The organism is Mangrovibacterium lignilyticum (assembly GCF_010882175.1).
GTDB lineage: Bacteria > Bacteroidota > Bacteroidia > Bacteroidales > Prolixibacteraceae > Mangrovibacterium > Mangrovibacterium lignilyticum.
The window spans coordinates 173,015-230,685 of the sequence record NZ_WKLH01000005.1 but is presented as its reverse complement, the minus strand read 5'-3'; the positions used below and the strand labels follow the sequence as shown (position 1 = coordinate 230,685).

The following is a 57,671-nucleotide window of genomic DNA, read 5'->3' as shown; positions in this document are numbered from 1 at the left end:
GGGCAAAATGAATGAAAGAGTCTTCTCTTCGGAAACAATATTGAGATTTTTCATTTTTTCCTAAATCCGACAAGCCAATATTCGCACAAAATCACCGTGAGAAGCACGCTATTGTGGTACATTTTTGTAAAATACAAATCTTTGCAGCCTACAAAAATGTAGGACGTATTTTCAGCCTATCGTCTAAATAACTATATTTCAGCCGACTATTTTTTTTGGCATCATTTTTATAAACTGACCACACCATGACACGACCGTTTAATGTTACCGGATCGCTCGAAATCCACAAAGGAGACGAGTGTTTTGTGGATACTAGAAGGATCGCATTATTAAAGCTTGTAAAAGAAAAAGGATCGATTAACTCTGCATCAAAAGAACTGAAAATGTCGTACCAGCAAGCCTGGCATTACATTAAGTCAATGAATGAACTTTCGCCGCTACCGGTCATTGTCAAACAACGAGGCGGACCAAATGGCGGTGGTACAGTTGTCACCCGATACGGAGAACGAATTATCCGCGAGTTTGATGCTTTAGTTGAAAAACACAATGCCTTTAAGGAAACCATTGACGATTCCTTGTGGCTTTGCAAGTTTTAGTGGAGTCAACAAAGAATTTACTGTTGGCTTTTTATTTTAAAACCGTTATTCAAATAGATGAACAATGACTGGACAAAACTTAAATCAAAGCTCAAACGAGTTTTCCAACTTGATCAATTGGAGCCAAGCTGCTATGACGATAGTAGCAAAGCTGATTTTTATTTGTCCATCGTTATTCATCTGAAATTATATCGAAAAAACAAACAAAAAGAAATTCACCATGAAAAGATCAGTAAAAAGTTTTGTTGGATATGGTTTGTTGCTGCTGTCATTAATCACCCCGACAGTAGTCAAATCGCAACAAGAAAAAGGTAAAACATTTACATTTACCGAGTTTCAAAAAGAAAAGGCATTCACCCCAATCGTCGCTGTTGAAAGTTGGCTTACCTATACGATGGATGCTGGAAACGATGATGCAAAATACACCAACCGTGGGAGTGCTTCCTTCCGCAGGTTACGCTTTGGCGCCAAAGGATCGCCCTACAGCTGGTTAAGCTATGAAATTGAATTCAACCTGGATCGCCTTGGGGAAGATCCCTACTCTGCGATTAAAGGCTCGTACAATGGGTTGGATATTTGGAAAGCCTTTATCACAGCCAAATTATCAAAAGACGATTTATTACACTTGCATGCGGGTTACTATTGGGCAGCCATCTCGCTCGACTACATGGCAAGTCCCTGGTCAGTATCCTCATTTGACAAAACCCGCTCCGATTGGTTTCTGCGAAATTTCATGACTGGCAAAGGGAACGGCATTGAAACAGGTATCGGACTAGGAGGTCTGAAGAACTTCGATGGTTTTGGAATTAACTATCAGGTTGGAGCCTTTTCTCCTTCAGCTTTTCACGGAAGCGAATATGCCAACCCGCTATTCACAGGCCGCGTGATGTTCACCGTTGGTGATCCCGAGCAAAAGAAATATAAAGTGAGACATTCCGGTAATCACTGGAATGCCCGCAATGGTGTTACGATCGGCTTGGGTGGGGCAACAATCGGAAAAGTTGACAATGGAAACGGCACTGCCTTCGACAAATCAAACGCCTATGGAGCGGACATTTCAGCAACCAAAGGAGGTTTTAAAATAGAGGGAGAGTATTACAAAATGAAACGCGAAGCAACCGGTCTGGCCGACTATGACGGAACCGAATGGTTTGTACGCTGCGGCTACAACATTCCGGTAAGAGGTACATTCGTTGAGCCAACCGTCACCTACGACAACTACGAAGGAGAAGGAGAATCTACACTTTTTAAACACATTGGTGATGACAAAACCTTCGATATTGGTGTAAACTGGTACCTCAACAAAGACAAGCTAAAGCTATCTTTACACTATGTGAACCAAGGTGGATCACTTTCGGAAAATATAGGTGACTTCGTAGGAATGGCCTTACAAGTTCGTCTGTAATCGAGTTTAATTGAATTTTCAAAAAACAAAATAGTATGAATATGAGAAATAAACATTTCAACCGAATAACCACATACTGCCTCATTCTTACCATTGCCGCAATGACGGCGTGTACCGGAGGAAAGGAAAAAACCGATTCAACCGACAAAGCTGAAATCACCGTGTTTGCAGCGGCCAGCCTGACCAATGTTTTGAGCGAGCTCATCGACTCGTTCGAAGTAGCCGGCAACGTCAAAGTGATCACAAACATGGCTTCCAGCGGAACCTTAGCCAGACAAATCGAGCAAGGTGGAACGCCGGACGTCTACATTTCGGCCAGTAAAAAGTGGGCCAACTATGTTGACAGTTTGGGCTTTGTGCTTCATCCCTTCAAAAACGAGATTGCCCTCAACGACCTGGTTCTTGTTGCTCCAAAGGAAAGTGAACAGGCGACTCTGGAAATTGACAGCACGCTCGACTTAATCCCCTTGTTAAAAGGCGATCGCCTGTCAATCGGCGACCCGGCACATGTACCTGCCGGGAAATACGCCAAACAGTCGCTCGAATATTTTGGATGGTACAGTAAACTAAGCGATTTCTATTTGCCAGCCAAGGACGTTCGTACAGCCTTAATGGTTGTTGAACTGGGTGAAGCGCCACTTGGCATTGTTTACCGAACGGACGCTGAAGAATCCAGCAAAGTAAAAATCGTTGGTACCTTCCCGCCTCAGTCGCACAAACCGATTGTTTATGTCTCGTGCCTGCTGAAAGAGAACGATGCTTCCAGGTCATTCTTCGAATATATAAAATCGGAAGCCAGCGCTCCAATTTGGAAGAAATACGGATTCAATCAATAGGATTTTTTTCTTTTCCATAACAGGGTTTTACATGTTTTAAACGTAAGATTAGTATAACCCGAATGAAAGTTTGGCTTAATACTAATTTTACGTTTTCTATTTTTGGCGCTTATTCAGACAAAAGCACCTGATAAATCTTATCTTGACAAAAAAACAACAACCTAATGACGAGTTTATTTCAATTTACCGGTTCCGAATTGGAAGCCATCAAACTATCGGTTGGTGTTGCCATTTACTCCTCACTTATTTCATTGCCCATCGCCTTGTTGTTGGGCTATTGGCTGGCCCGAAAGCAATTTCCGGGAAAAGCGATCATTGAGAGTCTCATCCATTTGCCCTTGGTGATGCCGCCGGTAACCACCGGTTATATCCTACTGTTGGTCCTGGGAACCCGCGGTTTTATTGGGCAGTGGCTATATTCGACATTTGGCATCAAACTGGCATTTACCTTTGAGGCGGCTATTATCGCCTCGGTTGTTGTTTCGTTTCCACTGATTGTTCGCTCCATCCGAACAGCCATCGAAATGGTTGATCCGGGTTTGGAAGATGCTTCCCGCATTCTGGGTGTTGGCCGGCTGAAAACCTTCTTTCAAATTACCGTGCCACTGGCTGCGCCGGGAATCATTTCGGGGACCATTTTGGCTTTTGCCCGTTCTTTAGGCGAATTTGGTGCGACCATCACCTTTGCAGGAAACATTGCCGGCGAAACCCAAACGTTGCCTCTGGCTGTTTTCGCTTACATGCAGGTTCCGGGGCGTGAAATCGAGACCCTCCGGCTGGTGGTTATTTCAGTGCTGATTTCGTTTGTTGCTATGGCCCTCTCCGAATTATACATCCGCAAAATGAAACGTTCATGATCCAGGTAGATATCAAACTAAAGCGAGATAATTTTGATGTGATCGTCAATGAGACGTTTGGCATGGGGATCACTGGTATATTTGGTCCCAGCGGATCAGGTAAAACGTCCCTGATGAATGCCATCTGTGGTTTAGCAAGGCCCGAAAAAGGATCCATTAATCTCAATGGGAAAAAGGTTTTCAGCACCGATGAAAAGATCAATACGCCCGTTGAAAAAAGACGAATTGGCTACGTTTTTCAGGAAGGACGTCTTTTCCCCCATTTGACCGTTGAAAAAAACTTGCGTTATGGCATGAAATCAGGTGATCAGGATGGCTTCTTCAACAAGATTGTTTCCTTGCTAAACCTCGGACACCTGCTGAAAAGTAAACCCACCAAAATATCGGGCGGCGAACGGCAACGCACGGCTTTGGGTAGAGCACTCCTCTCCTCGCCCCAGTTGCTGCTACTCGATGAACCGTTTTCTGCCCTGGATGCCAATCTGCGACAACAAATTTTGCCTTTCCTGTTGAAAATCCATCAGACGATCAACATCCCGATTTTGGTGGTCAGTCACGATATTACCGACCTGCTGAAATTAACAAACCGCATTTGTCTCATGCAACAAGGGCGTGTTGTCGGCCACGACGATTACCACGAGTTATTGAAGAAACCCGAGCTTCAGCATTGTTTCAGTAACCACAGCCTGATCAATGCCATTACGATGAAGGTGAGCCGGGTGGACCTGGAAAGCGGTATCACGCAGCTCAGTTACGGCGAAAGTCACAACTGGATTAAAGTAGTGGTGGAGAAAAGCCGTCTGAACTACCAAAAAGACGATAATATCAAGATCTTTATTCCCAGCGACGATATTGCACTTTCGGCACATCGCCTGCCCAATGTTACCATCCAGAACCAACTCGACGGCGTGATTCGTGACATTATCGAACGGGAAAATGTCCGAATTTGTATTGTTGATGTCGGGTTTCCTCTCCTGGTCGAAATCACAGCCGAGTCGCTCAAACGGATGGACATTGAAGTCGGGTTTCCTGTTTGGTGCCTGTTTAAGTCGGTTGCTATTGACGTGGCCGGGTAGAAAAGTTTGCAGTGTTCAGTAAGCTACAGGCTATATCCGATTAATATATACCTGAAAGTCCGAAAGTCAGAGAATCTTTTTTCAAAAATCAATCGTTAACTGGACCGGTCCTTTTTCCTCATGCGGAAAGTTAGATAAGGTAAGTCCCAGCAAGCGAATTCCTTTAACAAATGGAGCTTCATTCATCAACAGTTCTTCTCCCACTTCGTGAATGCTTTCGCGGGTTCGGTAAAGATCGAAGCGCGTACGGCTTCGGGTGATCTGCTCAAAGTCGGCAAATTTTATTTTCAGGGTCAACGTGCGCCCAAAGGTTTGCGAGCGTTGCAGGCGACGCCAGACTTCTTCTTCAACCCGTAACAACTGCGCCTTCAAATCATCAGGCTCGGTATAATCGGTCGAGAAGGTATTCTCGGCTCCCAGCGATTTCCTCTCGCGTGAAGGAACAACCGGCCGATCGTCAATCCCCCGAACAATATTGTAATAGTAAGCACCCGACTTCCCAAACTGCCGGATCAAATCGGCTTGCTCCAGCTTTTTCAGATCGGCCCCGGTATAAATGCCCTGTTTGTTCAGTTTCTCGGCCGTCACCCGCCCAATGCCAAAGAACTTCTTCACCTCCAATTGTTCCAGAAATGCATCCGCCTTATCGGGTGTAATCACAAAAATGCCATCCGGTTTGTTGACATCCGAAGCGACCTTCGCCAAAAACTTACAATACGACACGCCGGCCGATGCCGTCAAGTGCGTGACCTCCTTAATCCGCTGCCTGATTTCCTGTGCAATCAAGGTAGCCGATGGTTTCCCCTTTTTAGCGTGTGTCACATCCAGGAAAGCTTCATCCAGCGAAAGGGGTTCCACCAAATCGGTATACTCAAAAAAGATCTCCCGGATCTGCTGACTAACTGCCTTATATTTTTCGAAACCTGGCTTCACAAATATCAGGCTCGGACACTTTCGCCGGGCCAATGCCGACGACATGGCCGAACGAACGCCGTATTTGCGGGCTTCGTAACTGGCTGCAGCAATGACACCCCGCTCACGTTCCCCTCCTACCACAACGGGCTTTCCCCTTAAGGCAGGATTGTCGCGCTGCTCCACCGATGCAAAAAAGGCATCCATGTCGATATGAATAATTTTGCGTTGCTCTTGCTGCATGCCGTAAAATTAGCATTTCGGAACAAATTGCCGGCGGTAACAGGCGAAATCGTTTTAGTTACTGACCGGGTGACAAAGAGTCACCCGGTCAGTAACTAAAAATAGGGACATCGACTAAAAGTCAACCATTATTGCCCGACTAACGTAAACGTACTCGTGTCATTTCACTTTTATGTTCTCTGTTTAGCTTAATTTGAATCACCCCAAATTACACGCAGACCAAAAATCAGTCATGGGCACCAGGCTTTTCATCCTACTCCTTTTTTTGGCTGTCCCGTTCCATGTGACCGGTCAAACAACGGCACCGGAGTATCCAAACAAAAATTTCACATCAAAAAACAAATGAAAACCGAGAAATTATCGTCCGGAAACGCACAGTCCGATGAGCTTTCTGTCAGCTTATTGCAGTACCCGATCCAAACCCGAAGATTCCATCCTTGATGTACCCTGACTTCTGCCATTTTCAAACCATTTACAGCGATTTTCCGGTTCATAACACGACGCTTCGATCGTTTAAGCCGCAAATACAATAATTAGTGTGACAGATACAATCGTGATTAGCGCGATAACGATTAACAGTGCGGGGATAATCATCGTGAATTTCATTTTCACAACCGTTATTGAAGCAATAATGATTCATATTTTCAGTATCACGATTGATAATTTGATCATCATTATTGCTATTTTCATTTTCACGATTGATAGTGTGGAAATCACGATTAATAAATTCTTTTTCATGATTAATAAATTCATTTTCATGGTTGATAAAGTCGTCTTCACGATGGATAAAATCATTTTCACGATCGTGAAAAGGGGTATATTGTTCAATACAGCCCCTTTTTTGGCTGTTTTCGGGTCGAAAAAAGCCTGACAACTGTTGCGGTGGCTGTTTCAATAACATCTTTATCCCGTTGATAAACGACAATTGAAATGAGCAAAAAATATAAGTTTCACAACCCGGAGGATAGCGAAGAACGCAAAAAGGCCGTCACCCTTTCGGATAACGGCCCTTGCCAAATAAATACATTCAATCGCGTCCAAATCAGTGCGTATACTCCGCCTGATTCAGAAAATCGTAGCTCATACGGACACTTTCCATCGGATCGTAATGGTAACGCTCCACCTCAACAATGTAGTTTTTCATGCCCGCTTGCCGGCTTGCCTCAAACAGCGGTTTGAAATCCATTGTTGCGTCCTTGCCTCCCAGTTCCGTTTCATCCTTCACATGGTAAAGTTCAAAACGGCCCGGATACTGCTTGAAATAATCGAGCGCTTCTTTTCCGCCTTCTTTAATCCAATACAAATCCAACTCGAACATCACTTTGTCGGGATCGGTATGTTGCAGCAGGTAGTCGTAGAAAAGTTGTCCGTCCAATTTTGTCTCGAACTCGTGTGCATGGTTGTGGTAACCAAACTGAATTCCGGCGGCATTGCACTTCTCGCCAATGGCGTTATAATAGTCGCAATAACGTTGAAGGGTTTCCAAACTGCGATAAGCTTCATCGCCCATCGATGGTTTCACAATCCACTCGGCGCCGGCCGCTTTGTGCGCAGCAATACACTGATCCCACCAATTCATGGCCGAATCCCACTCTCCTTCCTTGGGTAAATTTATACCGGCGTGAGAACCTTTCATGGTCATCCCGTTCTTTTCGAGAAGCGCCTTAAATTCGGTTGGCTCCATGCCGTAAAATTGACCATCGTTGTACCCGGCAGCCTCAACAAAGGAGTAGCCAATCTGTCCCAACTGCTCAATGGTTCCGGGAACATCGTCCTTCAAAGCATCACGCACCGACCAAAGCTGGATACCGATTTGCTTCTTTTCAACCTCTTGCTGACCCGAAGCAAATCCGGCAGCCAATGTCAGTAACAACACAAAACTGAGTTTCCGGCTCATAGTTCACGAATTCTAATGTTTCTAAACCAGGCATCGTCACCGTGATCCTGCAAACCGATGTAACCTTCTTCGGCTGTATTAATGAAGTCGGGCCAATCGGCAAACTTACTGTCGGCACACATGGCCTTCCAGTCGTCTGTCCACAAATGGTACTCAACCACATTCTCACCGTTTTGGTTATGAATGACAGTTCCTTTGTAAACCGTGATCAGCACTTTATTCCATTCTCCGGCAGGATTGGCATTTTGTGGCACTGCCGGAATCAGATCGTACAACGATCCGGCCTTGCGGTTCCCATCTTTACCCAATTTCGCATCGGGATGACGGTCGTTATCCAGTACCTGCATTTCAGGCGACGATTCGTAAATCGGTGCTCCGGGTACGCTGTCGTTACCACATTTTTCCTGCGCCAGGTAGAAGATACCACTGTTTCCGCCTTCCGAAATCTTCCATTCGAGCGATAATTCGAAGTTCCGGTATTTCTTCATCGTGATGATATCGCCACCATTATTGGCACCAGCTTCACCGCGACCCGATCCTTGAATGTGGATCGTACCGTCATCAACCATCCAGGCACCGGGAACGGCATCTTTACAATAGCCACGCCACTGGTCCATGCTTTGGCCATCGAACAACAACACCCAACCGTCTGCCTTTTCTTTGCTGGTTAATTGGTTGGGCCCAACCTTCTCCGTACAGGAAGAGATTAAAATTACAAGTGCTGAAAATGCAGCTAAACGAGTTATTTGTTTCATAATTTATAACGATTTAAAGTTTTTAAATTGAAGGCATATCGGGTAATGACCACGGTGCACGATAAGTATGTTTGATCAGCTCGGCAGCAAAAGCTTTGGCCGAAACCGGGTCAGTCCATGTTTTATCAAAAGTCGGGTGACCATCATGTATTTTGAATCCGTCTCTGACGACAGTTTGAATCGTCTCGTTGTCCTTCAGGTTGGTGAATTCCATTTTCTCACCATTCCACTCCAGCGGCTTGTTCAATGCTTGCAGGCGAACAGCCAGCACACCCATTACAACCATTTCGTTGAACGGACCTGCTTCACTAAAATCGGAAGCTGTTGGTGTGCGGTTTTCCGGGCTTTCCTTGCAGGCACGTACCCAATCCATTTCGTGGCTGGTCTTAACTCTTCGACGGAATTCGGGGGCTTTCGGCTTTCTCCCTGACAGCAACCAGGGATCTTTTCCGTAACATCCGCAAATCAGTTTATCTTTCGTACCGTGGAAGATCACACCACCACCTGAATCATTCATATCGCGTCCGGCAGGCCATCCCTCCGGCAACATTGGCTTGATCCCACCATCGTACCAATGCACGTCAACCTCCGGTAGTTTAATTTTCATGTTCTTTGAGGCTGAACGTTCTGGGAAAGTCAATTTCACCGATTGCGCCACGGGAGCACAATCATTCAGCAATAAAGTAGAGTTACCCTGGGCAATAGTTGGATAACCCAGTTCCAGGCCTACAAATACCGGGTGTAAAATATGGCAGGCCATATCGCCCAACGCACCGGTACCATAATCCCACCAGCCACGCCAGTTCCACGGATGATAGATTTCGTTGTACGGGCGCATCTTTGCTGGTCCGACAAATAAGTCCCAGTCCAGTGTTTCCGGCACCTGTTGGCCGTTTTCAGGTGTATTTAAACCTTGAGGCCAGATCGGACGATCGGTAAAAGCTTCAACTTTGGTTACCTCGCCAATTTCACCATTGGCAATCCATTCGGTTGAAAGGTTTACTCCATCACCCGACGCCCCCTGGTTTCCCATTGATGTAGCCACGTTGTATTTCGCAGCCAGTTTGGTCAACAGTCGTGATTCGTAAACCGTGTGAGTCAGCGGTTTTTGCAGGTAAACATGTTTGCCCATGGCTATGGCATGAGAAGCCGTAATGGCGTGGGTATGGTCGGCCGTTGCAATAACAACGCCGTCGATGGAATTACCCAGTTTATCGTACATTTCACGCCAGTCTTTAAACTTCTCGGCTTTCGGGAAATGGTCGAAGCAACCTTTCGCGTATTTCCAATCCACATCACACAAACCAATGATATTTTCCGACTTCATATTTTTCAGGTTGGCGAAGCCCATACCGCCGACACCCACACCGACAATATTCAACTTATCACTGGGAGCTTTATGTCCTAACCCGGCAATAACATGACTGGGTAAAATGGTAATCCCTGCCGCGGCAGCAGCAGTTCGTCCTAAAAATTGTCTTCGGCTAAAGCCGGTTGACTTTTTGTTTTCACTCATGGATTAATTTGTTTTAATTGGTTAATAATGAAATGACACAGCTATTTTTTAGGTTTCATAAAAGCTTATTAAACGATTTTCTCACTTTCCGCATCCCAAAATACCTTCCGGTTTTCGCGCAAAGCGATTGTCGCCATGTGAGCGGTAATGGCTTCCTCGAAAGCCTGATCGATATTACAGCTTGGCTGTTCTCCGCTGCGAATGCAGTTCAACCATTCCCGGATATGCAAATGAGTTGTATCAACCCGCTTACCCTGTACATAGGTGTACAGCAGGCCACGACTGGCAAAATACTGCTCGGTGGCAGACGTCACTGCATCGACATTCGACTTTCCCGGGATGTAAGTAATCATTGGCTTGTCGGACGACATAACACCCGCCTGCAATTGATCTTTGTACCGCGTTGATCGATTATCCGGGGTCACTGTCAGCGTATTTTCCATTTCCATGCTGGCATCGTGTCCCATGATCACTTTACCGCGGAAACGCTCACTGGCCAGCGAGGCACTGTATAGGAAAGTCAGATCACGGTCGGGATACTCCATCACCGCCTGAAACACGTCGGGCACTTCACGGCCGTCCTTGTAAAAATACACGCCGCCTGATGCAACCGTAGAATGTGGAATTCCCAAATGCAGAACCTGGTTGAGCGCATCATATTCATGCGTCAGCAAATCACCGGACAAGCCGGTTCCGTAATCCCACCAACACCGCCAGCGAAAAAAACGCTCCAAACTGAAAGGGTGCGGATTCGTTGGTTCTACAAACTGGCTCCAGTCGATCGTTTCCGGACTCCCGTTCGGGTGAATATCATACACCCAGGCTCCATTGGGATCGTTCCGATTGGTACATACCTCAATCAGGCTAATCTTTCCCAAAATATCTTTATCGATGATTTCTTTTGCTTTGTTGTAGCTTGCCGTTTGTCGTCCCTGATGTCCCAGCTGCATCACAATGCCGCTTTCTTTCACTGCCTTGCGAACGTCAAACACTTCCTCTACGGTTCGTGTCAAGCCTTTTTCAACATACACATGTTTTCCGGCTTTCGCTGCGTCAACCACCATTCTCGCATGCCAATGATCGGGAGTCGCAATAATAACGGCATCCACATCGTCTGCATTGATTAAATCGGTATAACGCCGGTAACGTTTCGCCGTTTGATTCATTGGTCCATCAACTCCCGAACGATTACTATTGGAGGCTGCTTTCAAGGCATTTTCAGCATGCACATCAAACAAATCACAGACAGCTGTAATGACAATATTCAAATCTTCCTGTTCCTGGTAATCACCGTAACGCCGGTCATTGACATTTCGCTGTGCTCCGCGCTTCCAATCATCAACCAATTCAGGCCGGGAAAATCCGGCAGCACGCATGAGCTGCTCACCACGAATACCGTAGCCGATAATTCCAATTCGAAGTGTTTTGCCATCTGATTTGGATGGAACTGCAATTGGATGTTCATCGAAATTCAAGCCCAACTCGCTGGCTATTGAGTTTTGCCGCAAGCGGTCAGCATTCCACTCGCGGAACATGCCGTAACCAAAAGCTCCAATAACAGGTAGGGTGGCAAAGCCTTTTAGCAAGTCCCTTCTTGAAAAAGCCTGTTTTTTATTCTTTTTATCTTCCATTTCTCCGGTTAATTTTTGAAGCGGTTAAACAATAGTCGATCCAGTCCGATTCGGTCTCCCGTTGGATAAACCAGCAAAATGAGTAATAAGAAAACGAAAATCAGATTCTTATTCACCCACATCGCACTTTCGCCCGAAGGCAACATGTAAGATGTGTTTATAAGAGCCGGATGAGATAGAAAATACAGGAAGATTAATACAATTCCGGATACTGTCGCCATCCGGGTAAATAAGCCCAGAATCAAGCCAAGCCCTATCGCGATTAATCCGTAAATATTTAAAAAGTTAACAACAGAAAGACTGGTTGGATTAGCTGCAAAGGAGTGAAAAAAAGGAGCGAGCCATCCCTGCGAATCATTTAAAAAGGCGAAGGCCGACCAGGATGGATTTATCCATTTAATCATTCCTTCGTAAAGGCAGTACCAGCCAATCAAAACACGTGAACTGACTAAAATAACCAGTTGCGCTTTCGAATAGCTAATTTCTGATTTCATTGGTTTGGTTTATAGTAAATATTGATTCAGGTCTAATGTATCTAATACCAGAAAGTCAGCTGTTTTACTCATGCCGTTTTCCAAAAGTTGAAAGCTTGCATTTGTTTCTTCACCATCTGATCTCTCTGCATATACAATGATTCAACGGGGCTTATAATTAAGAATTCTATTTTTCTCAACTATCGCGTAGCGGGCAGTGTTGACTTCTTTAAAATTAAGTCTGTAAGTTAGTGAATCGAATCCTCAAAAGAAATATGTTACATATAATACCAATCGAGCTTACATTCCTGTCAAAAATCAAAACACTTTTTCAAGTTATTCGCTAAATTAGCCTATTGCGTCGAAACACATTGAAAAACCTAAACGATCTTAAACCAACTAAACGAACAACTTATGACACATCATTTTACTAATCGATTGGTCAACCTCCTACTCCTCGTTATTAGCTCTTCAACTTTAAATTTTATGCTTAACTCTTGTGAAAACAAAAAGGAAGTCCACATCGGGCAGTTTAATTTCCAGTCTGACATTGGTTTTCCAAAGTTGGAAGGCAGCGCTTCATTCGATTCAATTTCGGGCGAATATCATTTGGCTGGCGCTGGTGAAAACATTTGGTTTGACAAAGATGAATTTCAATTTATATCACAAAAAATCACCGGTGATTTCATACTTACCGCTCGTATCAAATTTATTGGTGAAGGAGAAAATGAACATCGCAAAATAGGAATCATGGTTCGGGAAGAGTTGTTCGGTGGGGCGGCTCATGTGAGTGCAGTGGTTCATGGCGACGGGCTGGCGGCCCTGCAATTCAGGCCTCATACAAACAGCAATACAGAGGAAGTCCGTTCTGAGCTTTCGGCTCCAAACATTATCCGACTGGAACGACAGGGTCAGAAGTTTACTTTTTCGATGGCAGTTGAAGGTGAAGCCATGCAATCGATCGGGTTGGATGAATCAGATCTGAGCCAGGAATTGTACCTGGGCCTTTTTGTTTGTTCGCACGATAAGGGAGTGTTGGAAGAAGCCGTTTTCGACAATGTCCGCCTGAGCATTCCTGCACCCAACGATTTTGTACCTTACAAAGACTACATCGGCAGCCACATTGAGATCCTTGATCTGGAAAGTGGTAAACGAAATATTATTTTCAGTTCCCCAAAATCGCTGCAGGCACCCAATTGGTCTCCCGATGGCCAATTGCTTTACTACAACTGCGAAGGAAAAATCTATGCGCTGAACCTGGCAGATTATTCTTCCAAAGAAATTGATACCGGTTTGGCACAAAACAATAATAACGACCACGTTTTATCCTTCGATGGGCAACTGTTAGGCATAAGCGATCATACGGAAGATCCCAATGACGCTTCTTTAATTTACACACTCCCGGCAGCGGGCGGAACACCGGAACGCCTCACCAATGAAGGCCCCTCCTATCTGCATGGTTTTTCACCCGACAAGCAATTTGCTGTTTTCACCGGAGGACGGAACAATGCGGCCCAGTTAGATTTATACAAAATCGAGCTTCAAACAAAAGAAGAAATTCAACTGACAGACACTCCAGGATTAGATGACGGATCAGAATATTCTGCAGACGGGCAATTCATTTATTTCTGTTCCACACGAACTGGTACCATGCAGGTTTACCGAATGAACGCGGACGGAAGCGAACAAACCCAATTAACATTTGATGAATTCAACGATTGGTTTCCGCACGTTTCACCCGATGGAAGCCAATTGGTTTTCATTTCATATCCACAGGAGATCGCAGCCGATGACCACCCCTTTTACAAACGGGTAGCTATTCGCACCATGCCGGCTAAAGGTGGAACACCAACGGTTATTGCTTATCTGTACGGCGGACAAGGCAGCATGAATGTTTTCAACTGGTCACCTGATGGCAAAAAGATTGCCTTTGTCAGCAACACAGTCATCGAGTAAACCGGCATTAACACCATGTTTGTTTAATTTGCATTAACTTGCAAAGCCGAGAAGAATCAGAAAGCTGAAATTTAGCCCCATTCTGCATATTTGGGATAAATTTGCAGCCAACAAACCTGGCAATTCTGGCTCTCGTCCGAATGCTGATATTTGATTTTATTGCTTATGCCCCTGAAACTAAAACGTCATCTTGATCAAGTTTACATTTTCAAATATGTATTCAAGTGGTTTTTGTTGACCCTTCCTGTTGCTGCCATATCCGGTAGTTTAGTCGCTATTTTTCTCTATTTGCTCGATCTGGCGACCAAAACCCGCTGGGAATACGGGTGGTTGCTCTATTTATTACCAGTAGCAGGTGTGGCAATTGTGGCCTTATACCGGTTTCGGGGAAAAAACGCGGAGGCGGGAAACAACCTGGTGATGGATGAAATCCATAAACCTGGTGGGGGTATTCCTGCGCGCATGGCTCCGTTCGTTCTCATCACAACCGTAGTAACGCACTTGTTTGGCGGTTCGGCCGGACGAGAAGGTACAGCGGTGCAAATTGGTGGTAGCATGGCTGCCTTCGTGGGCAAGTTTTTAAAGCTGAAGCACGATGATTTACGCATTCTGCTAATTTCCGGTGTTGCAGCAGGTTTCGGTGCGGTTTTCGGAACGCCAATTGCCGGAGCTATTTTTGCGTTGGAAGTATTGGCATTCGGCAAAATCAAATATGACGCTTTATTCCCGGCGCTGTCTGCTTCGTTGATGGCAGATATCGTTTGCTCATCCTATGGAATTAAACACACTCATTACCACGTCGATTTTCATGACCATGTGCAATCGACTTTCTCTTTCATGCATTTCGATCTGAAGTTGATCTTTTTTGTGATTATTGCCGCTGTTTTCTTTGGTCTGGCTGGAAACGCCTTCTCCTTTCTGACACACGAAATTAAAGAGCTCTCACATAAATACATCAAGCACAAGTTGATGATTCCCGTGATTGGTGGGATCATCGTGATTGCCATGACCTTCATGCTTGGCACCCGCGATTATTTGGGTATTGGTGTTACCACTGCCGATGGTACCGGAGTAAGTTTGGTAAATGCGTTTAAAACTGATGGCGCTGACCTGATGAGCTGGTTCTGGAAACTTGTTTTTACGGCTGTTACACTTGGAACCGGCTTCAAAGGAGGTGAGGTAACTCCCCTGTTTTTTATCGGGGCAACCCTGGGAAACACTGTTGCCACACTAACTGGCAACCCGGTTGATTTATTTGCAGCACTTGGCTTTATTGCCGTATTTGCAGGAGCCACCAACACCCCGATGGCTTGTACCTTAATGGGCGTTGAACTTTTTGGTGGTGAACACGTGCTTTACTATGCCATCGCCTGTTTTATCGCCTACTATTTCAGTGGTAATTCAGGTATTTACTCATCTCAACGTCTGGGGGTTTCGAAGGGGGAATTTGATTATCAAACCGAAACAAATCAGACCCTCAAGCAAATTTGGGAAACCAAAAAGAAAAAAGGTAAAAAACACTGACATGATAGTCACTATTAGACAGGAGACAGAAGCGGATTATTCAGCTGTTTTCAAATTGACTGAAGAAGCTTTCCGGACACTGGAAATTAGCGACCACCAGGAACAGTTTCTGGTTGAACGCTTGCGAACATCTAACTCTTTTATCCCGGAACTCTCGATGGTTGCCTGCACATCCGATGGCAAAATTGTGGGCCATATTTTACTGACGAAAATCAAAATTAAAGGAGAAGGTCAATCACACGAATCATTAGTGCTGGCCCCCATTTCTGTTTTACCTGAATTTCAGAACCAGGGAATTGGTAGCAAGCTAATCGAAGCGGCACATAAAAAAGCAAAAGAAATGGGATTTGGATCTGTCGTTCTGGTTGGTCACGAAAATTATTACCCACGCTTTGGTTACGAGTTATGCAGCAAATACGAAATCAACATGCCCATTGAAGCACCGGAAATCAATTGCATGGTGAAGGAGCTACTTCCCGGAGCATTGCGGGGCGTTAGCGGAACCGTTGTTTTTGATCCGGCATTTGGCGCATAAAAAAAATCAGGACCTTGTTTCCAAAATCCTGATTTCAAAATTGTCTTTCGTATTACTCGTCTAAAATACTGTCCACCCAATCTTCAGGTATTTCACTTACTGCCTGGGTGAGCTCGTCGCCCCAAAGCTTGGAGATGTAGTGTAAATCTCCTTCCTGAAAACGCTTCACTTTAATTTTTTCGCTATCCTTTTCGTAAATCATCACATCAATCGGATAACCAACATCATTGGCTGAAACGCGGGTTGAGTCGAAGGACAGGAAACCTGTTTTCAAAGCAAACCGAATGCTGGAATCAGGAGTCAACGTTCGACGTAAAATTGGTGTTCCGTAACCGGAATTGCCAATGATACAGAAAGGAGTTCCCTCTCCGACTTCAATCCAGTTCCCTTGCGGATACAACATGTACAACTTATGCTCCTTGTCCCCTACCAATTTACCCCCTACAATGGTATTGATATTAAAATCAAGACCTCCTTCAGCCAAGCTGCGTTTGTCTTCATTGGCTACGCGCTTGATCTGGTCTCCCAAGGCATTGACTACCTCATAAAGCTTTTCGAAACTATCCAATTTATCGTTTAATATTTCCGAGAAATACGTGAGGGTTTTATCACGCACGGAACGTAATCCTGAGGTCATCAAAAAAACATGCTGATCTCCTTTTTCGTAAATCGTGTATTTACGGGCCGTAGTCGTTTCGTGTCCTGAAGTGATCCGGGTATCACTTAGTGCTACCAACCCGGCCTTCAATTTAATACCTATACAGTAAGTCATAGAGGCTTGCTATTTTTTATTTCAACTTAATTTCAATTCAAATTCCCGGAAAACTTCTTTCTTATTGAAGGTTATAGCCCAAAGGCACATCCGATGTTACACAATTATAGCTAAAATGATTTTGTACTTTGTTGTCCTTGAAAGATATTTTTTCAGTTGCTGGAAAAATTAACCTTTAAGAGCTACACCATCAAATAGAAAACGCCTCTCCATTCACCGTGGCGGAATAGTGATTTCATCTGCAAAGTCTCTACAAGATAAAGCTTGTACAATTGAGAAATTAGCACATTGGCTGACGTCTCCTTCTCATCATCTTCAATTTTAATCTCCCCGAAAATTCAATGCGACGGTTAGAATTCCTATTTTTGCTTGGTTCCCCGAAAAACTTATACCATGCTACTATCCGTTTCTCTGTCTTTTATTGTTGCTTTTGTGTTAACGCTTATAACTATTCCTCCGATAATAAAAGTATCGAAGGAAAAGAATCTGTTTGACGAGCCGAATCATCGGAAGCTCAATAAAATTGTCATTCCGAACTTAGGAGGAGTCGCCATATTTATTGGTGCAACGTTGAGTAGTATCCTGTTTTTTCCCATAGCTATTCCACACAATATTCAATATCTTTTTGCCGGCATGGTTTTAATGCTTTTTGTGGGGTTGAAAGATGACATTATAGGCAGTTCTCCCAGGAACAAGTTATTCATGCAAATTTTAGCAGCAGTCGTTTTGGTTTCGTTGGGTAGCTTACATATCGACAACCTTTCTAATTTATTTTTCATAACTCATATACCAATTTGGATTAGTATTCCAATCAGCCTGTTTTTCTACTTGTTTATCATCAATGCGATGAATCTGGTTGATGGAATAGACGGACTTGCAGCCGGAATATCGATACTTTTTTTAGTGATCACCGGTTTGTGGTTTTACGCTATTGGGAATAATGCCTATGCGATCATATGCGCCGCTTTTACCGGAAGTTTATTCGGCTTTCTCCGATATAATTTATTCAGCAAAAAGAATAAGATTTTCATGGGCGATACCGGTTCACTTATTATTGGAATACTCATTGCCAGTCTGAGTATCATCTTTCTGAATCCAAGCAAAGTCACCAACGAATATCCCGATTTAAAACCCATCCCATCACTGTTATTAGCCCTGCTGGTTATCCCGACGGCAGATACGATCCGGGTTTTTTACATGCGCATCAAAGCCGGGAAGTCGCCTTTCAGCCCTGATATGAATCACATTCACCATGTGCTGATCAAATCCGGCTTAAGCCATCGGTTGTCAAGTCTTTTATTGGTAAGCTGGAGTTTAACGATGTTTGCATTGTCGCTTTTTCTGCAACAGTTAGTTCCGCAAACAATTGTCTTCATCCTCATCTTAGTTCTTACCTGGTCAATGGTCAATGTTATCTACCAACGCAATAACCGGATGAGCAAGATGCGGCGTATGCGTTTGATCGTCATCCAGAACAGGCGTAAAAGCAAATACAACAACCGTTAGAAGCACAATAACCAGCTCAATCCCAATTCTTCGTCATAAAATTTGATCAAAAAGTAGGGTATTCTAAAAGTTTAATGGATTTGTAACAAAACACAAACCCGTTTAAACAGCATACCATGATGGACGATATAATTGAAACGCTTTTGCAGTCGGATGAATTACTGGATATTAATACAATCTCCGGAAACATTCTGCCAGGCCCTGAAGAAACATTCAGCCTGATTGATCAGAAACCCTACCTGGGGCTCTTACTTTTCTTTGGACTAAACTTCATCGTAACAGGCGTAATCATGGGTTATTTCTACTACCGAAAGACTCACCGCCGCGACTATTTATTCACCTTTCTAATGGTTAGTTCAACAATCTTTCTGATGGTCTATCTGCTCGAAAGTGTAAAAATAAAAGTCGGTTTTGCCCTAGGACTTTTTGCCATATTCGGAATTTTACGGTATCGAACAGATTCTCTTCCTGTTCGGGAAATGACCTACCTTTTTGTTATTATTGGCATTTCTGTTATCAACGCGCTTAGTAACGGAACAAACAGTACAGCCGAACTACTAATTACCAATGCGATTTTCGTCATTCTGACCTGGTTGATGGAAACCAAGCATTTACTGAAACACACCTCTAGTAAAGCGATCATATACGAGCGTTTAGACCTGTTAAAACCCAACATGCACCAAGCTTTACTGTACGATTTGCGTGACAGGACCGGTTTAAACGTTACTCGTTTTGAGATTGGACAGATTGACTTTAAAAAGAAAATCGCCTACATCAAAGTATTTTATCCGGGTAATGGAGACATCAATACTGCCGACAATATGAAAATGAATCAATTTCCAATGTAATATCTAACTCAGTTTTTAAAATGAGAAAAATACAAACTGTTACAATTCTGCTGTTCTTCCTTTTACCAACAGCTGTTAAAGTCCATGCGCAGACTAAAGATTTCGGAGCCTGGTTCGGGTTTGAACTGGAAAAAGAGCTTAAGGACTGGGCCTTTTCTCTCGCGGAAGAAGTCCGTTCGGTAAACAACCTGAACGATTTGCATGGTCTGTACACCACACTAGGTGTTGACTATAAGCTTTCAAAAAGATTTAAAATCGGAACGAGTTACCAGTTTATCTATTTCAATGATACTGAATACGACGACTTTCAACCACGACATCGTTTGAACCTGTTTGCAACCGGCAATGTAAAATGGAATCATTTCAAGTTTAGCTTACGGGAACGGCTGCAGACAACCTTCAAAGATGAGAGTGAACGGGATTATAAAATGAACCCGAAAATAAGGTGGCGTAGTCGTTTCGAACTGGAATATAACATTCCCAAGTCGAAATTCACTCCGGCTTTCTCGGTTGAAACATACTACCAGTTGAATAATCCGGACGGTAATAAGTTCGATCAAATTCGATACAAGTTATCCGGGAGTTACAAACTCAACAAACGTAATGAGCTATCACTTTACGGGCAGCTCTACCACGAGATTAATGTGAAGAATCCGGTAGACCTCTCGGTTGTTGGCGTGGAATATAAATTCAAGTTAAAAGACAAGAAAAACAAAGAATAAAACTTAAACCATATCGCATGAAAACACATAAACTCATTCTGTTAACAGGCATTCTACTCAGTATACTGGTGGTTGTCTCGTGTAAAAAATATAGCGGAGATGATGAAACAGACGACGATGATGATGAAGTCACGATTGTCGATGCTGAAACCGGCAATGCTGAGGATCATGAAGACGCCTCGGACTATACCTGGGAAGGCGACACCGTTACTGCTATTATTCTGAACGAGACATCGATAACCGTTAGTGGCGAAGGCGCGACAGTAAGCGGAACGACCGCAACAATTTCGGCATCAGGAGTCTATTTAGTTTCAGGAACGCTAAACAATGGGAAAATAATCGTTGATACGGAAGATGAAGAAACAGTCAAACTGGTTTTGAACGGCGTCGGCATCACCTGTTCAAACAGCGCGCCGATATTTGTTAAAAGTGCCGAAAAAGCTGTGGTTATCCTACCAGATGGAACAACGAACTATTTAACCGACGGAACAAGTTACAGTTATTCCAGCACGGACGAAGACGAGCCCAATGCAACACTTTTCAGTAAAAGTGATCTATCAATTTCAGGTAATGGTTCGTTGGTTATCGACGCCAATTACAACGATGGGATTACCAGTAAAGACGGGCTGATTATTGCCAGTGGAAACATTCAAATTAATTCAGTCGACGACGGGATTCGTGGAAAAGATTACCTGATCATCGAAAGCGGAACAATCAATGTAACATCCGGTGGCGATGGCTTCAAATCCGATAACGATGAAGATGACGCCAAAGGCTATATTTCCATTGAGACCGGAACAATTACCATCACCTCCGGTAACGATGCCATGCAGGCCACAACTGATCTGTTAATTGCAGACGGAACATTCAACTTAAAATCAGGTGGTGGAAGCAGCAGTTCAGTGGGTAGTTCTGAATCGGCAAAAGGCTTGAAATCGGATTTGAATATCATTATTGAAACCGGAGATTTCACCATCAATTCGGCTGACGACGCGATCCATTCAGGCTCGCTAATCACAATCAACAGTGGGACATTTAATCTTGCTTCCGGTGACGATGCTATTCACTCCGACAACTCGGTTACCATCAACGGTGGAGACATCACCATCACCAAGTCGTACGAAGGGATTGAAGGCCCTTATATTACACTAAACGCCGGCAATATATACGTCACTTCTTCGGATGACGGGCTCAATGCCTCCAAAGGAAACGGTGGTGAATCAAACGATGGTAGCCTGCTTGAAATCAATGGCGCCTATCTTGTTGTAAAATCACAAGGAGACGGACTGGACAGTAATGGAAGCATCGATATCACTGATGGAACCGTTTTGGTAACCGGACCTTCATCTTCGGTTGAAGTAGGTTTGGATTATAACGGATCATGTACCATTTCCGGTGGCTTGGTTTTAATTTCCGGACCAAATTCGAACATGACACAAGCTGCATTGAGCTCATCAGACCAGAACTCTGTGTTAGTGCGGTTCAGCTCGTCAAAATCATCGTCCACACTTTTCAATGTACAGGATGCAAGTGGCAACAGCCTGGTTACCTACCAGCCATCGAATAGTTACACGTCTATCCTTTTCTCTTCTTCTGAATTAAAACAAGGATCAACTTACTACGTGTACACTGGAGGAAGCTATTCCGGAGGAACAGAAACAGACGGTTTATATACCGGAGGAACTTACACGGGAGGAACTCAATTTAGCAGTTTTACTGTTTCAAGTGCAGTAACAACGACGGGCTCTAGCAGCGGATCATCAGGTCCCGGAGGCCGGTAAAAGCGAGCGTGCACTGAGGGCAACAGCAACTGTTGCCCTCTTTTTTCCAAAAATTCGTCTTTCTCGTTTAGGGTAACTTGTCTAAAAAAGGGATAATTAATAAAAACAAATATGGAAAGACATTTACAATTTCATTACTAAAGCTGAAGTGAAAACACTTCAGGAGCAAAAACTATGAAGCAAAGCAAAATTCTTTCTCTAAATTTCAGTTATATTTGACAGCAAACATGCAAAGCACATCAAATTGACTCAGGAAGAATTCACAAAGCTTTTCGATCTCTATTTTGCCGATGTACGCAAATACATCTTCTACCGTTCGGGCGATGAAGATATCGCAACGGATATTGCACAAGATGCTTTTATGCGAATTTGGGAAAAACAAATGACTATCGACGGCAAGACGGCTAAAAGCCTGCTGATAAAAATCGCCCGTGATTTGTACATCAACCGGTATCACAAGGAGAAGAAAGCTTTCAACTTTTTTGAAAGCTATCAAATTAATGAAGAAGGATTGACACCGGAAGATCAGTTGAATTTTGATGACTTGAAAATGGCTTACGAAAAAGCACTGAAAACCATGCCGGAAAAACAACGGGAAGTTTTCCTGATGAGTCGGATCGATGAACTGAAATACAAAGAAATTGCCGATCAGCTGGGGTTGAGCGTTAAAGCCATTGAGAAAAGAATGAGTCTGGCGCTCGACCATCTAAAAACGCATCTAAAAGACAAAGTGACACACATCGTACTTTGGTTTTCCAAACTGTTTTTTTGCATGATAATAACTCGAAAAAGTGAACTCAGATAACAACCATAAGCAACGGCAGATAGTCGACAAACACAGCAAAGCGTTTTTGTCGGGAGGTACTTTTCGCTGGAAAAGGAACCAGGAAGAAATTAAAATTGACTTGCTGAGCAAAATAGCTGAGCGTCGCATCGTCAGGACACTACCGTTAAAACGTCTAATGGCTGTGGCTGCCGCAATTATCGTTGCTGTTGGTATCACCTCATTTATGCGCTTCTATTCAACAACCATTACGGTACCGGCAGGCCTCCATCAAACCGCCATGCTTCCCGATGGTTCAACTGTTGAGTTGAATGCAGAATCAAGTTTGACTTATTATCCGTTCTGGTGGCCAATTGAACGAAAAATTACGTTTACAGGTGAAGGATTTTTCCAGGTTGAAAAAGGAAAGACGTTTCAAGTTGCATCATCCCACGGAACAACCCAGGTTTTAGGAACCAGCTTCAATATTTTTAGCCGCGACGACATTTACCGGGTTACTTGCGTAACCGGAAAAGTCAAGGTAGCCAATTCCTCTAAGGATCATGTTATTTTGCTGCCGGGTAACCAGGCCGAGATACTCGCCAACAACGAAATAAGAGTCAGTACATTGACAAATGTGAATACTGAAATCTCGTGGAAAAACAACTTATTCCTATTCACTGCAACTCCGCTTCGCCGGGTTTTTAATGAAATTGAACGCCAATATGCGGTAATCATTGAAATGGATGTCACAAGTGGTGATTTATACACCGGCAACTTCAACCGGTCATCAAAAATTGAAGACGTACTCGATTTAATTTGTCCTGCAGCAAGTTTAAAATTCGAGAAAAAATCAACCAATGTTTATCTTATCAGGAAAGCGTCGGAATGATCAGGAAAGCAATTTGGTTCATACTCTTCATGCAAGCGTACCTTGTTTACGGACAGGAAAACGCTTCCATCAAAATTGATGTCCAGGATAAGGCGCTTAACAGTGTTTTGCATCAGTTACGCGACCAGTATGGCTTTCAACTTTCATACACGGAAAATGAACTGGCGAGATACAAGATCACGATTTCAAAAACATTCAGTTCACGGGAAGAAGCCCTACAATATATTCTAAAGGGTTTGCCTTTTAAGCTGAAACAAGCAGGGCAGGTCTTCATTATCATTCCGTTAAAAACAGAAAACAATTCAACGCCCAATCAAGTACACATTTCCGGTCAGATTGTTGAAAGTGGAACATGGGAGCCGCTCTCCTACTCCAATATCATTATTAATAAAAAACAACTGGTCGCCGATGTTACCGGTTCTTTTAATTTTATAGCTTCGACTGACAGCACGTTTCATGTGCAAATCTCGCATTTAGGTTATTACATTTACGACACTGTTTTGTATGCAGGCATCAATCAAAAATTTCTGCTGAAACCTTCTGTTTTGCCGCTCCCCGAAGTTCGTGTTCAAAACCGGCTGATTGACAAATCGACTTTGATTGGCGAGTATGCCGGCAACATGAAAATTAACCACAACATTGCCCGTTTTTTGCCGGGACAGGGCGATAATTCGATCTTTAATTTGCTGCGGTTGATGCCCGGCATTCAAGCTTCGAACGAGCAAACAGCCGACCTCCAGATCTCGGGCAGCCCCGAAGGACAAAGCCTGATTACCTTCGATGGTTTTACCTTGTTTGGCTTGAAGAATTACAACAATAACATCAGCATCGTCAATCCATTTTTAGTGAAGAATATTGAAATTTATCAGGGTGGATTCCAAGCGCAATATGGGAACCGGGTTGGTGGATTGGTACAAATAACCGGAAAAAACGGCAACTTGCAGAAACCGACTTTCAGCTTCAACCTGAATGCTACCACATTGAACGGCATGGCTGAAATTCCGCTTTTTAAGAAATCGTCGTTCATTCTGGCTTATCGCCAAACGTATTACAACCTTTACAACTCGGACAACTTCAACATTTATGCGCCAACGCGGCCCAGACCGGAAAACGAACCCGATAACAAGAATTTTAAAACCGGGGAGAACGGGATCAATGTTTACCCGGACAATTACCGTTATCGCGATTTAAACGCCAAATACACGTTGAACCTGGATAACAACGCCCAGCTTTTCCTGAGCTTTTACCTCGGAGGCGATAAATATAAACTGACAACCAGTAAAAACCTGAGTACTTCATCTCCGGATAGCGGTTCAAATGCGGACAATCCATTTCAGGTCGATTTATCGGATCGGGAGGAAAATTCGCAAAGCGGTTTTTCGGCCTTTTACAGCAAAAACTGGAGTAAGGCTATCAATTCGCAATTCACTTTTTCTAATTCCGACTATTCGCGGGAAGCCTTTCAACAAATACAAAGCAAGCCCGGCGATTCCATTAGTGTTGATACGCAGGATGAGGTGGAATTCTCAAACTCGGCAGCTGAGTACAGTTTACGAAATGAAAACCGCTGGACACAACAAAACGGAAAAGAACTCAATTTTGGAGTCGGCTTATATGCTAACCGGGCCAGTCTTGTCAACATTAATAACTATGGCGACACGCTGACGTTCAACGCCGAGCAACGCTTCCGGAATAATCACTTTTTTGCTTTTGTGCAGGAATACCTGCCAATCGGCAAAAAGCTGACACTGAAAGCGGGCCTTCGATTTAACCTGGCAAACAGCGGGAAGAAATTGGTTAGTGAACCTCGTTTTAGTCTGCAATACAAGCTTAGTGAGAGTTTAAAACTGAATGCTGCTTTTGGTCGTTACCATCAGTTTATGTACAAAATGGCGCATGTCGACCGAGATAACAATTACACCTACTTTTGGGTAACCGGAGACAACTCGACGCCTGTACTGAATGCCACGCATTATTTTTTAGGCCTGAACTATTACAAAAACACATTCACGTTCAATATTGAAAGCTATTTCAAAAAAACAAACAACCTCACGCGCCAAATTTTCGATGCCAGTCAGAACGCTACGAATGGGGCAAATTCATTCTATTCGACTTACTCAGGGGAAGCCAAAGCTTATGGATTAAATACCTATATCCGCAAAGATTTTGGCAACCAAGCCATCTGGATGAGCTATAACTGGAGCAAAGCTTTGGAGCGACTTGCTGCAGCCGGCGATCAGCTTCCCGGCTATAAACCGGCAATGCACGATCAGCGTCATGAATTTAAAGTGGCGACTTTGCTAAATTACCGGAGGTTTTATTTTTCGGCTGACTACGTTTATGGTTCCGGGTTAGAGCTTATGCGTCAAGCTTTTCCCAGCGGGAGCAACAAAGTCGACTATCAGCGGGTTGATGTTGCCTTGACCTATAAATTGAATTGGGCCAAAACCAAGAGTGAATTGGGAGTATCCGTTTTAAATGTTTTCGATCGTGAAAATCTCTCTTACAATCATCTAAAAAGCATCAACTTATCACCCGAATTCAACTCGGTGAAGTTTTACACGAATGCTGTTCCCTTCACCCCAACCGTATTTTTGAAAATCGTTTTCTAAAAAAATGCAGACCTGTAAGCCGGGTTCTGTGTCTCAGCCGAAACTGAGCCTCTATCATTTATCTGCCCGCAACATTGCTGTTACGATCTAGCAACCTACCCCTCACGACTCCCAAAACAAGTTTGAGACTGCCCCGAAGGACAGAACAGGGCGGGCAACCCTGCCGGTAAAAATACCAACCGTGATATATTTGGTCTTGCAACCCATGTCGCGTACGGCTTTCGAAGTCGCCTCCGAAACCGGTGAGCTCTTACCTCGCCTTTTCACCCTTACCCCGATACAAGATCGGGGCGGTTATTTTCTGTTACACTAGAACGAGCTTTCGCCCGCCTTCCCGTTAGGAAGCATGGCGCCCTGCGTTGCCCGGACTTTCCTCTCCTTCAACCGAAGCTGAATTAGCGATAGAGCGGTCTGCGGCGCAAAGATAGCAAATTTGGAGCATGCACTGATATTAAAAGGAGTTGGTGTTTTTTGCGATTGCAGATTTCGAAAAACGGTTACATCAACGATACAACAAAAAGGAAGTTCCATGTTGAAAAAGAATCGAATTAAAAGCAAATAAAGGATTCCCAAAAACCAAAAAGAGTCATTCCCTCATGGAAATGACTCTTTTCTATATTGTATCAAATTCTACTTTAACCATTTATCGAGCCAATTTTTAAAGACTCGCTGCCAAACAATACCGTTTTGAGCGGAAGAAACCCAATGACTTTCTTCCGGAAAAACCAAAAATTCAGCCGGAATTCCACGCATGATTGCCGCATTATAAGCACCCATTCCCTGGGTATAAGGAATACGGAAATCCTTTTCACCGGTAATGACCAAAATCGGAGTATTCCATTTCTCAACAAACAAGTGCGGTGAAAAACTGTACGAACGTTGTGCCACAGCATTCGATTTATCCCAATAAGGGCCACCGATATCCCAATTTTCGAACCACATTTCCTCTGTAGTAACATACATCTGTTCGAAGTTGAAGATCCCGCAGTGCGAAATAAAGGCTTTGAAGCGTTTACTCTCATTATGACCGGCCAGGTAGTTCACGGAAAAGCCGCCATAACTGGCTCCAACTGCACCCAATCGATCCGCATCAACATACGGTTCTTTAGCTACATCATCAATCGCAGCCAAGTAATCCTGAATGTTCAAGCCACCGTAGTCTTTACTGATTTGTTCAAGCCATTCCATTCCGAACCCGGGCAGACCGCGACGGTTGGGAGCAACGATAATATAATCATTGGCTGCCATCATTTGGAAGTTCCAACGATACGACCAAAACTGGCTCACGGTACCTTGCGGACCTCCCTGGCAATACAAAATAGCCGGGTATTTTTTGTTTGGATCGAAGTGTGGCGGATAAATTACCCAAACCAACATATCCTTATTGTCGACTGTTTTTACCCAACGACTTTCAACCTTACCCATTTCCAACTGGTCCATCAACCCTTTATTGATTGCAGTCAGTGGTTCATCTTTTCCGGATGCCATGTCCACTAAATACAACTCGGCAGGCTGCGACATCGAAACTTTTGAGGCTAACAATTTGCCGTTAGCTGTTTCCTCGACAGTCTGATAATTGTGAACACCTTCGGTCAAACGCTGCATTTTGCCATCAGCCAGGCTCAACCGATAAATCTCGTCAGTTGCATGAATATCACTAATAAAGAAAATGGCCTGTCCGTCGCGGCTCCAACTTAAATGGGTTGCATTTTGTTCCCAGTTGGCCGAGTAATTTTTCTCTTCACCGGTTTCCATATTCATCACAAACAAGCGCGTTTGATCCGACTCGTAACCATCACGCTCCATACTTGTCCAAGCCAAATGTTTGCCATCGGGCGAGAAAGTCGGGTTTTTATCGTAGCCTTTGTGAGCCTCTGTTAAATTACGGGTTTTGCCGGTTTCCAGGTTATAGGTATACAAATCGGTATTTGTACTTTCGGAATAGGCTTTCCCTTTTAGCTTTTTACTTGAATAAACCACCGTTTGACAATCCGGACTCCAAGCCACCTGCTCAATACCGTCGAACGGACGATCAGGCGCATCAAATTTTTCACCTTCCAGAACATCTTTTCCTTCTTTAACACGTTCACGGCCCAACTCAGCAATAAAAATATGATTGTAGGTGTAATCGTGCCACTTGTCCCAATGGCGATACATTAAATCGTTTTCCAGCCTGGCATTTGCTTTGTCCATATCCGGAAACAAATCGTGAATATCATCATCCAACTTGATCTGCTTAACGTAGGCGATCATTTTTGAATTGGGTGAATATTTAAAACTATTGATACCACCTTCAATGTCTGTGATCTGTTCCGGATTGGATCCGTCAGGATTCATTTCCCAAAGCTGAGCGCTGCCTGAAGCGGAGGAAATGTAGCCAATCTTTTCTCCATCGGGACGCCACATGGGTTCCGACTCATTGGAGGCCGTATTCGTAAGTTGCACAACTTCACCGCCATCAGCAGGCACTGAATATAATTCACGGTAGCCTTTATTTTCCTCAATATTAAAATATGTTACAGCAAACAAGGCTGTTTTTCCGTCGGGCGATAGCGAGGAACTCCCTACCCGTCCAAACGACCAAAGAACTTCCGGGGTCATCACATCTGAACTCAACTTCGGTGTTTCCGGAACGAAAGTTTTGCTAATATCATTCATTGATTTGGGGTTAGCACAGGCACTCAGGATTAATGCTGTGACAATTAAAACATAAATACTTCTCATAATCAGTCATAAAGTTTTCAGGACGCGTAAAATACATTTTTCAATAGATATAAAAAAGAGCATATCATCTTGTTCTCAAAATTCATTGATTTTCATCACTTTTATCACAAAAGAGAACATTTTTTCACTCCAGTATCTTGTAGAAACTTAATAACCGTCCCATACTTTATCTTATTCGGAATCCTTTCTTCTCGCAAAAATTAGCCCCGCCTTCAATTGAAAGCGGGGCTGAGCTCACATATCATGTTTAAAATATTCCCCCATCAATAACTATAAACACTTTTGTATGCAAACTAAATATCATTACCATCGCAACTTACCTGTCCATTTAGCAGGTCAAACCAGAGACAATTTCAAAGGCACATCAGGCCTCAATTGTCTCTAAATCTCTGGTAAGATTCAAACATCAATAAAAGGTTGCGTCAAACCAAGATAGAATCGACACATATTTAAAAATCTATCTATTTACATTTATTAGCTAATTTTAGACTTGTTTATTCCTGCAATCAATTATATTTGTATTTAAGAGCTTAATTAACAAGAAACAATAGCTATGAAACAATTTTTAATACTATTCACTTTGGCTTTCACCACACTTATAAGCTGTGCTGGCGAAAACAAAGCGCAAAGTGCGGATAAAAACAACAAAGACAATGCCGAAAAAGTCGTTAGTTTAATTAATAAAGAACAATTCCTGAAAGAGGTCTGGAATTACGAGCAGTCCCCAAACGAATGGAAATTCCTGGGGAAAAAGCCAGTGATCATTGATTTTTACGCAGATTGGTGTGGCCCCTGCAAGATCGCCGGACCAATACTTGAAGATGTGGCTAAAGAATACGATGGCAAATTGATTGTCTATAAAATTGACACGCAGCACGAACGGGAATTAGCTGGTGTTTTTGGAATAACAAGCATTCCGGCTTTCCTATATATTCCTGTTGAAGGAAAACCCATGATGACAGCCGGAATTGGTCGCTCGAAAGATCAGACAAGACAAATGTTTGTTGACAACATCGAATCACATTTATTGAAGAACAAACAATAACAATCAATATCGTTTCAATTCATTCATAAAAAAAGGACAGTTTGCGACTGTCCTTTTTTGTGATATATCGGATCGAATCCGGAGTTATTTAAAGTAAGGATTGAAAAAACGGGAACAATTGCTCTGCCATTTGTTGTTGATCATCTTTATCCGGATGGCCGGTACAGCCATGGCCTACGATATCGTGAAATTCATAGATTTGAATTGGTTTTTGAGGATTTTTTGAATTGAAATGATCCTGAATTTCCTGCAGGCACTTCATTAATAATTCATTCTTAGCCTCTTCAAAAACCGGACTGCTCAACAAAACAAGCTGTGCATTTGGATAGTGACCGTACAAGGTGTTTACAAAATTGATGTACGTCGTTATGAACTTTTCCTCCGAAAAAGGCTGACGCTCATGTTCTTCATCACCTTCTGAGAAATCATTTGTCGCCAGGCAAATACTAACAATGTCAGGCGTAAACCGGTTGAAATCCCACTGCTTCGTTGAATCAGTATTCAAATATCGATTTTCATAAACAGCCGGCATCGATGGTTCTTCCATATTCCAGGTCCGGTACATGCCAATTCCGGAAACAGAACTAAGCATAAACCGGGCTTCCAACGCCCGTGCAATCCTCGGTCCGTATGCGAGATAAGCGTTGTGCTGATCGTACCACTCTCCCTCGCCGCATGGAACTTCCTCCAGATCGACGCCCATCCCGCAAGTAATGGAATTCCCGATGAATTCAATTTTCAACTCCGGTTCCTGAGGCAAGTCTCTCAAGCCAAAAACTTTTGTCCCGGCAAACAAAATGTCACCAATAGCTGCCTCGGTGGCTTTATAAACAGTGATAACATGACTGCCTCCTTTTTCCGTGATGGGAACTGACAGCCAACTTAAAGAATCACCTTCAACCTTGAAACGACCTTGATAGTCTCCGTCAACTTCAAAAACAACAAAGTTGTGAGCAGATCCGTTTGGCCCGTTTTTCAGGCCGACGTAACAGCTATCGCCGTCAATAGCGAAGGAAACCGACGACGCTGCTCCGATTAAAATGCCTTCACCTTCAGTCGTAAAATCAACTCGCCCGGCATAACGAAATGCCGGATTGTCTGAATTTTTAATTGAAAGAATTTTCGGGTTACAAGAAAGACAAAGCAGGAAAATACCCGCCAAAAGATAAATTGTTGGTGTTTTCATATTGGGTTTATTTTTGAATCCATCAAAATTAAAAAGAAAACCGTTGGCTTCGACGATATTCAAAACATATCATTTCCAAGCTGAACCATCTTCAAGCAATAAACGGTCGACTTCGATCTGTTTTTAGCTAACTTCGATAAAAGATGAATTTTCTTTAGTCGAAGATGACGCAACTTCGATCGTAGATGTAGCTAGTACGATCGTAGAAATGGGTATATTATTCAACAGAAGGCCATTTTTGACTGATTTCGTCGTTTTGTCGCCTGATCAAGCTCGTTTCTTTAGGGGTGAAGAACAATCATGTGTTCCTTTTCTGGAATTTGGCTTCAGTTTAGAGCAAAAAAAAAGAGCAGATCTCTATCTACCCTTTTCAAACCTAACTAAACCAATAAAACTAATCAAACCTAAACTTATGAAATAAAATCTACTACAAAGTTAATGTCATATCAACACATATGCGTTAACTGAAGATTAAAGAAACATTAAGGAAAAGTGATCGCAACCAAAAAAAGCCCCCAACTGGCTGAAAGCTGGGGGCTCGAGGATTCTTAAAATGTAAAAGATGCTATTTGATATTAAAATATCCTTGTTCTAAATTATAACCATCGACAGATAATTCCCAGTTCGAAGATTCGGCTTGCGGACAATCGATGATAATTGTTTTTTCGGATCCGGGAACAACAGAAACATAGTTATCGTCGGCGAAAACCGGCAATACTCGTTCCTTTGTTTTCGCGTCAACAATCGCCAAGTGGTTAAAGAATGCAACCGGAGCTCCTTCCGGATTTTTAAGCACAACTTTCACTTTGTGGTCGCCTGCTTTTGTTGCCACGACCTTCAATTGCGAAGCAGCGAGCTCTTGTAATCCACTGTATTTTCCTTCGGCATTCGGATACCAGTAGAAGTTATCGGAGATCAGCTTCTGATTGTGATCCAACAATTGCAATTGCAGGAAGACACCGTCTTTCTCCACACCTGCTTTTTTCAATGCTGAGTCAACCGACATGATCTTCTTCACAGATGTCGGACCGCTATATACAAATACCTGTGTAATCGGATATTCTTTGCCGGCCATATCGTAAGCTTTGATCACCAACATCAGGTCGTTCACCTGACCGAAACTGTTATTCACCACAGTCACCATCTTATCCACCGGATTACACATGGCATGAATCGGCTGGCTACCAACACGTGTTCCAAACAAACAGGCATTCGGATCGAGGTAATAATCGTACATTTGTCCGCGTAAGGCCGTCCATGGGTTCTGAGTCTTCCAGATAATTGTTCCGGTGTACCAGTCCCACATGTGCGAGCTAAAACCTTCCATCAATGCCCGATACTGGTTGTAGTTGACCAATTGCGCTGTTTTCGCAAATTGCTCCATATTCTCAGCACCACCATATGGTTCCATCGAGTTTCCATAACCAATGTATTTGTGGTAAGTCCAAACGTCATCTGTCACAGCCTCGCTGTTGGCTTTTTCAACCGGGACAACCTGGTTTTCTTTAGGCAGGAAACGTTTCAATGAAGTTGCATCGCCAACGCCAACCGAACCCACCTCGGAGTTAAACGGCCAGGTGCGATGTTGCCAAAAGATAGAATCCGGTTGAATGCCGTAAGGACCGTCACCATTGCCGCCAATGAAATTATACGACATGCTGTCTGAGTTTGAATACTCGATAAACCAGCGTGTACCATCCAGTTCATCCAGCGAATCTTTCAGGGCTGCTAAAATATCCTGCGGCGGAGCAATTTCGTTTCCACCACACCAGATGGCCAGCGAAGGATTGTTACGAATCATTTTCACCACATCGGCAGCTGATTCGACAAACAGGTTATGATCGTCCGGGTATTTGCGACGAGTCCATTGGTCTTCTTTTTTCATCGGATCAACCCAACGTCCGTTACAGTCGCCCGACATCCAGAAATCCTGGATAACCAGCATACCGTATTTGTTACAAGCATCGTAAAACTCGGGACGCTCAGGAAGTGCTCCTCCCCAAATACGAATCAGGTTCAGGTTCATATCGCGGTGGTAACGAATCTCTGCATCGTAACGTTCAGGGGTAAAACGCAACATCGCATCCGAGATAATCCAGTTTCCACCTTTAATAAATATCTTTTGTCCGTTCACCGAAATCTGCATACTGCGGGTATGATCGTTCCACCTATGCTGAATTTCGCGGATACCAACTTCAATTTCTTCTTCATCCGACAGTTGCCCGTCCAGGTAAACCTTCATGCTCATGGTGTACAGGTTGTGCTCACCATAACCGTTTGGCCACCACAATCTAGGATTGCTAACTTCAATGTTTGGCAACTGAATTTCACTGGTTGAATTAGCAGCTAGCGAAACTTCCTTTTCAACTTTTTGTCCGGCAATTTCAACCACAACCTTACCGGTTACGGCCAATGAAGATGCATTCACCAACTCAGTTGATGTTTCAATGTTCGCCGGAGCCTGCGTTGCTCCCGGTGTACGAACACCCGGTACACGCGTAATAACATGCGGATTTTGCAGGTTAACGGCTTTGGTTGTTTCTACGGTTACTTTGTCCCAAATACCAGTGTTGCGGTCCCGAATAGGTTGAATCCAGTCCCAACCCGCTACATATTGCAGCGAAACACTTTTAGCAATTGTACCGTCACCACCTTGACCGCCGTTGGGATTACCAACCGGATCGACCGGGTAAACGATCACCGCTAAACGGTTATTACCGTCGGCTGCCAGTAGTTTGGTTACGTTATAAGTTTGACGCAGGTACATGCCGTAGTGGCGTTCGGCATTTACTTTTTTACCGTTTAAATAGATATCGCAACTGTAGTTTACACCGCGGAAGTGCAACCACACCTGTTCGCCTTTTTGCGCTTTTTGCTGAAAATCGTTCGCAAACCAATATGTGTAATGGTCGCGTCCGGTTTCGTAAATATCTTTGATCTCATTGTTGTTCATGCCATAAAACGGATCGGGAACTTCGCCCCACTCCAGCATGTTGGTTAACACGGTTCCGGGAACAATAGCCGGTTTCCATTTTTTCAGGTTGAAGCCGGAAACAGAAATTTGCTCACCCGAGGCTTTCACTTTGGCAATCGATGCACTCTTCCAGTTCTTATTCAACTCCACTACCGTTGCCGACACCTTCGGCGGTATTACGATTACAGCCAGCAGACAAAGTATACCGGCTAATTTTAGGGTAAAACGATTCATTTTTTATCCTTTCTTTTACAGTCAATTATCATTCTCGAACTATATCGCTCTCAGTAATTCTGGTCGCTCGTGGTATAGTTTTACAATCAGTTCGCCGAACAGCGTATTCGCCCAGGCAAACCAACTGCGGGTAAAGTTTGTGGCATCGTCCATGTGGAAGGTTTCGTGCATGAAACCAGTTCCCGCATGAGTAGCCACCAAGGTTTTCAAACATTGTTTAATTTCTTCTTCATCGGTCGAAGTCATTGCCCGCATCACAATACTCATTGGCCAGATCATTTCAGAACCTACGTGTGGGCCGCCAATTCCTTCGCCGGCTTTTCCTTTGAAATACCAAGGGTTGGCATCGCTCAATACCAGTTTACGGGTATTTTGATAGAGCGAATCATCAATACTTAAAGCGCCCAGGTACGGCAACGCCAGCAAACTTGGGATATTGGCGTCGTCCATAAACAATTGGTTTCCGAAACCATCGACTTCAAAAGCCAATACTTTTCCAAAATCGGTGCGCTCGGCCACCGCATATTTTTGAATTGCTGCGTTTACTTCAGCAGCCAAAGTCTCCGCTTCTTTTGCCAACGACTCATCGTTGTAGACTTCGCGGGCAATCTCGGCCATGTGTCCTAAAATTGTTACCGCAAAGAAGTTTGACGGTATCAAAAACGGCAACACGGTCGCATCATCAGAAGGACGGAATGAAGATACGATCAAGCCCACAGGCTTAACCGGATTCCCATAACCGCCGCAACACAATGAATCAGTTGGTTTAGGTGTATTTCTGGTGAAATAATAGTCTCCTTTGTCTGCTTTGCGCTGTTGCTTTTTGAAAGTCTCCAAAACAGACCGGAAAACCTTGTGCCAATCTTCAGTGAAGCAGCTGGTGTTTCCGGAAGTCTTCCAGTAATGATACAATAAGCGAACAGGGTAACACAGCGAGTCAATTTCCCATTTGCGTTCGTGCAGCTCCGGTTTCATTTCCGTATTGTCTGTCTCCCATTCACTGCCTGTCGCTCCCTTATTGAACGCATTGGCATAAGGATCGATCAGGATACATTCCGCCTGACGGCTCAATACGCCCCGAAACAACAGGTCCAGTTGATTGTCGTCTTTAACCAACGGTAAATAAGGCCAAACCTGTGCGGTCGAATCACGCAGCCACATGGCATGAATATCCCCTGTAATGACGAAAGTATCCGGTTTGCCGTCTACCATTTCAAAATCAACGGTGGTATCCAGCGTATTCGGAAAACAGTTTTCAAACATCCAGCCCAATTCAGGATTGGAAATGTGTTTTTGGACTTCAGCGATCGTTTTTTCAACAGCTTTGCTGGTGAAATGACGTTTCCCAACAGGCGGACGATTGCTAACAAAAGTTGCCTTTGAAGCAGCTGTTGCATTCCAAACTGAGCCGGTCAACACTCCGGCTAACGCCAACGAATTATATTTCAGAAAATCTCTTCTTTCCATATTCTTCAGATTCTATTCGTTCAATTCTATTATTGGTTTTCTTTGATTTCAATTTAAAAATCACAGGGGAAATAAATCCCCTGTGATTACCCATTCTCACTGATCTAACCCAAACAAAAATATGTAGAACGGATTGTAAAACATGCTCAGTCAAACCCATAAAGACAGCATGCTTATGGTTGGCAGCAGGAGTCAACGCCAGCCATCGTCATGGCCGGAATTACTTTTAAAAGCTGCTCACCAATTCCGATTTTATAACCGGAGGAGAACAAAAATACATGGCCGCCGGCGTCAGTTAAAATTACCAGCGGCAACTTACCTTTTACATCATCTCCAAAATTTTCCATCAATGCCTTCAGAACCTGGTTGTCCTGATCGAATCCACTGATGTAATTCTTCGGCAGGTGATAGCTGTTCAACACTGCTCCCAACTGCGGACGATCTTCGGCTGCAATAAACACGAACTCGCCTGTCCAGGCATTGAAGTGTTCGAGATAATCGCCCAAATCGTTCAAAATATGTTTTGATGTTTCTTTGTTAGGATCAAGTAGGGCCAACACCATATTCTTGCCGTAAGCTACTTGATCCAATGAAACAACCATCTTATCGTCTGATTTTAAAATATTCAATTGGCTGAAATCCAGTTTCGCGATTGCTTTAGGAGCATCGATGGACTGGCGCAAGGTCACCGTTAACTTCTTGGTTTTTCCCGGTTCAATGGTGAAGAAGTCGCAGGTGTTCAGCACCGAACCATCTTCCAAACGGTTACCGGTTACCAGGTAGTAGTCTCCGGCCTCCAAATCAAGTTCTCCAAATTCAGAAACCTTCTTGGAGAACGGATATTGAAGGGTGTGATAATTGCCATCAATCAATTTGCCAATTGTAAAATGTATCATGTACTGCGGCTCAATCGGATTGTCGCCGTTTGCCAGAACCAGTTTCCCTGTTTCCGGCACCGCAGGCATATTGTCAGATAACTCAGCACGGATCCACTCCCCGTCGTTCCAGAACTCCGGCATTTCAGTTGCCGGGTTAAGACGGGCAGGAATTCCTAATGCCCGACAGGTAGCAACAAAGAAGAAATCGAGGGATCCTGCATCCGAAACACGCAGCTTGTAAACCGATGTAGGGCTTAATTCAGTGCGCGAGTGCATGTTTGCCATGTCGTCAACTATAATATTTTGCTTGATCCACTCGGTCAACTGCTGCGGATCTTTTACAAATTCATCTTTTTTTGCAGCGAAAGTTTCCTGCAGTGATTTGCGCCAGTTACGCAACATCTCGTTCATGACACGCGGAGCCAACACATAGTCTACAAAAATCTCTTCCGGCAATTTCGTGTTGTGAATTGTATTCTGTAAGTGCGCGCTCAAGATTGCTGCTTTTGTATCGCTGAAATCTTTATCAGAAATACCTTTCAACAAATCGAGTACATGCTCGTCCTTGGCATTCCCGCGCAAATAAGCTTCAATTTCCGACCAGTTTCCGTAGCTCAAATGAATGGCGTTTACAACCGGTTCTTCTTCCAAGCCCAGTTCTTTTGCCAACGCTTTGCTCCTGTCGGCTGTTTTAAATGTTTCGGTATAGCAAGAACGAATCGAATCTTCCAACGCCAGCCGTTTTTCATTCACACTCTTCTCTGTGGTTGACAACTGAGTTGTGTCTGTCACAACATGCGGCGGAACAAAGTCGAAATCGAAATGCTGTCCACTCATATCCTTGTCAGCCAAAACCAAGTTCACTGTATCGACTTGTGAAATGGATACCCGTTTGAAATCGAACTTTTTCCCTTGGCTGGCCCAAACAATAATGTCGCCCAAGCCCATGGAAAGTGAGGTCTCCCCTTCGCTGTTTGTGTACTGTGTCGCAATTGGGAAGTACTCGGCGTAATTATACAGTTGATATTCAACCTTCGTATTTACAGCCGGTGTACCGTCAGCATTTTTCACATCAACATACAAGCGTTTAACTCTCGCGTAATTAGCAGTCACATCCAATTCCGTGAAACGTTCTTCCTTATTGATGACATCTTCAGGACCGAAATATTTACCGTAAGCTCGTGTGTGCATCAAAATAGCTCGTGTTGAAGGTTCGGTAAACCAGCCCATATTCAGGCGGGCATCCGGCTCACAAGCACCCAGGTATTTCCAAACACCATCAACCCAAACTTCTACCCAGGCGTGGTTATCGTCTGAGTGTGCCCAGCGCGGAGTGTAAACCTGACGGGCAGGAATACCGGCAGCACGCAAAGCTGAAACAGTAAAGGTTGACATCTCGCCACACCGCCCGAAAGCTTTGCGGATCGTGCTCAGCGGTGCACTTGTTCGAATATCAGTTCCACGGTAAACCACTTTTTCATGGCACCAGTGGTTGATTTCCAAGGCTGCTTCTTCCATTTTCATTCCCTGTACACGCGCTTTAATCTCGTCGTACATCACAATGCGGAATGAATCGAGGTTCTCGTTATTGATCCGAACCGGAAGTACAAAGTGCAGGAATAAATCTTCAGGGACCGATTTTCCCCAAGTCATGTCTTCGCGGGTTTGCAAACTCTTGCGCACGTTTGCCAGAAAGAAATCAGCTGGTAAATCGCCCAGATCACTCAAGGGCATATAAGCGTACAAATACTCCATCGCCTGACGTTCGTCGTCCGTCAACGGCTGATCGAAAATATCCCACACGTGGATGTTACTGTTGGCAGTCAGTTTTTTCTGAACATCCAACATGTGATTAATATCTTTTAATTGCTCCGGGTTGCTGATCAATTGATCCTTGTAGCTACAAGAAATACTAATCAGAACAAAAAGAGCTAATATGATCGAGTTTCTAATATTCATTTTTTGGTTCGATTAATGTTTTACGAGTTCTTCAGATAATTTACTCATTTCACCATCGCCTTGTTTAACTTCGAGGTCGAGCGAGTATCCACCACCGCCGTCGAAATACCCAACATAAATTGGGTAATATCCTTTCTTCAAAGCGATTTGACCGTATTTGATTGTTGGCCCGTGGTAACCGTCGTGATCAACGATCAAACTATCGGCCAGGAAAAGCTGGCTTCCGTCGTCAGATGTTAACGCAAATGTATAAACGGTCGTTTGAGGTGCGTAAAAATATCCGGACAGAGACAGGGCGAAGAGTCCTTCACGCGCTTCTTGCGGGAATTCAATTTGACTTAAGACACCTGTACTTTCAGGGTTCAAATCGTTCATCTGTCCTACCCGGCTAATCGATTTTTCGTAATATGCATAGTTCAAACCCGGCTCCAGTTTCGTCGTGTCAACGTCGAACGCGTTGATCGGGTCTGCTTTTTCGAACAAAGCTGTTTTTACGGGTCCATGGCGACCATCTTTCATGAAAATGGCAGCTTTCAATGTTGTTGTTGAAGAAACGCTGAGAGGCTCGGTGTAAACCGGAGATGCTGTAGTTGGCTCACTGCCGTCAAGCGTATAATGCATCGTTGCGAACGACCAAAGATTGGTTAGATCAACTTTGGCCGAATCCATGAAAATCATTTTACTGAAAATTCCCTGGGGAGTCGGGATATGGAAATTGTATCCGGTAACAGTCAACCAGCTGAGGAACGGTTCCAAACGACTGATAAAATCAGCTTCGTTGCGCGATTCCTTTGGCGACCACAATACTTCGCTCAGCGCTGTCATACGAGGCAATGCGCGGTACTCCGCTATCTCTCCGGTTGGCATCCATTCCGACCACATATTTCCTTGTGCACCCAACACATACTTACCTTCTTCGGCAGTTAACTCGGATGGAATAGGCTCGTAGTTGTATACTTTACTCAGGGTGATCAGGCCGTTAAATGCTAATGGCTCTAAATCTTTATCGGGGTTTTGGTAATAATCGAAGTAGCAATAATCAACCGGAGTCATAATCACATCGTGTCCCATTTGGGCTGATTTGATTCCACCCGACTCACCACGCCACGACATCACCGTCGCATTTTCGGCCAGCCCACCTTCCAATATCTCATCCCAGCCAATCATCGCCCGGCCTTTCGAAACCAGGAAATCATCCATTTGCTGAATAAAATAACTTTGCAGCCCGTGCTCATCCTTTAAATCTTTTTCTTTAATGCGTTTCTGACACAGCGGGCACTTCTCCCACTCTGCTTTCCATGCTTCGTCGCCACCAATGTGAATGTACTTCGATGGAAACAAGTCTATCACTTCGGTGAGCACATTTTTATAAAATTCGATCACAGAATCTTTACCGCCACAAACGATGCTAATCTCAGCTTTTCCGCCCGAAGCAACAACGATATTCGCATCCCGGCACGAAAGTTCCGGGTAAGCTGTAATTGCAGCAGCGGAGTGACCGGGAATATCAAGTTCAGGGATGATCGTAATTCCCCGTTCTTCCGCATAGGCCACAACATCTTTGATTTGTTTCTGTGTATAGAAACCGCCATAGGTGGCTTTCTCATTCTTTATCGGCGGACGTTCGTTCCAGGGTTTATCTTCCTGGTCAACGCGCCACGCTCCCACTGCTGTTAAGTTGGGGTATTTCTTGATCTCAATCCGCCATCCCTGGTCGTCCGTTAAATGCCAGTGGAACGTATTCATTTTGTGCATGGCTATCAGGTCGATATACTTTTTCACAAAATCGACACCGAAAAAGTGACGGCTCACATCCAAATGCATGCCCCGGTAGGCAAATCGTGGATAGTCGGAGATTGACAGCTGAGGAATTTCTAATCCCCCAGCTGTTTCTTTGCCTTGTTGTAATATCTGAAGTAAACTCTGTATGCCATGAATCACTCCGTTTTTCGTTTTCCCGCTCAAGCGAATCTGATCACCGATTTCCAGCTTGTAAGCTTCATCCTGTTCAATCGAATTATCGAGGTTAAGCACAACGACCACACCTGATTCCTGTTCTTTCAGGAAATCAGCTTGAGGCAAAATCTGCATCTGCTGTTTCAAATAATCAACCGAAAAAGCTAAATCAGCGTCAGTACCTGACACCTGAACACCCTTATTAATCAGCAGACTTTTGCTACTTTCAGTCAGGGAGACCGGCTTGGGAATTATTTTCACTTCCGGTTGCTTGGTTGCCGATGGCTGACAAGCAGCCAAAGACAATAGCGCAAACAGAAGAAAGACGGAGTGTATCTTCATTATTGAGGTTTTCTGAAAATTGAATAATTGTTTTCTGGTTGTCTACGGCTTATTTCAGGAATGATTCTTCATCATCGAACGGATAGCGCACGAACGCTTCGATCGCCTCATATTCGGTCAATCCCAATTGGTCGTAAATTTCAGCTGTTGTCCGGTTACGTTCTTCAGCACGTTGCCAGAATTCGCGTTTGTCTTCACCCGGGAAAACAGGTTCGTCTTTCTGAGACTGGTGTTTGAAGATCGCTTTTCGTTTGCGGCCCAACTCATCGGGGCTAATCGGAACAGCCATTTCAATATCTTCAACATCCCATTCTTGCCAAGCGCCACGGTACAACCACATGTAACAATCATCCAGCCACTTGTCGCCTTCTGCACGCATTTGACGAATAGCCTGGAAGATAATCTGCAAACAAACTTCGTGTGTTCCGTGTGGGTCCTGCAGGTCGCCCGCTGCAAAAATCTGATGCGGCTGAATCTTGCGTAACAGATCGATCACGATTTTCAAATCAGCGTCTGATGCAGGGCTTTTCTCCACCTGTCCGGTTTCATAGAATGGCAAATTCAGGAAGTGAACATTCTCTTCTTTCACACCACTGTAACGACATCCGGCAGCTGCTTCTCCAACACGAATCAACCCTTTTACTGCTTTGACATAAGGTAAGTCTACCTGACCAGCTTTTTTAGTTTCCAGGAATTCTCTTAAATCAGCGTTCGCTTTGACCAACTCCGGGCAGTCCAGATTTTGATTTTTAATCAAATCAACCACAAACTGCGAGTAACGGAGTGCATCATCGTCAAACACGGCAATATTTCCTGATGTTTGGTAAGCAACATGAACATCGTGTCCCTGATCAGCCAGACGAATCAGAGTTCCGCCCATCGAAATCACATCATCATCCGGGTGCGGACTAAAAACAATAGAACGCTTAATTGCCGGTTCCGGACGTTCCGGACGATTTTTATCAGCAGAACCTGGTTTACCTCCCGGCCAACCGGTAATAGTATCGCGCAGTTGACTAAAGATTTTAATATTTAAATCGTAAGCGCCTCCGTATTCAACCAACAGATCGCGTAACCCCTGACTCTTATAGTCACTATCTGTCAATTTCAAAATTGGTTTGTCTAATTTTTGGCTCAACCAAACAACGGCTCTTTTTACCATTCGTGGAGTCCAGTCAACGACACCAACCAACCAAGGCGCTCTTGAACGTGTGAAATCAGTTGTCGCTGCATCATCTAAATAAACGGTTACATCGTTGTGCAATTGTAAAAACGAAGCAGGTACATCCGGCGTTACCGGTCCTTCAATCATTCGCTTCAAAATCGGAGATTTTGATTTCCCCCAACCGGCTAAAATAATTTTACGAGCCTTCAGAATAGTACCAACACCCATTGTAATCGCACGGTGTGGAACTGATTTTTCATCACCAAAATCTTTAATGGCATCCGTAATTGTAATGGAATCCAACTTCACCAATCGGGTTGTTGAATTCACCGTTGATCCGGGCTCGTTAAATCCGATATGACCTGAACGACCAATGCCCAATACCTGAATATCAATTCCGCCCACTTCTTCAATTTTGGCTTCGTACGAAGCACAGAAAGAAGAAACATCCTCTATTTTCAGCGCCCCATCCGGGATATGTACATTCTCCGGTAATATATCAATGTGGTTAAACAAATGTTTGTGCATGAAATAAACGTAGCTCTGCTCGCTTTCCGGAGTCATCGGGAAATATTCGTCCAAGTTGAATGTAACAACATTCTTAAAACTTAAACCTTCTTCCTTGTGCATACGAACAAGCTCCTGGTAAATCTTGATCGGGGATGAACCTGTTGCCAATCCCAATACAGCCATTTTCCCTTCAGCTTGTTTTTGTTTAATTATTCCGGCAATAATTCCGGCCATAATTTTTGCGCCAACCAATTGATTATCCAGAATGTTAATCGGAAACTTCTCAACTGATTTCTCAATGTAACTTAGGCTGTTATTCATATCTATTATTGTTTTGGTCCCTTGATCAAGGGAGTAATTATTATTTAGATTCCATCAAAACTACGGTATTTTTTCTTCAAAATATCCAATATTTGAAAATATTGTGTCCGCACACACAAAATTTAACACAGAAATAGTGTCCGCACACAATCAAATTAACTCAACCATAACTGCAATGGTATTTTAGATACACCTGGATTAATTAATTCTTCTTTTGGACACCATTCCATTATACTATTACGGAGAACTAAATAAAATCCCCTATCGCAAAACAAAAAATCTCAGTCTAAGCTCCTAAAACCGGAGCACGCTGTTACTACGATTACAAAATCAGCGTATATATCTATTAATACCTTAGCTAATCCACGCAAATACCAGACCTGGCCGTGCAATCAAAACTCTCCTCCAGTTACCTGAACAGCAAAAGCACTTCGCCCCACAAACAAAAACAAGCAAGAAACTCACGTAAACCAATCATAAAACACGTGCAACCACCCAATTATCATTTATAAGCACAAAAACAGACTTGAAGTCGCATAATCACTTACATCAAAGGATATCTAAAAAAAAGACAGCATACATTAGGCGTGATTCAACCTGAAAGTTAACGCAAACATTTTTTCTTAACACAAAAACAAACAAAGCCATAACCACTATACTACAAGTACTTATAAAACTAAAATAAAACAAATCCTGAAATTTATTAATATTGATTCTAAAATAAAGTTCGAATATGTGTGCGCAAACACTATATTTGTAAAAGATGTTTAAGTGATAACATTTCAGAGGGTTCCAAAATTCGAGTATTAAAAAACATTTTATACCATGCATAAGATTCTTACCACTTTTCTGATTCTCATTAGTACAATTACTGTGACAATTGCGCAGGAACAAGGTATCCATCCGCAATCACACGAATATGATTGGCCAACTGATGCCAAAGTTTTGAAGAAACTGGATCAATGGCAGGATCTGAAATTCGGAATGATTATTCATTGGGGACTTTATGCTGTTCCCGGAATCATCGAATCGTGGGAGCTTTGCTCGGAGGATTGGATTAACCGCCCCGACAGCATGACTTACAACGAATTCAAACAGTGGTACTGGGGACTAAAAGACGAGTTCAATCCGGTTAACTTCAATCCGGAACAATGGGCGCAAGCAGCCGACGATGCCGGCATGAAATACCTGGTATTCACCACGAAGCACCACGACGGCTTCAACATGTTCGACACACAACAAACAGACTATAAAATCACAAACGGCCCCTTTGCCAGTAATCCGAAAGCAAATGTTACGAAATATATTTTCGACGCTTTCCGCAACAAAGGATTCTGGATCGGTGCTTATTATTCAAAGCCCGACTGGCACAACCAGGATTTCTGGTGGGACAAATATGCCACTCCAAACCGAAACGTCAACTACGACATTCGCAAATTTCCCGAACGTTGGGATCAATACAAAAGCTTCACCTATAACCAAATCAGTGAGCTGATGAACGACTATGGCAAAGTTGACATTTTGTGGCTTGATGGTGGCTGGGTTCGTCCGCGCGAAACGGTAAATGAAGAAGTATTGTCGTGGGGGGCACCAATCCCGGATTGGGATCAACAAATTGATATGCCTAAGATCGCAACCATGGCTCGCGAAGCACAACCCGGCTTGCTGATTGTTGACCGTACTGTTCACGGTCCTTATGAGAACTATCAAACACCAGAACGTGCCATTCCCGAAAAGCAACTTCCCTACCCTTGGGAAAGCTGTATCACACTCGGAAACAACTGGGGCTATGTTCCAAACGAGCACTACAAAACTCCGGCAACCGTAGTGCACGATTTAGCGGAGATTGTTGCCAAAGGCGGCGCCCTGCTTCTTGGTGTTGGGCCAAAACCTGACGGAACTCTCGATCCGGAAGCCGTTAAGCTGATGGAAGAAATTGGTAGCTGGATGGATGCCAACGGACAGGCAATCTATAATACCCGTATCACGCCGGTTTACGAGGATGGCAGCGTGTATTTCACCGCAAGCAAGGACGCTAAAACAACTTACGCCATTGCCTGTATCGACGAAAAATCGGAAGTACCTGCAACAGTGAAGTGGAAAGGTAACATCCCGGCTAAAGGAAGTAAAATGACTTTGCTTTCGGCTAACAAACAAGTAAAATGGAAAATCGTGAATGATGAAGTAGTTATCAGCATTCCGAAATCATTCCGTTCTGCCCATCAAAATTACCCGGCCTTGAGTTTTGAATTCACAACAGGCAATTAAAACAAAAACAGAGAACCATGAAAAAAATAATTCGATATAGCTTCAGCATTTTACTTGTAGCACTGGCAATCAGCTCGTGCCAAACAAAAGTTCCTGCTCCGGCAGCCATTGGACCGGTCCCGGATGCTCGCCAAATGGCCTGGCACGAAATGGAAATGAATGCGTTCATCCATTTCACCATCAACACCTATACCGATAAAGAATGGGGCTTCGGAGACGAATCGCCCGCTCTTTTCAATCCGACAAACTTTGACGCGGAGCAATGGGTTTCGGTGTTGAAAGATGCTGGTTTCAAAGGCGTGATTCTAACTTGCAAACACCACGATGGCTTCTGCCTGTGGCCAAGTGAATATACTGATCACGACATTGCTGAAAGCCCGTTCGAGGACGGCAAAGGCGACATCGTAAAAGCAGTATCGGACGCCTGTCACAAATTCGGATTGAAATTCGGTGTTTACATGTCTCCCTGGGACAGAAACCGTGCTGACTATGGTGAGGCGTCTTATGTGGAATACTACCGCAACCAACTGAAGGAATTATTCAACAACTACGGACCTGTATTCGAAATGTGGTTCGACGGTGCTAATGGTGGTGACGGATACTACGGCGGTGCAAACGAAATGCGCAAAATTGAACGCCAAACTTATTACGACTGGCCAACGACTTTGAAAATGGTACACGAAATTCAGCCTGAAGTTTTATTCTTCAGCGACGGTGGTCCTGATTTGCGATGGGTAGGAAACGAGCAAGGCCACGTAAATGCAACCAACTGGAATACGATCACAACTGATACCTTATATGCCGGAAAATCTGGCATTGAAGATTTGTTGGGAACAGGTTCTATCGACGGTAAAGAATGGTGCCCCGCTGAAGTAAACACTTCGATTCGCCCCGGATGGTTCTACCACCAATCGGAAGACGATAAAGTAAAATCGCCGGAAGTTCTGTTCAAATTATACATGGAATCTGTTGGACGCGGATCAACCATGTTGCTTAATATCCCTCCGGATCGCAGAGGTTTGTTCCACGAAAATGATGTTGCATCATTGCAAGGCTTCCATAAGCTCATCGAAGAGCGATTTGGTAACGATTTGGCAAAAGGTGCCAGTGCAACAGCATCAGAAACTCGTGGAGACGCAGCAGAATATGCAGCAGCCAACCTGGTTGATGGTAATAAAAACACCTATTGGGCGACCAATGATGCAACAACAGCTGCCAGCCTTGAAATCGACCTGGGCGATGCCAAAGAAATTCATTTTGTGCAATTGGAAGAATACATTCAATTGGGCCAACGGGTGAAAACCTTCAAAGTTGAAGCCTTTGAAAACGGCCAGTGGAAAGAGATCGCTAATGGAACAACAATCGGGTACAGACGCATTCTGCAAGTTGATCCGATCACAACTTCAAAAGTCAAGATCACGATCGAAGACAGCAAAGCTTGTCCGGTAGTTTCAACCGTAAGCCTTTTTTAAGTTGACGGATTGACCAATGATTTAAAACGCCAAGATGAGACAACAACTATTTTCACTGATAATTTTTCTCACAAGCATGCTGCCTTTGGGCGGCATTGCTCAGTCCAAAGGGTTCTCCATCTCTGATGGCGAATTCCGTCAGGATGACAAAGTGATCCAGATTCACTCTGGAGAAATGCACTACACGCGCATTCCGAAGGAATACTGGCGCCATCGGTTCCAAATGATGAAAGCGATGGGCTTGAACACTGTGGCAACTTGTGTTTTTTGGAACTACCACGAAACAGCTCCCGGTGTTTGGGATTTTAAAACCGGTAACAAAGATTTAGCAGAATACATTAAAACTGCCGGCGAAGAAGGTATGTACGTCATTCTTCGCCCCGGCCCCTACGTTTGCGCCGAGTGGGAATTTGGCGGCTATCCGTGGTGGTTGCAAAATAATCCGGAACTGGAAATTCGCACCAATAATGAGGCGTTTTTGGATTCTTGCCAGAACTACCTGCAACATCTCCATGCCGAGATTGATGGCCTGTTTGCCAGTCAAGGCGGCCCGATTATCATGACTCAGGTTGAAAACGAGTTTGGCTCTTATGTTTCTCAAAGAACGGATATAAAGCCAGAAGACCACCATGCTTACAGAAATGCAATTTACGGTATGCTGAAAGAAATCGGTTTTCAGGAGCCGTTCTTCACCTCCGACGGCACATGGTTGTTTGATGGTGGTGCCATCGATGGCGTTTTGCCTACTGCCAATGGCGAAGGCAATGTGAACAACCTGAAAAAGGCAGTCGATCAATACCACAATAACCAGGGGCCATATATGGTTGCCGAGTTCTACCCCGGTTGGTTAGACCATTGGGCTGAACCTTTTGTGACCATCGGGGCTGAGGACATTGCCAAGCAAACAAAAACCTATCTCGACAACGGGGTGAGCTTTAACTTTTATATGGTTCACGGCGGTACCAACTTCGGATTTACCTCGGGTGCCAACTACAACGAAGAACACGACATTCAACCTGATATTACCAGCTACGACTACGACGCACCAATCTCTGAAGCAGGTTGGGCAACGCCAAAATACATGGCCATTCGCGAAGTAATGCAGGAACACGCAACAACAAAACTTCCGGAAATCCCCAAACAGATCCCGGTCATCGCTTATCCCGCGCAAGACATCACAGCCAAAATGGACGTATTAAGCTGGTTGAAAAAACAAAAACCGGTAGTCGCTGACGAACCACAAACGTTCGAGCAAATTGGTCAGGGATCCGGTTATATGCTTTATCGCAAACGCTTCACACAACCTGTTTCGGGCAACTTAAAGATTGAAGGCCTGCGCGACTATGCCGTTGTTTACGTCAATGGCAAAAAAATCGGCGAACTGAACCGGGTTTTCAACACCTACGAATTACCGGTTACCATTCCGTTTAACGGGATGCTGGAAATTCTGGTCGAAAACATGGGACGAATCAATTATGGCGCCGAAATCGTTCACAATAAAAAAGGCATCATCTCCCCCGTTCTGCTGAACGACTTTGAGATTACCGGTGGCTGGGAAATGTACCGGATGCCAATGGATCAAAGTCCGGAAGTGAAAGCCGGCTCCGTGAAAGATGGTCGTCCGGTGATTTACGAAGCAACATTCAAACTCAATAAAACAGCCGATACATTCCTCGACATGAGTAAATGGGGCAAAGGGATCGTATTTGTAAACGGACACAACATCGGCCGCTACTGGAAAGTTGGCCCACAGCAAACCTTGTATGTTCCCGGCTGCTGGCTGAAAAAAGGGGAGAATAAAATTGTGCTGTTCGAACAGTTGAATGAAAAAGCACTAACGGAAATCACGTTTACCGATCAACCTGTTTTGGAGACTTTGGAGCAGGACTAAAAAAAGAACAAGATGAATAAGATTCTTTCATATACTACAATAATAACTCTGGCGTTTTGGGCAAACACTTGTTTGGCCCAATCGCCCTGGAGTGAATTCGGGCATTTATTTTTGCCGGTCGAAAACTACGTTGCGTACCAGCTTGACGATTCAATTCAGATTGATGGCGTACCCAACGAGGCATCGTGGGCCAAGGCCGAATGGTCGGATGATTTTGTAGACATTGAAGGAAACCGCAAACCCAAGCCACTTTACCGAACAAGACTAAAAATGCTGTGGGATGAGCAAAACCTTTACATTCTGGCCGAGATGGAAGAACCTGATATTTGGGCTTATTACCAACAACGAGACCTGGTTGTTTTCCACGAAAACGATTTCGAACTGTTCGTCGATCCCGATGGCGATGGGCTGAACTATTTCGAGTACGAGGTCAACGCACAAAACACCCTCTTCGATCTGTTTTTACCAAAATCATACCGTTCAAGCGGAAAAGCACTGATTAGCTACAATTCATTGGATTTCGAAAGTGCTGTTTCTATCGACGGAAGCTTGAATGAACCAACCGACACTGACAACAAATGGACTGTTGAGCTAAAAATCCCCTTTGCCGATCTCAGCATGTGGGGCGATGCTTTTCCACCGAAAAACGGCGAACAATGGCGCATCAACTTTTCGCGGGTGAATTGGCAAACTGAAGCCAAGGACGGTCAATACACGAAAAAAATTAACCCGGCTACCGGCAAATCCTTCCCCGAATACAACTGGGTATGGAGTGCACCGGGTATCATTAGCATGCATGCTCCCGAACGTTACGGGCTGCTTCAGTTCTCGACCAATAAAGTAGGCGAAAGACCGGTTGCTTTCAGTGCCCCTGCCGATCAACAATTACGCGATTGCTGCTGGCTGGTTTTCTACAAACAACAAGCCTATCAATCTCAACATAAAAAATACGCCCAAACCCTTGACGAACTGGGAATCCCAGATTCACTTGTTCGCAACGGTCAAACATTTAAGCTCAAATTGTCGGCTACACCATACCAATTTACCATATTGGTAACAGCGCCCGACGGACAAGCTTATGCGGTTAATAATGACGGATACATTCATGCCATTCAAAAATAAAGACGTATGAACAAAAGAGATTTTTTAAAAACAAGTTTATTGGCCGGAGCCGGACTCGTAGCAGCTACGAGTTGTACCACAGCATCCAATGATCAGAAAAACACCAAATCGGGATACAAACACTGGGTTTGGGAAAATCCCAATGTCAAAGACGATGAAAAGTCTCTTCAGGAAAAATACGAAAAATATTATGCAGCAGGCATTCGGGGCATGTTCTTCGAAAACGACAGCGAAAAGCACTTTCGTATTGCCAAGAAAGCCGGGCTGGAAACACACCGCTGGATGTGGACGATGAACCGTGGCGAAAAAAAATTGCGCGAAAATCATCCCGATTGGTTTGCCGTGAGTCGCAGCGGGCAGTCATGTGCTACGAATCCGCCTTATGTCGATTATTATCGCTGGCTGTGTCCCTCGAAACCGGAGACACAAAATTACCTGAGAGAACGGGTGACTGAAATTCTGGATAAAGATTACGTCGACGGGATCCACCTGGACTATGTTCGTTATTGCGACGTGATTTTGCCACTGGATTTGTGGAAAAACTACAACATTGTTCAGCAACAGGAATTACCGGAATACGACTTCTGCTACTGCGAAACCTGTCGTCATAATTTTCAGGCCGAGCATGGGATTGACCCACTGGAATTGCAATATCCGGACGCAAGCCTTTCGTGGAGAAACTACCGTTACGATCGGATCACTAACGTGGTAAACCAACTGGCAGAAATTGCACATCAGCACAACAAAAAGATTACAGCAGCGGTATTCCCTACCCCGGAAGTCGCTCGCCGCAATGTGCGTCAGGACTGGACAAACTGGAACCTCGACGGCGTTTGCCCGATGATTTATCACGGCTTTTACCAGGAACAAGTGAGCTGGATTGGTGATGCCGTTAAAGAAGGCGTTCATTTCCTTTGCGATCGTTTCCCCATCTATTCAGGCCTGTTTTTACCTAACTTCAAAGATATGGCAGAGCTGGAGTCCGGAATCGACTATGCGCTCAATAATGGTGCCGGTGGTGTCTCGCTATTCGGCGATGTCACCGACGAGGTATTGGCCGTTGTTAAGAAATTTTGATTCGATATTAAACTGAAACACAAGATATATCCTATGCATAACTCATTTAAAAATTTGATTTTGGCGGCCTGTTCGATTGCTGTTTTCGCATCATGCGGCACCAAAACACCGGGTAGCTCGGAACAAGAGCAAGTCTCGCTGACAAAATATGTCGATCCTTATATTGGTACAGGCTTTCACGGTCATGTATTTCTTGGAGCAAACGTACCGTTTGGGGCTGTCCAATTGGGACCGGCTAATATTACACAAGGTTGGGACTGGTGTTCCGGCTATCATTACTCCGATTCAACCTTGATTGGTTTTTCGCACACCCACCTGAGTGGTACCGGGATTGGCGATTTGGGAGATATCGTGTTTATGCCGGTAACGGGTGAATACAAGATCGCACTTGGATCGCCCGAAAAACCGGAAGATGGCTACCTGGCCAAGTACAAACATGCTGACGAAACGGTTAAACCCGGTTACTATGCCGTCAATATCGACCGTTACAAGGTGAAAGCTGAGTTGACCGCTACCGAGCGTGTCGGCTACCATCGCTATTCTTTTCAACCAAACGCTGACGCGCATGTGCTGATCAACCTGGAACGCGGTATTGGCTGGGATAAACCGGTTGAAGGCCACCTGGAACAAGTGAATGACAGTGTTCTGATTGGCTATCGTATGTCGGAAGGATGGGCTAAAGATCAACGCATTTATTTTGCGGCCGTATTCTCCCAACCATTAAAAGGCCTGACCTTTTACAGCGACAATCAGGAAGTCATAAAAAATACAACTGAAAAGCTGAACGCTGATTTGGATTTCGGTTCATTGGCTGACGGACAAATCCTGGCTAAAGTGGCTATTTCGCCGGTAAGCACCGATAACGCCATTGAAAACCTGCAAGCGGAAGCGCCGGAATGGAACTTCGACGAGGCCGTTAAAACAGCAGATGCAAAGTGGAATGCAGAGCTGGCTAAAGTGAATGCCAAATCAAGCACCCCTGACGTGCTGACCAAGTTCTACACCGCGCTCTATCACACCATGATTGCCCCATCGGTTTTTCAGGATGTGAACGGCGATTACCGCGGTGCTGACGGTAAAACATACAACGACAAAAGCTTTACAAACTATACCACCTTCTCGCTGTGGGATACTTACCGGGCCAACCACCCGCTGTCGACAATCATCCACCCCGATCGGGTGAATGACTTTGTGAACACCATGTTGCACATTTACGAACAGCAAGGCGAACTGCCTGTCTGGCATCTGGTTGGAAACGAAACCTATTGTATGGTTGGTTATCCTGCCATTCCGGTCGTTGTAGACGCATACCTGAAAGGCTTCAATGGTTTTGATGCCGATAAAGCTTACGAAGCTGTAAAAGGAACGGCAATGGGCGATGGCCGCGGCCTCGACCTGTTGAAGAAATACGGCTATATGCCGGCCAACAGCGATGTTGAAACAGTAGCCAAAGGCTTGGAATACGCCATCGCCGACGGAAGCATTGCGCTTATGTCTGAAAAAATGGGGATGAGCGACGATGCGGAGTATTTCAAAAGTCGCGGTGAAAACTACAAAAACTATTACGATCCTTCAGTTGGTCACATGCGCGGTCGTGTATCGGATACCGAATGGCGGACTCCTTTCGACCCGTTTCGTGCGACACACCGTGCCGACGACTTCTGTGAAGGAAACTCCTGGCAATATACCTGGTTAGCTCCGCAAGATGTTCCCGGCCTGGTTGAAACAATGGGTGGCAAAGACAAGTTCCTGGCGAAACTGGATGAGTTCTTCGTTGCCGAAGGTGATATGGGAGACCATGCCTCGAACGACATTACCGGACTGATTGGTCAGTATGCACACGGCAACGAGCCCAGCCACCACATTGCTTACCTCTACGCCCTGGAAGGTCAACCCGATAAAACAGCCAAACTGGTTCGTAAAATCATGTCTGAATTTTACACCACCAAACCCGATGGCTTAATCGGAAATGAAGATGTTGGTCAAATGTCGGCCTGGTACGTATTGTCAGCCATGGGCTTCTACCAGGTAAACCCTGCCGGTGGTCAGTTTGTGTTTGGCAGCCCCGATTTGGATGAAGCTGTCATCAACCTTCCCGAAGGAAAAACCTTCACCATTAAAGCGCTTAACAACAGCCCTGAAAATATATACATCAAATCGAAAACCTTAAACGGCGAACCTTACACCAAAGCATTCATCGACTATCAGGATATTATGGCCGGAGGAGAATTGGTACTTGAAATGGGATCTGCCAACTAAAAAAAGCATTACAGACTAAAAAAATTAACGCATGTCGACGGAAAAAATAGTAGGAATTGATATCGGAGGAACTAAAATCAGCATTGGGATTTTAGTTGACGGGAAGATTGAGCAATTCGTCAAACTGGACACGCCTGCCGAAGGAACGCAGGAAGAAGTGATGGAGCAAATTGTCAAGGGGATTGAAACACTCCCCGGACATCAGGAAGCGGTAGGAATAGGCATTGGAGCACCCGGACTAATCGATGAAAAAGAAGGCGTTATTTTTTCGGTGACCAACATTCCTTCGTGGAAAGAAGTACACCTGAAAAGCTACCTGGAAAAACACTTCAAAAAGCCGGTATACATTACCAACGATGCCAATTGCTTTGCCATCGGTGTGAAAATGTACGGTGAAGGGAAACCTTACAGCAATGTCGTTTGCCTGGCCCTGGGAACCGGTGTTGGTGCCGGAATTATTATCGACGGGTACCTGTACTCGGGCGAAGTAGCCGGAGCCGGTGAAGTAGGCGGACTCCCCTATCGCGACGCCGACTTTGAAACATACTGCAGCGGTAAATTCTTCAAAATGTTGAACAATACCGATGGTGTAGCAACCTACGAGAAAGCCAAACAAAATGATCCGGAAGCCTTGAAACTGTTTGCCGAACTAGGTGGACATATCGGCAACCTGATCAAGACCAGCATCTTCATGCTGGCACCGCAAGCCGTGATCATTGGTGGTTCTGTCAGCAACTCCTACGAGTTTTGGCAAGACGCCATGTGGGAATCAGTGAAAACATTCCCGTATAAGAAAGTGACCGAACATTTCGTCGTTTTAAAAACCGAACTGGACGACATTGCTGTCGTTGGGGCTGCCGCCCTCTTTAAAAACCGGTTCGAAAAAGATCAGCTCGCCAAACGGGTGACTGTACTCTAATAGTAAAGGCAATAACCTAAGCCATTTATTCCGAAAATGTGATTCGCCGGACTTGTTCCGGCATCACATTTTTACGGGATGATTTCAAGATTCATTTTAAATTCATCTGTAAACATGAGAACAATTCTCCGAATATTTCTTTTCGTCACGGGACTCAGTCTCTTTGCCGGCCAGCTAATGGCGCAAAACGAGAACTTCCGCGACACAAAGCTGGGAGTCGATGAGCGTGTAGCGGCTTTGCTAAAGCAATTGACCCTGGAAGAAAAAATTGAGCTGTTAGGTTTCGACAACCAAGGAGTGGAACGCCTGGGTGTACACCGCTACAACTGGTGGAATGAAGCCCTGCATGGTGTTGCCCGTGCCGGCGAAGCTACTGTGTTTCCGCAGGCGATTGCCATGGCTGCCACCTTCGACGATCAGTTAATCAACCAGGTTGCTGATGCCATTTCAACCGAAGCACGTGCCAAATACAACCTGGCTGTTGCCCGTGGCAACCGCGAACAGTATATGGGATTGACCTTTTGGTCGCCCAATGTCAACATCTTCCGCGATCCTCGCTGGGGACGCGGACAGGAAACCTATGGCGAAGATCCGTACCTGACCTCGCGCATGGGTGTCGCTTTCATCAAAGGTATTCAGGGCGACGATCCCAACTACCTGAAAGCATCGGCCTGTGCCAAACACTTTGCTGCCCACAGCGGTCCCGAGTACAACCGGCACACCTTCAATGCTGTGGTGGATGAAAAAGACTTACACGAAACTTACCTTGTGGCCTTCAAAGCCATGGTCGACGCCGGTGTAGAATCAGTGATGTGTGGCTACAACCGCCTGAATGGTGAACCGGCCTGTTTGAGTCCGTACCTGCTCCAGAAAACACTGAAAGATGAGTGGGGCTTTAAGGGACACGTCGTGACCGACTGCTGGGCACTCGAAGATATCTGGCTGCGCCACAAAGTACGCCCAAATTCGGTTGTCGTGACTGCCGAAGCAATCAAAGAAGGCATTAACCTTGATTGCTCCAACATGCTTCAGGATGATGCCATGAAGGCCATCGAGCAAGGACTAATTACCGAAGCCGACGTTGACAAAGCGCTGGCGCCAAACCTGAAAACACAATTTAAACTGGGTTTCTACGATCCGCAGGAGGATAGCCCTTTCTATAATTTGGGTGCTGCCGAAGTACACTCAACCGGACATGTAGCGCTTTCGCGCGAAGCAGCCGAAGAGAGCATGGTCTTAATCAAGAACGACAATAACCTGCTTCCACTTCACATTGAAGACTATAAGAGCATATTGGTAACTGGTGCAAACTCCGGAAGTCTGGATGCTTTGCTGGCCAACTACCACGGAATATCGTCCGAGCTGGTCACCTTTGCCGAAGGGATCTCTAAAGCTGCCGGTCCTGCCGTAGCTGTTCAGTATGACTTGGGCTGTAACGATACCGACACGGTTCACTTCGGAGGAGTTTGGGCCTCGGGCATGAGCGATGTAACGATTGTTGTCATCGGCCTAACACCGGTTCGCGAAGGTGAAGAAGGCGACGCCTTTTTAGCCGAACACGGCGGCGATAAAAAAGACCTGAACATTCCTCCAGCACACATCGCTTTTCTGAAAAAGCTGCGTGCTTCTCACGACCGCCCAATCATTACGGTGGTTACCGGCGGCAGCGCGGTCGACCTATCGGAAATTCAAGCCAACTCTGATGCGGTGATCTTCTCCTGGTATCCGGGCGAACAAGGCGGAAACGCGTTGGCCGATATCGTCTTTGGGCAGGTAGCTCCTTCAGGTCGCTTGCCAATTACTTTCTACAAATCGTTCGACCAGCTGCCCGACTACGAAAGCTACGACATGCAGGGACGCACTTACCGTTATTTCGACGGCGAAGTACAGTACCCTTTTGCTTACGGCTTAAGTTACGTAACCTTCGACTATACCTGGAAACAAGCGCCGGCTAAAAAGTATAAGACAGGCGATAAAATCAGCCTTTCGGTTACCGTGAAAAATACCGGCGAGATGGATGCCAAAGAGGTTGTTCCGGTATTTATCAGCTACCCCTCTGCGGACCGCATGCCGGTGAAAGAACTGAAACAATTCACCAAAAAGGAAATTACCGCCGGTGGCGAGCAAACCATCAGTTTCGAGATTCCGGTGTGGGATTTGGCCAAATGGGATGAAAGCTGTGGCGACTGGAAAGTCTTCCCCGGCGACTATGAAGTAATGGTTGGTGGCGATGCAAAGACGGCTAAACTGAGCGCTAAATTTCAAATCAAATAAGCTTTTAGTTTACATACTATACATTTCTTTTTATACATACTTATTAGCCAGTTCGATCTTTTATCGGGCTGGCTTTTTTTATCGGAGCTGTTGAAGGTTGTCAGCATCACAGGCGCGCAAAATCAGCCTTACCTATTGACATATAGTAGCTTAAGCGCTTCAAAAACCATCACACATGACTCGTGCACGCACGCAAAAGCGTCAAATTGCACCTTTCTTTTGGATGAAAGCGTGACAGTTTCAGCATATTGCGTCATTCTTTACGTTGAAACCATGACGGCTTCAGCATGCTACGTTGTTCTTTACGCTGAAATCATTACGGTTTCAGTCTAAAGCGTTATGCTTTACGCTGAAGCCACGACGATTTCAGTATGTTGCGTTACGCTTTACGCTGAAGCCATGACGATTTCAGTCTAAATCGTCATGCATTTGAACGCGCGAACGACGCATTCTGACCAGAGGCAGGTGGACTGTTTAACGATAAAGCAGAAACGGACAGCAGTATCCGGGGAACAGTGTAAGTGAGTTCTTTTGTACGCTTCAAGTGCAGTCCCGCCAATTGTATTCGGAATGCCACGGCATACAACCATGTCTATTGCCCCGTAATTGTCCGGAACGTCAGATTAATCCGCGGTGTATGAATAGTCTTGGTGGGAGGTAAACGGTGTAGCCAGTAGGTTTGAGTTTCGTCTTTCATCACCAGCAGGCTGCCGTGCTCCAAAAGTAGCGAGCGGGTTTCTTTGCTTTGTTTGTGCTTAAACGAAAACCTGCGCTCGGCTCCCAAGGTGAAAGACGCAATGGCTCCGTTGGGCTTCAGGTCTTTTTCGCCGTCGCTGTGCCAGGCCATCCCCTCGCTCCCGTCATGATATAAATTCAGCAAGCAAGAGTTGTAGCTCTCCCCGCTTTGCTGCTCGCAAAGCTGCTTTAAAGCCAGCAGATCATCGGTCCATGGCAACGCAAACTTATTGGTGTTGGAGTAGGTGTAGCGAAACGGCTTATCGCCATACCAGGCGACTTTCCGTTTGGTGATGATCTTCTTGCCGAATAAGATTGCCTCATCATTTTTCCAGTCAATGGTTTGTAGCAAGCGTTCGTAAAAGCCGTTAGCATCGGCCGGCGAAAGGACACAACCGTAATATTCCACCGTCCCATCGAAGGGCAGCAGGTTTTCGGACCGGGATGCAGCTGTTCTGAAAAGATTCATGTATTCACTTTCTTTCCTCCCCTAAACAGCCATTCGAACCAAAGGTTGACTGATTTGCCGGCCGCGGGTTTATTGGCACCGAATGGCAGGGACAGGCATAAATACAAAGCGGGAGCATCAGTTGGGCCTGCGAATGAACACAGAAGACTGCTGCCCTATTTCCAAAACGGGTGAAAATGATGCACCGGCCCGTGTCCTTTCCCAATCTCGTATGCCGCCCCTTCAACAATGGCCTTGTTGATGTATTCTTTGGCTGCCCGGACAGCATCATTCAACTCCAGTCCTCTCGCCAAAAAGGATGCGACTGCCGACGAAA

General features: G+C 44.6%; 41 protein-coding genes and 1 other RNA gene (1 of these 42 cut by a window edge). 24 read left to right on the top strand and 18 right to left on the bottom strand.

Annotated elements, in window-relative coordinates; translation table 11 throughout:
* Window positions 1-245 precede the first annotated feature (245 nt).
* From GJV22_RS19820 to modC, 5 genes are all read left to right on the top strand, one after another.
* Complete coding sequence (locus GJV22_RS19820; protein ID WP_163717899.1) at window positions 246-596, top strand: winged helix-turn-helix domain-containing protein; 351 nt, start codon at window positions 246-248, stop codon at window positions 594-596.
* A gap of 220 nt (window positions 597-816) precedes the next feature.
* On the top strand, window positions 817-2,001 hold the full coding sequence (locus tag GJV22_RS19815) for a porin (RefSeq protein ID WP_163717897.1): 1,185 nt from the start codon (window positions 817-819) through the stop codon (window positions 1,999-2,001).
* Between the two features lie 41 nt (window positions 2,002-2,042).
* Entirely contained in the window at window positions 2,043-2,837 is a 795-nt protein-coding gene (gene modA / locus GJV22_RS19810; RefSeq protein WP_163717896.1) for a molybdate ABC transporter substrate-binding protein, read from the top strand.
* Window positions 2,838-3,001: 164 nt separating this feature from the next.
* Complete coding sequence (gene modB / locus GJV22_RS19805) at window positions 3,002-3,694, top strand: molybdate ABC transporter permease subunit (RefSeq protein ID WP_163717894.1); 693 nt, start codon at window positions 3,002-3,004, stop codon at window positions 3,692-3,694.
* Window positions 3,691-4,770, top strand: a complete 1,080-nt coding sequence (gene modC, locus GJV22_RS19800; RefSeq protein ID WP_163717891.1) for a molybdenum ABC transporter ATP-binding protein — start codon at window positions 3,691-3,693, stop codon at window positions 4,768-4,770. The genes modB and modC overlap by 4 nt, the downstream gene beginning before the upstream one ends.
* 81 nt (window positions 4,771-4,851) lie before the next feature.
* Here the strand turns inward: modC and dinB are convergent, their stop codons facing one another.
* The 7 genes from dinB to GJV22_RS19765 all read right to left on the bottom strand — a co-directional run bounded on the left by dinB (window position 4,852) and on the right by GJV22_RS19765 (window position 12,218).
* A complete protein-coding gene (dinB, locus tag GJV22_RS19795) occupies window positions 4,852-5,925 on the bottom strand; it encodes a DNA polymerase IV (RefSeq protein WP_163717889.1) in 1,074 nt (357 codons plus the stop codon).
* Window positions 5,926-6,415: 490 nt separating this feature from the next.
* On the bottom strand, window positions 6,416-6,826 hold the full coding sequence (locus tag GJV22_RS19790; RefSeq protein ID WP_163717887.1) for a hypothetical protein: 411 nt from the start codon (window positions 6,824-6,826) through the stop codon (window positions 6,416-6,418).
* A 141-nt stretch (window positions 6,827-6,967) separates the two neighbouring features.
* Complete coding sequence (locus tag GJV22_RS19785) at window positions 6,968-7,822, bottom strand: sugar phosphate isomerase/epimerase family protein (RefSeq protein ID WP_163717885.1); 855 nt, start codon at window positions 7,820-7,822, stop codon at window positions 6,968-6,970.
* Window positions 7,819-8,577: a 3-keto-disaccharide hydrolase gene (locus tag GJV22_RS19780; protein ID WP_163717883.1), complete on the bottom strand. Its 759-nt coding sequence runs from the start codon at window positions 8,575-8,577 to the stop codon at window positions 7,819-7,821. The genes GJV22_RS19785 and GJV22_RS19780 overlap by 4 nt, the downstream gene beginning before the upstream one ends.
* Window positions 8,578-8,599: 22 nt before the next feature.
* Window positions 8,600-10,093: a Gfo/Idh/MocA family oxidoreductase gene (locus GJV22_RS19775; RefSeq protein WP_163717881.1), complete on the bottom strand. Its 1,494-nt coding sequence runs from the start codon at window positions 10,091-10,093 to the stop codon at window positions 8,600-8,602.
* A 68-nt stretch (window positions 10,094-10,161) separates the two neighbouring features.
* Entirely contained in the window at window positions 10,162-11,724 is a 1,563-nt protein-coding gene (locus GJV22_RS19770) for a Gfo/Idh/MocA family protein (protein ID WP_163717879.1), read from the bottom strand.
* Between the two features lie 8 nt (window positions 11,725-11,732).
* Complete coding sequence (locus GJV22_RS19765; protein ID WP_163717877.1) at window positions 11,733-12,218, bottom strand: DoxX family membrane protein; 486 nt, start codon at window positions 12,216-12,218, stop codon at window positions 11,733-11,735.
* Window positions 12,219-12,611: 393 nt separating this feature from the next.
* On the opposite strand from GJV22_RS19765, the gene GJV22_RS19760 reads away from it, so the two are divergent.
* The 3 genes from GJV22_RS19760 to GJV22_RS19750 all read left to right on the top strand — a co-directional run bounded on the left by GJV22_RS19760 (window position 12,612) and on the right by GJV22_RS19750 (window position 16,212).
* Window positions 12,612-14,153: a PD40 domain-containing protein gene (locus GJV22_RS19760; RefSeq protein ID WP_163717875.1), complete on the top strand. Its 1,542-nt coding sequence runs from the start codon at window positions 12,612-12,614 to the stop codon at window positions 14,151-14,153.
* A gap of 165 nt (window positions 14,154-14,318) precedes the next feature.
* Window positions 14,319-15,677 (top strand): voltage-gated chloride channel family protein, encoded by a 1,359-nt coding sequence (locus GJV22_RS19755; RefSeq protein ID WP_163717873.1) that lies wholly within the window; start codon window positions 14,319-14,321, stop codon window positions 15,675-15,677.
* A gap of 1 nt (window position 15,678) precedes the next feature.
* Window positions 15,679-16,212: a GNAT family N-acetyltransferase gene (locus GJV22_RS19750; protein ID WP_163717871.1), complete on the top strand. Its 534-nt coding sequence runs from the start codon at window positions 15,679-15,681 to the stop codon at window positions 16,210-16,212.
* Window positions 16,213-16,264: 52 nt separating this feature from the next.
* Here GJV22_RS19750 and GJV22_RS19745 read toward each other — a convergent pair whose 3' ends face one another.
* Window positions 16,265-16,984: a peptidase gene (locus tag GJV22_RS19745; protein ID WP_163717869.1), complete on the bottom strand. Its 720-nt coding sequence runs from the start codon at window positions 16,982-16,984 to the stop codon at window positions 16,265-16,267.
* A 393-nt stretch (window positions 16,985-17,377) separates the two neighbouring features.
* Here GJV22_RS19745 and GJV22_RS19740 point away from each other — a divergent pair, with 393 nt between their 5' ends.
* From GJV22_RS19740 to GJV22_RS19710, 7 genes are all read left to right on the top strand, one after another.
* Window positions 17,378-18,490 carry a glycosyltransferase family 4 protein gene (locus tag GJV22_RS19740; RefSeq protein WP_163717867.1) on the top strand — a complete coding sequence of 371 codons (1,113 nt, stop codon included), beginning with the start codon at window positions 17,378-17,380 and terminating at the stop codon, window positions 18,488-18,490.
* A 116-nt stretch (window positions 18,491-18,606) separates the two neighbouring features.
* Entirely contained in the window at window positions 18,607-19,338 is a 732-nt protein-coding gene (locus GJV22_RS19735) for a DUF4956 domain-containing protein (protein ID WP_205461972.1), read from the top strand.
* A 20-nt stretch (window positions 19,339-19,358) separates the two neighbouring features.
* A complete protein-coding gene (locus tag GJV22_RS19730; protein ID WP_163717865.1) occupies window positions 19,359-20,060 on the top strand; it encodes a DUF2490 domain-containing protein in 702 nt (233 codons plus the stop codon).
* Window positions 20,061-20,077: 17 nt separating this feature from the next.
* Window positions 20,078-21,841 (top strand): carbohydrate-binding domain-containing protein, encoded by a 1,764-nt coding sequence (locus tag GJV22_RS19725; RefSeq protein ID WP_163717863.1) that lies wholly within the window; start codon window positions 20,078-20,080, stop codon window positions 21,839-21,841.
* 244 nt (window positions 21,842-22,085) lie between these two features.
* Window positions 22,086-22,646: an RNA polymerase sigma factor gene (locus GJV22_RS19720; protein WP_163717861.1), complete on the top strand. Its 561-nt coding sequence runs from the start codon at window positions 22,086-22,088 to the stop codon at window positions 22,644-22,646.
* A complete protein-coding gene (locus GJV22_RS19715) occupies window positions 22,633-23,496 on the top strand; it encodes a FecR family protein (RefSeq protein ID WP_163717859.1) in 864 nt (287 codons plus the stop codon). Before GJV22_RS19720 ends, GJV22_RS19715 begins: the two co-directional genes overlap by 14 nt.
* The gene (locus GJV22_RS19710; RefSeq protein WP_163717857.1) at window positions 23,493-26,108 is read left to right on the top strand and encodes a TonB-dependent receptor; all 2,616 of its coding nucleotides are present in this window, start codon (window positions 23,493-23,495) and stop codon (window positions 26,106-26,108) included. Before GJV22_RS19715 ends, GJV22_RS19710 begins: the two co-directional genes overlap by 4 nt.
* On the opposite strand, the gene rnpB is transcribed toward GJV22_RS19710, so the two are convergent.
* Both rnpB and GJV22_RS19700 read right to left on the bottom strand, forming a co-directional pair.
* An RNA gene (rnpB, locus tag GJV22_RS19705) (RNase P RNA component class A) lies at window positions 26,108-26,526 on the bottom strand. The genes GJV22_RS19710 and rnpB overlap by 1 nt on opposite strands.
* A gap of 212 nt (window positions 26,527-26,738) precedes the next feature.
* A complete protein-coding gene (locus GJV22_RS19700; RefSeq protein WP_205461971.1) occupies window positions 26,739-28,832 on the bottom strand; it encodes a S9 family peptidase in 2,094 nt (697 codons plus the stop codon).
* Between the two features lie 553 nt (window positions 28,833-29,385).
* On the opposite strand from GJV22_RS19700, the gene GJV22_RS19695 reads away from it, so the two are divergent.
* The gene (locus tag GJV22_RS19695) at window positions 29,386-29,877 is read left to right on the top strand and encodes a thioredoxin family protein (RefSeq protein WP_163717855.1); all 492 of its coding nucleotides are present in this window, start codon (window positions 29,386-29,388) and stop codon (window positions 29,875-29,877) included.
* 88 nt (window positions 29,878-29,965) lie between these two features.
* Here GJV22_RS19695 and GJV22_RS19690 read toward each other — a convergent pair whose 3' ends face one another.
* The 6 genes from GJV22_RS19690 to nagB form a co-directional block, all read right to left on the bottom strand.
* Window positions 29,966-31,063: an SGNH/GDSL hydrolase family protein gene (locus GJV22_RS19690; RefSeq protein WP_163717853.1), complete on the bottom strand. Its 1,098-nt coding sequence runs from the start codon at window positions 31,061-31,063 to the stop codon at window positions 29,966-29,968.
* Window positions 31,064-31,628: 565 nt separating this feature from the next.
* Complete coding sequence (locus tag GJV22_RS19685; protein WP_163717851.1) at window positions 31,629-34,271, bottom strand: glycoside hydrolase family 2 protein; 2,643 nt, start codon at window positions 34,269-34,271, stop codon at window positions 31,629-31,631.
* Window positions 34,272-34,310: 39 nt separating this feature from the next.
* Complete coding sequence (locus GJV22_RS19680) at window positions 34,311-35,738, bottom strand: glycoside hydrolase family 125 protein (protein ID WP_163717849.1); 1,428 nt, start codon at window positions 35,736-35,738, stop codon at window positions 34,311-34,313.
* A gap of 173 nt (window positions 35,739-35,911) precedes the next feature.
* Window positions 35,912-38,575: a transglutaminase domain-containing protein gene (locus GJV22_RS19675; RefSeq protein WP_163717847.1), complete on the bottom strand. Its 2,664-nt coding sequence runs from the start codon at window positions 38,573-38,575 to the stop codon at window positions 35,912-35,914.
* Between the two features lie 12 nt (window positions 38,576-38,587).
* On the bottom strand, window positions 38,588-40,873 hold the full coding sequence (locus GJV22_RS19670) for a family 20 glycosylhydrolase (protein ID WP_163717845.1): 2,286 nt from the start codon (window positions 40,871-40,873) through the stop codon (window positions 38,588-38,590).
* Between the two features lie 49 nt (window positions 40,874-40,922).
* Window positions 40,923-42,869: a glucosamine-6-phosphate deaminase gene (nagB, locus tag GJV22_RS19665; protein ID WP_163717844.1), complete on the bottom strand. Its 1,947-nt coding sequence runs from the start codon at window positions 42,867-42,869 to the stop codon at window positions 40,923-40,925.
* Window positions 42,870-43,694: 825 nt separating this feature from the next.
* Here nagB and GJV22_RS19660 point away from each other — a divergent pair.
* From GJV22_RS19660 to GJV22_RS19625, 8 genes are all read left to right on the top strand, one after another.
* Entirely contained in the window at window positions 43,695-45,137 is a 1,443-nt protein-coding gene (locus GJV22_RS19660) for an alpha-L-fucosidase (RefSeq protein WP_163717827.1), read from the top strand.
* A gap of 17 nt (window positions 45,138-45,154) precedes the next feature.
* Window positions 45,155-46,609 (top strand): alpha-L-fucosidase, encoded by a 1,455-nt coding sequence (locus GJV22_RS19655; protein WP_163717825.1) that lies wholly within the window; start codon window positions 45,155-45,157, stop codon window positions 46,607-46,609.
* Window positions 46,610-46,643: 34 nt separating this feature from the next.
* The gene (locus tag GJV22_RS19650; protein ID WP_163717823.1) at window positions 46,644-48,500 is read left to right on the top strand and encodes a glycoside hydrolase family 35 protein; all 1,857 of its coding nucleotides are present in this window, start codon (window positions 46,644-46,646) and stop codon (window positions 48,498-48,500) included.
* Between the two features lie 12 nt (window positions 48,501-48,512).
* Window positions 48,513-49,622 (top strand): carbohydrate-binding family 9-like protein, encoded by a 1,110-nt coding sequence (locus GJV22_RS19645; RefSeq protein WP_163717821.1) that lies wholly within the window; start codon window positions 48,513-48,515, stop codon window positions 49,620-49,622.
* A gap of 6 nt (window positions 49,623-49,628) precedes the next feature.
* On the top strand, window positions 49,629-50,699 hold the full coding sequence (locus GJV22_RS19640) for a family 10 glycosylhydrolase (RefSeq protein WP_163717819.1): 1,071 nt from the start codon (window positions 49,629-49,631) through the stop codon (window positions 50,697-50,699).
* Between the two features lie 33 nt (window positions 50,700-50,732).
* Window positions 50,733-52,958 carry a GH92 family glycosyl hydrolase gene (locus tag GJV22_RS19635; RefSeq protein ID WP_163717816.1) on the top strand — a complete coding sequence of 742 codons (2,226 nt, stop codon included), beginning with the start codon at window positions 50,733-50,735 and terminating at the stop codon, window positions 52,956-52,958.
* 31 nt (window positions 52,959-52,989) lie between these two features.
* Window positions 52,990-53,877, top strand: a complete 888-nt coding sequence (locus GJV22_RS19630; protein WP_163717814.1) for an ROK family protein — start codon at window positions 52,990-52,992, stop codon at window positions 53,875-53,877.
* A gap of 114 nt (window positions 53,878-53,991) precedes the next feature.
* A complete protein-coding gene (locus GJV22_RS19625; protein ID WP_163717812.1) occupies window positions 53,992-56,151 on the top strand; it encodes a glycoside hydrolase family 3 N-terminal domain-containing protein in 2,160 nt (719 codons plus the stop codon).
* A 592-nt stretch (window positions 56,152-56,743) separates the two neighbouring features.
* On the opposite strand, the gene GJV22_RS19620 is transcribed toward GJV22_RS19625, so the two are convergent.
* The gene (locus GJV22_RS19620) at window positions 56,744-57,355 is read right to left on the bottom strand and encodes an alpha-ketoglutarate-dependent dioxygenase AlkB family protein (protein WP_163717810.1); all 612 of its coding nucleotides are present in this window, start codon (window positions 57,353-57,355) and stop codon (window positions 56,744-56,746) included.
* Between the two features lie 155 nt (window positions 57,356-57,510).
* Window positions 57,511-57,671: the 3' end of a bifunctional hydroxymethylpyrimidine kinase/phosphomethylpyrimidine kinase gene (gene thiD, locus GJV22_RS19615; RefSeq protein WP_163717808.1), read on the bottom strand. Its footprint extends 646 nt past the window's final position; only the last 161 of its 807 coding nucleotides appear in the window; its start codon lies beyond the right edge, outside the window — the gene reads right to left on this strand; its stop codon occupies window positions 57,511-57,513.

Excerpts from the sequence above, each read along its gene's own strand:
- GJV22_RS19820 (WP_163717899.1), top strand. The coding sequence starts at position 246 with ATGACACGACCGTTTAATGTTACCGGATCGCTCGAAATCCACAAAGGA.
- GJV22_RS19815 (WP_163717897.1), top strand. The coding sequence starts at position 817 with ATGAAAAGATCAGTAAAAAGTTTTGTTGGATATGGTTTGTTGCTGCTG.
- modA (WP_163717896.1), top strand. The coding sequence starts at position 2,043 with ATGAGAAATAAACATTTCAACCGAATAACCACATACTGCCTCATTCTT.
- modB (WP_163717894.1), top strand. The coding sequence starts at position 3,002 with ATGACGAGTTTATTTCAATTTACCGGTTCCGAATTGGAAGCCATCAAA.
- modC (WP_163717891.1), top strand. The coding sequence starts at position 3,691 with ATGATCCAGGTAGATATCAAACTAAAGCGAGATAATTTTGATGTGATC.
- dinB (WP_163717889.1), bottom strand. The coding sequence starts at position 5,925 with ATGCAGCAAGAGCAACGCAAAATTATTCATATCGACATGGATGCCTTT.
- GJV22_RS19790 (WP_163717887.1), bottom strand. The coding sequence starts at position 6,826 with ATGTTATTGAAACAGCCACCGCAACAGTTGTCAGGCTTTTTTCGACCC.
- GJV22_RS19785 (WP_163717885.1), bottom strand. The coding sequence starts at position 7,822 with ATGAGCCGGAAACTCAGTTTTGTGTTGTTACTGACATTGGCTGCCGGA.
- GJV22_RS19780 (WP_163717883.1), bottom strand. The coding sequence starts at position 8,577 with ATGAAACAAATAACTCGTTTAGCTGCATTTTCAGCACTTGTAATTTTA.
- GJV22_RS19775 (WP_163717881.1), bottom strand. The coding sequence starts at position 10,093 with ATGAGTGAAAACAAAAAGTCAACCGGCTTTAGCCGAAGACAATTTTTA.
- GJV22_RS19770 (WP_163717879.1), bottom strand. The coding sequence starts at position 11,724 with ATGGAAGATAAAAAGAATAAAAAACAGGCTTTTTCAAGAAGGGACTTG.
- GJV22_RS19765 (WP_163717877.1), bottom strand. The coding sequence starts at position 12,218 with ATGAAATCAGAAATTAGCTATTCGAAAGCGCAACTGGTTATTTTAGTC.
- GJV22_RS19760 (WP_163717875.1), top strand. The coding sequence starts at position 12,612 with ATGACACATCATTTTACTAATCGATTGGTCAACCTCCTACTCCTCGTT.
- GJV22_RS19755 (WP_163717873.1), top strand. The coding sequence starts at position 14,319 with ATGCCCCTGAAACTAAAACGTCATCTTGATCAAGTTTACATTTTCAAA.
- GJV22_RS19750 (WP_163717871.1), top strand. The coding sequence starts at position 15,679 with ATGATAGTCACTATTAGACAGGAGACAGAAGCGGATTATTCAGCTGTT.
- GJV22_RS19745 (WP_163717869.1), bottom strand. The coding sequence starts at position 16,984 with ATGACTTACTGTATAGGTATTAAATTGAAGGCCGGGTTGGTAGCACTA.
- GJV22_RS19740 (WP_163717867.1), top strand. The coding sequence starts at position 17,378 with ATGCTACTATCCGTTTCTCTGTCTTTTATTGTTGCTTTTGTGTTAACG.
- GJV22_RS19735 (WP_205461972.1), top strand. The coding sequence starts at position 18,607 with ATGATGGACGATATAATTGAAACGCTTTTGCAGTCGGATGAATTACTG.
- GJV22_RS19730 (WP_163717865.1), top strand. The coding sequence starts at position 19,359 with ATGAGAAAAATACAAACTGTTACAATTCTGCTGTTCTTCCTTTTACCA.
- GJV22_RS19725 (WP_163717863.1), top strand. The coding sequence starts at position 20,078 with ATGAAAACACATAAACTCATTCTGTTAACAGGCATTCTACTCAGTATA.
- GJV22_RS19710 (WP_163717857.1), top strand. The coding sequence starts at position 23,493 with ATGATCAGGAAAGCAATTTGGTTCATACTCTTCATGCAAGCGTACCTT.
- GJV22_RS19700 (WP_205461971.1), bottom strand. The coding sequence starts at position 28,832 with ATGAGAAGTATTTATGTTTTAATTGTCACAGCATTAATCCTGAGTGCC.
- GJV22_RS19695 (WP_163717855.1), top strand. The coding sequence starts at position 29,386 with ATGAAACAATTTTTAATACTATTCACTTTGGCTTTCACCACACTTATA.
- GJV22_RS19690 (WP_163717853.1), bottom strand. The coding sequence starts at position 31,063 with ATGAAAACACCAACAATTTATCTTTTGGCGGGTATTTTCCTGCTTTGT.
- GJV22_RS19685 (WP_163717851.1), bottom strand. The coding sequence starts at position 34,271 with ATGAATCGTTTTACCCTAAAATTAGCCGGTATACTTTGTCTGCTGGCT.
- GJV22_RS19680 (WP_163717849.1), bottom strand. The coding sequence starts at position 35,738 with ATGGAAAGAAGAGATTTTCTGAAATATAATTCGTTGGCGTTAGCCGGA.
- GJV22_RS19675 (WP_163717847.1), bottom strand. The coding sequence starts at position 38,575 with ATGAATATTAGAAACTCGATCATATTAGCTCTTTTTGTTCTGATTAGT.
- GJV22_RS19670 (WP_163717845.1), bottom strand. The coding sequence starts at position 40,873 with ATGAAGATACACTCCGTCTTTCTTCTGTTTGCGCTATTGTCTTTGGCT.
- nagB (WP_163717844.1), bottom strand. The coding sequence starts at position 42,869 with ATGAATAACAGCCTAAGTTACATTGAGAAATCAGTTGAGAAGTTTCCG.
- GJV22_RS19660 (WP_163717827.1), top strand. The coding sequence starts at position 43,695 with ATGCATAAGATTCTTACCACTTTTCTGATTCTCATTAGTACAATTACT.
- GJV22_RS19655 (WP_163717825.1), top strand. The coding sequence starts at position 45,155 with ATGAAAAAAATAATTCGATATAGCTTCAGCATTTTACTTGTAGCACTG.
- GJV22_RS19650 (WP_163717823.1), top strand. The coding sequence starts at position 46,644 with ATGAGACAACAACTATTTTCACTGATAATTTTTCTCACAAGCATGCTG.
- GJV22_RS19645 (WP_163717821.1), top strand. The coding sequence starts at position 48,513 with ATGAATAAGATTCTTTCATATACTACAATAATAACTCTGGCGTTTTGG.
- GJV22_RS19640 (WP_163717819.1), top strand. The coding sequence starts at position 49,629 with ATGAACAAAAGAGATTTTTTAAAAACAAGTTTATTGGCCGGAGCCGGA.
- GJV22_RS19635 (WP_163717816.1), top strand. The coding sequence starts at position 50,733 with ATGCATAACTCATTTAAAAATTTGATTTTGGCGGCCTGTTCGATTGCT.
- GJV22_RS19630 (WP_163717814.1), top strand. The coding sequence starts at position 52,990 with ATGTCGACGGAAAAAATAGTAGGAATTGATATCGGAGGAACTAAAATC.
- GJV22_RS19625 (WP_163717812.1), top strand. The coding sequence starts at position 53,992 with ATGAGAACAATTCTCCGAATATTTCTTTTCGTCACGGGACTCAGTCTC.
- GJV22_RS19620 (WP_163717810.1), bottom strand. The coding sequence starts at position 57,355 with ATGAATCTTTTCAGAACAGCTGCATCCCGGTCCGAAAACCTGCTGCCC.